Annotated in this window: 37 protein-coding genes and 1 tRNA gene; 21 read left to right on the forward strand and 17 right to left on the reverse strand. The window is 66.0% G+C overall.

The window, feature by feature from the left end; translation table 11 throughout:
- The 6 genes from APM_RS16660 to ssb all read left to right on the forward strand — a co-directional run.
- Window positions 1-994: LysR family transcriptional regulator (locus APM_RS16660; RefSeq protein WP_241763192.1), on the forward strand; the 994-nt coding region annotated here is incomplete at its 5' end.
- Window positions 995-1,033: 39 nt separating this feature from the next.
- A complete protein-coding gene (locus APM_RS16665; RefSeq protein WP_007424564.1) occupies window positions 1,034-1,945 on the forward strand; it encodes a bestrophin family protein in 912 nt (303 codons plus the stop codon).
- Between the two features lie 66 nt (window positions 1,946-2,011).
- Complete coding sequence (locus APM_RS16670) at window positions 2,012-2,653, forward strand: GbsR/MarR family transcriptional regulator (protein WP_012039769.1); 642 nt, start codon at window positions 2,012-2,014, stop codon at window positions 2,651-2,653.
- The gene (locus APM_RS16675) at window positions 2,650-4,068 is read left to right on the forward strand and encodes a cytochrome ubiquinol oxidase subunit I (protein WP_012039768.1); all 1,419 of its coding nucleotides are present in this window, start codon (window positions 2,650-2,652) and stop codon (window positions 4,066-4,068) included. Before APM_RS16670 ends, APM_RS16675 begins: the two co-directional genes overlap by 4 nt.
- A 5-nt stretch (window positions 4,069-4,073) precedes the next feature.
- Entirely contained in the window at window positions 4,074-5,099 is a 1,026-nt protein-coding gene (gene cydB, locus APM_RS16680; RefSeq protein ID WP_007424567.1) for a cytochrome d ubiquinol oxidase subunit II, read from the forward strand.
- Between the two features lie 125 nt (window positions 5,100-5,224).
- Complete coding sequence (ssb, locus tag APM_RS16685; protein ID WP_013640502.1) at window positions 5,225-5,713, forward strand: single-stranded DNA-binding protein; 489 nt, start codon at window positions 5,225-5,227, stop codon at window positions 5,711-5,713.
- Between the two features lie 438 nt (window positions 5,714-6,151).
- Here the strand turns inward: ssb and APM_RS16690 are convergent, their stop codons facing one another.
- The 6 genes from APM_RS16690 to dusB all read right to left on the reverse strand — a co-directional run bounded on the left by APM_RS16690 (window position 6,152) and on the right by dusB (window position 16,041).
- Window positions 6,152-8,563 (reverse strand): TonB-dependent receptor, encoded by a 2,412-nt coding sequence (locus APM_RS16690; protein WP_231844396.1) that lies wholly within the window; start codon window positions 8,561-8,563, stop codon window positions 6,152-6,154.
- Between the two features lie 191 nt (window positions 8,564-8,754).
- A complete protein-coding gene (locus APM_RS16695; protein WP_007424570.1) occupies window positions 8,755-10,152 on the reverse strand; it encodes a sigma-54 dependent transcriptional regulator in 1,398 nt (465 codons plus the stop codon).
- A gap of 7 nt (window positions 10,153-10,159) precedes the next feature.
- On the reverse strand, window positions 10,160-12,382 hold the full coding sequence (locus APM_RS16700) for a PAS domain-containing sensor histidine kinase (protein WP_007424571.1): 2,223 nt from the start codon (window positions 12,380-12,382) through the stop codon (window positions 10,160-10,162).
- A gap of 7 nt (window positions 12,383-12,389) precedes the next feature.
- The gene (gene ntrC / locus APM_RS16705) at window positions 12,390-13,853 is read right to left on the reverse strand and encodes a nitrogen regulation protein NR(I) (protein WP_007424572.1); all 1,464 of its coding nucleotides are present in this window, start codon (window positions 13,851-13,853) and stop codon (window positions 12,390-12,392) included.
- Window positions 13,850-14,995, reverse strand: a complete 1,146-nt coding sequence (locus APM_RS16710) for a nitrogen regulation protein NR(II) (protein ID WP_007424574.1) — start codon at window positions 14,993-14,995, stop codon at window positions 13,850-13,852. The genes ntrC and APM_RS16710 overlap by 4 nt, the downstream gene beginning before the upstream one ends.
- Window positions 14,992-16,041, reverse strand: coding sequence for a tRNA dihydrouridine synthase DusB (dusB, locus tag APM_RS16715; RefSeq protein ID WP_231295254.1), 1,050 nt, complete (start codon window positions 16,039-16,041; stop codon window positions 14,992-14,994). The genes APM_RS16710 and dusB overlap by 4 nt, the downstream gene beginning before the upstream one ends.
- Before the next feature lie 118 nt (window positions 16,042-16,159).
- Here dusB and ispF point away from each other — a divergent pair, with 118 nt between their 5' ends.
- The gene (gene ispF / locus APM_RS16720) at window positions 16,160-16,678 is read left to right on the forward strand and encodes a 2-C-methyl-D-erythritol 2,4-cyclodiphosphate synthase (RefSeq protein WP_007424575.1); all 519 of its coding nucleotides are present in this window, start codon (window positions 16,160-16,162) and stop codon (window positions 16,676-16,678) included.
- Between the two features lie 19 nt (window positions 16,679-16,697).
- Here ispF and APM_RS16725 read toward each other — a convergent pair whose 3' ends face one another.
- The gene (locus tag APM_RS16725; protein WP_241763193.1) at window positions 16,698-18,167 is read right to left on the reverse strand and encodes a DHA2 family efflux MFS transporter permease subunit; all 1,470 of its coding nucleotides are present in this window, start codon (window positions 18,165-18,167) and stop codon (window positions 16,698-16,700) included.
- A gap of 298 nt (window positions 18,168-18,465) precedes the next feature.
- Between APM_RS16725 and APM_RS16730 the strand changes: the two genes are divergently transcribed.
- Window positions 18,466-19,929: an NADP-dependent isocitrate dehydrogenase gene (locus tag APM_RS16730; protein WP_007424577.1), complete on the forward strand. Its 1,464-nt coding sequence runs from the start codon at window positions 18,466-18,468 to the stop codon at window positions 19,927-19,929.
- A gap of 6 nt (window positions 19,930-19,935) precedes the next feature.
- On the opposite strand, the gene APM_RS16735 is transcribed toward APM_RS16730, so the two are convergent.
- Complete coding sequence (locus APM_RS16735) at window positions 19,936-20,352, reverse strand: DUF2177 family protein (RefSeq protein ID WP_007424578.1); 417 nt, start codon at window positions 20,350-20,352, stop codon at window positions 19,936-19,938.
- Between the two features lie 189 nt (window positions 20,353-20,541).
- On the opposite strand from APM_RS16735, the gene APM_RS16740 reads away from it, so the two are divergent.
- Window positions 20,542-21,381, forward strand: a complete 840-nt coding sequence (locus tag APM_RS16740) for an N-acetylmuramoyl-L-alanine amidase (protein ID WP_007424579.1) — start codon at window positions 20,542-20,544, stop codon at window positions 21,379-21,381.
- 10 nt (window positions 21,382-21,391) lie between these two features.
- Here the strand turns inward: APM_RS16740 and APM_RS16745 are convergent, their stop codons facing one another.
- From APM_RS16745 to APM_RS16760, 4 genes are all read right to left on the reverse strand, one after another.
- A complete protein-coding gene (locus APM_RS16745; protein ID WP_007424580.1) occupies window positions 21,392-21,865 on the reverse strand; it encodes a hypothetical protein in 474 nt (157 codons plus the stop codon).
- Between the two features lie 108 nt (window positions 21,866-21,973).
- Complete coding sequence (gene gshB / locus APM_RS16750) at window positions 21,974-22,927, reverse strand: glutathione synthase (protein ID WP_039889081.1); 954 nt, start codon at window positions 22,925-22,927, stop codon at window positions 21,974-21,976.
- 71 nt (window positions 22,928-22,998) lie between these two features.
- Window positions 22,999-23,346: a hypothetical protein gene (locus APM_RS16755; RefSeq protein WP_007424582.1), complete on the reverse strand. Its 348-nt coding sequence runs from the start codon at window positions 23,344-23,346 to the stop codon at window positions 22,999-23,001.
- Window positions 23,347-23,384: 38 nt separating this feature from the next.
- On the reverse strand, window positions 23,385-23,855 hold the full coding sequence (locus tag APM_RS16760; protein WP_007424583.1) for a polymer-forming cytoskeletal protein: 471 nt from the start codon (window positions 23,853-23,855) through the stop codon (window positions 23,385-23,387).
- Window positions 23,856-24,259: 404 nt separating this feature from the next.
- On the opposite strand from APM_RS16760, the gene APM_RS16765 reads away from it, so the two are divergent.
- The 9 genes from APM_RS16765 (at window position 24,260) to hpf (ending at window position 33,371) form a co-directional block, all read left to right on the forward strand.
- Complete coding sequence (locus APM_RS16765) at window positions 24,260-25,252, forward strand: adenosine kinase (RefSeq protein ID WP_007424584.1); 993 nt, start codon at window positions 24,260-24,262, stop codon at window positions 25,250-25,252.
- 185 nt (window positions 25,253-25,437) lie between these two features.
- Window positions 25,438-25,638, forward strand: coding sequence for a Flp family type IVb pilin (locus APM_RS16770; protein WP_007424585.1), 201 nt, complete (start codon window positions 25,438-25,440; stop codon window positions 25,636-25,638).
- 164 nt (window positions 25,639-25,802) lie between these two features.
- Window positions 25,803-26,630, forward strand: coding sequence for a Flp pilus assembly protein CpaB (gene cpaB / locus APM_RS16775; protein ID WP_007424586.1), 828 nt, complete (start codon window positions 25,803-25,805; stop codon window positions 26,628-26,630).
- Complete coding sequence (locus APM_RS16780; protein WP_012039756.1) at window positions 26,627-27,829, forward strand: pilus biosynthesis protein CpaE; 1,203 nt, start codon at window positions 26,627-26,629, stop codon at window positions 27,827-27,829. Before cpaB ends, APM_RS16780 begins: the two co-directional genes overlap by 4 nt.
- Window positions 27,826-29,163, forward strand: a complete 1,338-nt coding sequence (locus APM_RS16785; RefSeq protein ID WP_007424588.1) for a CpaF family protein — start codon at window positions 27,826-27,828, stop codon at window positions 29,161-29,163. The genes APM_RS16780 and APM_RS16785 overlap by 4 nt, the downstream gene beginning before the upstream one ends.
- Window positions 29,160-30,119: a type II secretion system F family protein gene (locus APM_RS16790; RefSeq protein ID WP_007424589.1), complete on the forward strand. Its 960-nt coding sequence runs from the start codon at window positions 29,160-29,162 to the stop codon at window positions 30,117-30,119. Before APM_RS16785 ends, APM_RS16790 begins: the two co-directional genes overlap by 4 nt.
- A gap of 1 nt (window position 30,120) precedes the next feature.
- Complete coding sequence (locus APM_RS16795) at window positions 30,121-31,044, forward strand: type II secretion system F family protein (protein ID WP_007424590.1); 924 nt, start codon at window positions 30,121-30,123, stop codon at window positions 31,042-31,044.
- A gap of 123 nt (window positions 31,045-31,167) precedes the next feature.
- Window positions 31,168-32,640: an RNA polymerase factor sigma-54 gene (gene rpoN / locus APM_RS16800; protein WP_007424591.1), complete on the forward strand. Its 1,473-nt coding sequence runs from the start codon at window positions 31,168-31,170 to the stop codon at window positions 32,638-32,640.
- A gap of 131 nt (window positions 32,641-32,771) precedes the next feature.
- Window positions 32,772-33,371, forward strand: a complete 600-nt coding sequence (gene hpf / locus APM_RS16805) for a ribosome hibernation-promoting factor, HPF/YfiA family (RefSeq protein WP_007424592.1) — start codon at window positions 32,772-32,774, stop codon at window positions 33,369-33,371.
- Window positions 33,372-33,395: 24 nt separating this feature from the next.
- Here the strand turns inward: hpf and APM_RS16810 are convergent, their stop codons facing one another.
- Both APM_RS16810 and APM_RS16815 read right to left on the reverse strand, forming a co-directional pair.
- Entirely contained in the window at window positions 33,396-35,780 is a 2,385-nt protein-coding gene (locus APM_RS16810; RefSeq protein WP_007424593.1) for a 1-deoxy-D-xylulose-5-phosphate synthase N-terminal domain-containing protein, read from the reverse strand.
- A gap of 381 nt (window positions 35,781-36,161) precedes the next feature.
- Window positions 36,162-36,235 (reverse strand) — tRNA-Gln (locus APM_RS16815).
- Between the two features lie 144 nt (window positions 36,236-36,379).
- Here APM_RS16815 and APM_RS16820 point away from each other — a divergent pair.
- Both APM_RS16820 and APM_RS16825 read left to right on the forward strand, forming a co-directional pair.
- The gene (locus tag APM_RS16820) at window positions 36,380-37,474 is read left to right on the forward strand and encodes a Ppx/GppA phosphatase family protein (protein WP_007424594.1); all 1,095 of its coding nucleotides are present in this window, start codon (window positions 36,380-36,382) and stop codon (window positions 37,472-37,474) included.
- Window positions 37,471-38,148: an RlmE family RNA methyltransferase gene (locus tag APM_RS16825; protein ID WP_007424595.1), complete on the forward strand. Its 678-nt coding sequence runs from the start codon at window positions 37,471-37,473 to the stop codon at window positions 38,146-38,148. The genes APM_RS16820 and APM_RS16825 overlap by 4 nt, the downstream gene beginning before the upstream one ends.
- Here APM_RS16825 and APM_RS16830 read toward each other — a convergent pair.
- From APM_RS16830 to APM_RS16840, 3 genes are all read right to left on the reverse strand, one after another.
- Complete coding sequence (locus APM_RS16830) at window positions 38,127-39,296, reverse strand: CCA tRNA nucleotidyltransferase (protein ID WP_007424596.1); 1,170 nt, start codon at window positions 39,294-39,296, stop codon at window positions 38,127-38,129. The two genes, APM_RS16825 and APM_RS16830, sit on opposite strands and share 22 nt — an antisense overlap.
- A gap of 93 nt (window positions 39,297-39,389) precedes the next feature.
- Window positions 39,390-39,983, reverse strand: a complete 594-nt coding sequence (locus APM_RS16835) for a CoA pyrophosphatase (RefSeq protein WP_007424597.1) — start codon at window positions 39,981-39,983, stop codon at window positions 39,390-39,392.
- A 4-nt stretch (window positions 39,984-39,987) separates the two neighbouring features.
- The gene (locus APM_RS16840) at window positions 39,988-40,659 is read right to left on the reverse strand and encodes a DUF1285 domain-containing protein (RefSeq protein WP_013640488.1); all 672 of its coding nucleotides are present in this window, start codon (window positions 40,657-40,659) and stop codon (window positions 39,988-39,990) included.
- Between the two features lie 83 nt (window positions 40,660-40,742).
- Here APM_RS16840 and APM_RS16845 point away from each other — a divergent pair.
- Window positions 40,743-41,581 (forward strand): MoxR family ATPase (locus APM_RS16845; RefSeq protein WP_039889088.1); only part of this gene is annotated, 839 nt, incomplete at its 3' end.

A 41,581-nucleotide genomic window follows, 5' to 3' on the forward strand; every position in this document is an offset into this window, starting at 1 on the left:
TATGGCCGACATCAGGGCACCGGCGCCGCGTGCGGGCGCCGCCCCTGCCGGAGGTCGGAACGTGGATTACCTGGGAGCCCTGCGCCTGTTCGGCCGCGCGGTCGAGCTTGGCAGTTTCTCGAAGGCGGCCGAGGCGCAGGGGGCCAAGGTCTCGACCGTCTCGCGCGCCGTCGCCGCGCTCGAGGCGGATCTCGGCGTCGCCCTGTTCCACCGCTCGACCCGCCGCCTGCACCTCACCGAGCCGGGCGAGCAGTTCTATGCCCAGGTGCAGGCCATCCTCCGCAATCTCGACGAGGCGCGCGATTCGGTCGCGGCGATGCAGGCGCGGCCGCAGGGACTGCTGCGGCTCAACCTGCCCGGCGCCTTCGGCCGCCGCCATGTCGTGCCCTTCATTCCCGACTTCCTGAAGCTCTATCCCGGCCTCAGGCTCGAACTCTCCTTCACCGACGTGCGGATGGACCTGCTGGCCAGCGGCGCCGACCTCGCCATCCGCATCGGCCCGCTGATCGACTCGACGCTGATCGCCCGCAAGCTCGCCGGCCACCGCCGCGTCGTCTGCGCGAGCCCGTCCTATCTCGCCGGCGCCCCGCCGCTCGCCGCGCCGCGCGACCTGCTGCGGCACAACGCGCTGATCTACACGCTGCAGCCGACCGACCGCTGGTTCTTCCGCCGCGGCACCGAGGCGGGCGAGCCGGAGGAGGAGGTGCCGATCGCCGGCATCCTCCGCTCGGATGATTCCGAGGCGCTGCTCGACGCGGCACTCGCCGGCGTCGGCATCGCCCTGCTGCCGGTCTGGCTGGTCGGCGAGGATATCGCGCGCGGCCGGCTGGTCCGCCTGCTGCCCGACTGGTTCTCGATGATCTCGACCCGGCCCGGCGGGATCTATGGCATCTATCCGCCGCATGCGCGGATTTCCCCCAAGGTGCGCGCCTTTCTCGATTTCATCGAGACCAGGTTCGGCCGCCCGCCCTACTGGGATGCCGGCACCGGCTGAATGCCGCCCCCGTCAACCGCACAAAGGACAAAGCCCGCGATGATCGTCCGCGATCGTGCCGATACGCTGACCCTGCTGACCACCCTGCGCGGATCGATCCTGCTGCGCGTCGCGCCGCGGCTGCTGGCCGTCTTTGTCCTCGCGCTCGGCGTGACGCTTGCCCATGCCGCCTATCCGCTCCCGCGCTGGCCGTTGGCGACGCTGCCCTTCACCCTGCTCGGCCTCGCCCTTTCGATCTTTCTCGGCTTCCGCAACAGCGCCTGCTACGACCGGTGGTGGGAGGGGCGGCGGCAATGGGGCGCGCTGATCGCGGAATCGCGCGCCCTGATCAGGGAGGTCGGCGCGCTCCTGCCGGAGGACGCGGCGCTGGCGCATCGCCTCGGCGGCCGCATCGTCGCCTTCGCCCATCTGCTGCGCGACCATCTGCGCGGCGAGGCGGGGGCGGAGTGGGAAGACTGGATCGCGCCCGCCGAGCGGGACTGGCTGGCCGGCCGGCAGAACCGGCCCGATGCCGCGCTGCGCCGGCTTTCGGGCGAACTCGCCGCCCTGGTCGCGGCCGGAAGGCTGAGCGACATGCTCTACCGCATCCTCGCCGAGCGGATTGCCGCGATGACCGGCATCCAGGCCGCGTGCGAGCGGCTGCGGGCCACGCCGCCACCCTTCACCTATTCCCTGCTGCTGCACCGCACCGCATGGCTGTTCTGCATCTTCCTTCCCTTCGGCTTCGTGCAGACCCTTGGCCTTGCGACCCCCGTCGTCACCGTGATCCTGGCCTATGCGTTCTTCGGCCTCGATGCGCTTGGCGACGAGCTCGAGGAGCCTTTCGCGCTGTCGCAGAACGCGCTGCCGCTCAACGCCTTCGTGCGGACGATCGAGATCGGGGTGCTCGAGGCGCTCGGCGCGGCCGACCTGCCGCCGCCGCTCCTGCCGGTCGATCACGTCCTGACCTGACCGCCCGCCTTGACAGGGCTGGATCAATGTCTACTTGGATTTCAGAAATTTCTGAAAGTTCAGGCAATGCCGTTATCCCCCCTCACCGAGGCCTTCGTGCTGCATTTCGGCGAAATGGGCAGCCATTGGGGCATCAACCGCACGGTGGGGCAGATCTATGCGTTGCTTTATGTCTCCGACCGCCCGCTGCCGGCCGACGAGATCGCCGAAACCCTGGGCTTCTCGCGCTCGAACGTGTCGATGGGGTTGAAGGAGCTGCAATCCTGGCGCCTGGTGCGGCTGCAGCATCTGCCGGGTGACCGGCGGGAGCATTTCTCCACCCCCGACGATATCTGGCAGATCGTCCGCACCCTCGCCGAGGAGCGGCGCCGCCGCGAGATCGACCCCACCCTCACCGTGCTGCGCGACCTGCTGATGGAGGCCCCCCGCTCGGAGGCCGACCGCCGCGCCCAGCGCCGCCTCGCCGAGATGCACGACCTGATCGAGCTGCTGATGCGCTGGTCGGAAGACGTGCAGAAGCTCGACAACAAGGATCTGGTCCAGCTCCTCCGCCTCGGCGGCCGCGTGGTCGCGCTGCTGGAACTGAAGAACCGTCTGCCGCTGCTCGGGCGCGGCAAGGCTGGCCGCTCCCGGCCCGAGACCACCGAAGCCGACACCCTCGCCGGCGCCGACGACAACCACAACAACGACGATACGGACAGAGAATGACAAGCTTGCATGCCGGCGGACTGGCGCTCGTGCTCGCGCGCGCCCAGTTCGGGTTTACCATCGCCTTTCACATCATGTTCCCGGCCTTCTCGATCGGGCTCGCCGCCTATCTCGCGGTGCTCGAGCTGATGTGGCTGGTCACCAAGCGCCCGGTCTATCTCGACGCCTACCGCTACTGGCTGAAGATCTTCGCCGTGATCTTCGCGATCGGCGTCGTCTCCGGCCTGGTGATGGCCTACGAGGTCGGCGCCAACTGGGCGGGCTATTCGGCCAAGGTCGGGCCGATCCTCGGGCCGCTGCTCGCCTGGGAGACGATGTCGGCCTTCTTCCTCGAGGCCGGCTTCCTCGGCATCATGCTGTTCGGCATGTCGCGCGTCGGCCCGAAGCTGCATTTCGCGGCGACCGCGCTGGTCTCGATCGGCACGCTGATCTCGGCCTCGTGGATCCTCGCCGCGAATTCGTGGATGCAGACGCCGCGCGGCTACGCCCTTGCCCCGGATGGCGCCTTCATCCCGAAGAACTGGCTCGCCATCATCTTCAACCCGACCTTCCCCTATATGTGGCTGCACATGGTGCTCGCCGCCTTCATCGCGACGGCGCTCGCCGTCGGCGCGGTCGGCGCGTTCCACCTGCTGCGCAACCCGAAGAACCCGGTCAGCCGGCTGATGTTCTCGATGGCGATGTGGCTGCTGACCATCGCCGTGCCGGTGCAGGGCTTCGTCGGCGACGAATCCGGCCGCGCGACGATGACCGACCAGCCGCTGAAGCTCGCCGCGATGGAGGGCGACTTCCACACCCGCGCCGGCCAGGCGCTGCACCTGTTCGGCTGGCCCAGCCGCAGCCTCGGCCGCCTGCTCTATGACGTGAAGATCCCCGATCTCGGCTCGCTGATCATCACCCACAAGCTGCATGGCGTGGTGCAGGGGCTGGATGCCTTTCCGAAGTCCGACTGGCCGGTGCTGATCCCCACCTTCTGGGGCTTCCGCGTCATGGTCGGGCTGTGGTCGCTGATGCTGGTGCTCGCCCTCGGCGCGCTGGCCCTGCGCCGCGGCGGCCGGCTCTACGAGAACGCCTGGTTCAAGCGCTTCGCGGTGGCGATGGGCCCGGCCGGCTTCCTTACCATCATCGCCGGCTGGGTGGTCACCGAAACCGGCCGCCAGCCCTGGACGGTCTATGGCGTGCTGCGCACGGTGCAGAGCGCCTCGCCGCTCACCCTGGGCGAGATCGTCTGGTCGTTCGGTATCATCATCGTGCTCTACACGCTCGTCTTCGGCGTCGGCATCCGCTACGTGCTCGGCCTGATGGCGCATGAGCCGACGGTGGGCGAACCGCCGCTGCGCGACGACAAGCCGCTGCGCAGCCACGGCCCGCACCGCCTGCACGACCCCGCGCCGGCCCCGAGCCCGGCGGAGTGATGGCCATGCTCAACGCCCATACCCTGCCGATCATCTGGGGCTGCATCATGGCCTTCGTGATCTTCGCCTATGTCGTGCTCGACGGGTTCGATCTCGGCGTCGGTATCCTGTTCGCGGCCGAGCGCGGCCGCGCCGAGCGGGACATCATGGTCAATTCCATCGCCCCGGTCTGGGATGGCAACGAAACCTGGCTCGTGCTCGGCGGCTCCGGCCTCTACGGCGCCTTCCCCGAGGCCTACAGCGTGATCCTGCCGGCGGTCTATCCGCTGGTGATCACCATGCTGATCGGCCTCATCCTGCGCGGCGTCGCCTTCGAGTTCCGCTTCCGCGCCCATACCGAGCGGCACCGGCTCAACTGGGATTACGGGTTCTGGTTCGGCTCGGTCATCGCCGCGTTCTGCCAGGGGGCGATCCTCGGCGCCGTGCTGCACGGCACCAAGGTCGCCGGCGGCCAGTTCGCCGGCGGGCCCTTCGCCTGGTTCTCCGCCTTCTCGGTGTTCACCGGCCTTGCGGTGGTCTGCGGCTACGCGCTGCTCGGCGCCGCCTGGCTGGTCTGGCGCACCGAGGGCGGGCTGCAGCTGCGGATGCGCCGCGAAGCCGCCCGGCTCACCGTGAGGATGCTCGCGGGCATCCTCGCCGTCAGCGTCTGGACCCCGCTGCTCGACCACGCCTATGCCGTGCGCTGGTTCACCTGGCCGGGCCTCGCCGTCACCGGCCTCGCCCCGCTCGCGGTGGCGGCGCTGGCCTTCTTCCTGTTCCGCGCCCTGCGCCACGGCGGCGCGGTGCATGACAGCACCGCCTTCCTCTGCGCGCTCGGCCTGTTCCTCGCCAGCTTTCTCGGCCTCGGCTTCTCGCTGTTCCCGCACATCATCCCGCCCGGCGTGACGATCTGGCAGGCCGCATCCCCCGTCGGCTCGCAGGAATTCCTGCTTGTCGGCGCGGTCGTCCTCATTCCGGTCATCATCGCCTACAACGCCTTTGCCTACACCATCTTCCACGGCAAGGTTGATCACGCGGCGTTCGATCATTGAGCCCGCGCCCGCCGGTCCGCCACCGGACCGGCGGGATGGCTGGACAGCATGTCCAAGCCGTGTTGATACCATAGCCGCAGGCAGCCACTCGCTGCCGCGCGGTTCCGGATGCAAAGGGGAAGACGATGGCGGGTAGTGTGAACAAGGTGATCCTGGTTGGAAATCTCGGGCGGGATCCTGAAATGCGGACGACCCAGTCCGGCATGAAGATCGTCAATCTCGCGGTCGCGACCTCGGAAACCTGGAACGACAAGATGAGCGGCGAGCGGCAGGAGCGCACCGAGTGGCACCGCGTCGTCATCATGAACGACCGGCTGGCCGACGTGGCGGAGCGCTTCCTGAAGAAAGGCTCGAAGATCTATCTCGAGGGCAAGTTGCAGACCCGCAAATGGACCGACCAGTCGGGCCAGGAGAAATACACCACCGAAATCATGTTGGGCCGGATCGGCGCCGAGCTGGTGCTGCTTGACCGTGCTGGCGCCGGGGCGGGCGGTGACGACATGCCGCGCCCGGCATCGCGGCCCTCCGGTGGCGGTGGCGGTGCGCCGCGTGCCGGCGGATGGGATGCCGGGCGGGCCGGCGGCGGCGAACTCGACGACGAAATTCCGTTCTAGAGCACTTTCCGATCCTTTCGGATCGGATGTAGTGCTCTATCATATTGATAAACAGAGCATCTTTATCCGATCAGATGACTCCATCTGATCGGATGATGCTCTAGTGTCCTGCCCCTGAAATTCGTGGGTGAATTTCAGGGGCAAGCAGGCCACTAAACTATTGTTTTTCCCAGTGTCCACTTTGAATCTGAAATCCGATGGATTTCAGATTCGGGACACTAGAGCACTTTCCGATCCTGTCGGATCGGATGTCGGGCTCTATCATGTTGATCACCAGAGCATCCTGATCCGGTCAGATGGAGCCGTCTGACCGGATGATGTTCTGGTTCGAATAAACTTCCGTGGTCGAGCCCACCTCCGTGGTCCAGCCCAGGGGGTTCACTCCAGGTCCGCATCGGTCGCTGGGCCGCGCACTTTCGATATTCGACGGCCGGCGCATCAGAATTTGACACGGACACCGGCATACCCCCCGATTGGCGCCGCGACCGAATAGGCCCGGGGATTGTTATAGCCGGAACCGAGGGTCAGCGCCTCGCCGGCGGGGCTGGAGAATCCGCCGAACTCGTAATATTTGGCGTCAGTGAGGTTGTCGACCTCGCCAAACACGGTAACGCGAGGCGTCACCTTGTAGCTCGTGTTGAAATTCAGCGTCACAAAGCCAGGCAACGGCGGCTGTTGATTGGACTGGTCGCCGTGCAGATAGGTATAGGTCTGCGCGTTGCCAGCCAGTCCGACCGTCCATTGTGGCGTGATCTTGTAGTCGGCGCCGAACTTAAAGATGTTTTTCGGAATGGCGGGCAGGAAGTCGCCTGGCTGGACAGTGATGACGCCGCCGACCGCCGAGGGATTGTGCGAACTGACCAGAAAGCCGCTCTGGTAAGTGGCCTGAATGCGCGAGTAGGTGAAATACGCGTCCCAGCGCCGTTCGTTGAGCTTCAGCGCCAGATCGACGCCCTGTCGCAGAACGCTGCCGATATTGGCAAAATATCCCGTATATTGGCCGAGATAGGGCGACTGGAGAAACTCGATGTCGTTGTTTGCGACGGCATGATAGTAATCGACGTTATAGGTTAGCGTGCCATTGTCCGGCACCAGGAAGGCGCCGCGCAGACCGGCTTCGAACGTGTGGGCAACGACCTGTTTCAGGTTCGGATCCGTCGCGATGAAGTTCGCCAGCGTGCACGAAGCGGTGGGGGACGCACAGGACAGTTCCGCAGGTGTCGGCACCGCGTTCGCCTCCGAATAGCTGCCATAGAGCGTGGCGAGCGGCGTCAGCTTGTAGGCGAAGCCGATATCCGGATTGAAGTGCTTGTAATAGTGCCGCGCGTTGAGCCCCTGCCCGCCGACATATTGATCCGGCGGATTGTGATTGTGCAGGGCGATGTTCGCGATGTTGAACCGGCCGCCGAGCGTCAGGGTCAATCGTCTGGTGAGGTCCAGCGTGTCGAGCAGGTAGAGGCCGTAATACGCGTTGCGCACCACGATTCCGACGGGGACGGCTCCCGCCTCGTCCGATTTGTAGCCCGGATAGGCGATCCCCGGCGGCGGCGCATAGTTGCGCTCGGCATTGAGAATGCCGTCGTAACTTGCCGCCGTGTAGTTCGTGAAACCTCCGTCGAAGCTGACGCCGGCGACAATGTGGTTTCGCAGTCCGAACACGCGCTGCTTGCGGGTGAGCTGCAGCGAGGCGCCATAGCCGTTTGTGTTGGTGGTGTTGACGGCGAGCGATCCGTAACGGCCGGTCGGAGACGCATAATACGGGACATAGCCGCCACCCGCGAGCGTGGCGGGCGTGTTGGAACCGCCCTGACACATGTCGCCGCCATACGGGCCGGCGCCGCAGGGAAGATCGTTCGGCCCGTTGCCGTTGATCAGATGCTCCCAGAGATTGTCGTAGTACAGAACCGCCTGCAGCGATGTCCTGGCATTGATCCGGTCCGTCAGCGTGGCTGACAGCTTGGCGTATTTGTCCTCGATGGAATTAGGGCCGGTATATTCGGCATTCGGGTTGACGGCGAGGAGCTGAACGGGCGTCGCGGCCGGGCCGTTCAGGAACGAATGTCCCAGCGTGGCGTTGACGTGCAATTCCGCGCCTGGCCCGCGCCAGCCAAGATCGCCGTAGAAGCTTTCGAGCGCCGAGGATTGCGCATCGCGCCAGCCTGAACTCCGCGCTCCCTGGATCGCGGCGTAGGCGGCCACGTTGCCGTGCTGCACGCCGTATTGCGCGTTGCCGCGGAACGTGCCGAACGATCCGCCCGAGGCCTCGACCTCCGCGCCATGATAGGTGAAGCCGTTCTTCATCTGAACGTCGAGCGCGCCGCCAAGGGCGTTGAGGCCGAATAACGGGTTGGCGTCCTGCACGCTGATGGACCGGATGGCGACCTGGGGCAGCACGCTCCATAGCGCGAGGTCGCCGAACGGCACGTTGAACCTGGCGCCGTTCACGTAGACGCTGATGCCCTCCGGCGTTCCCTGGATCGGCGAGAGCGTGAACCCGTGATAAATGATGTCCGGCTGATACGGATTGGCCTGGCTGTTCTGCAGGTTCACGCCCGAGGCGGAGCGGTCCAGCGCCGAAACCACGCTCGGGTTGCCGTTCCGGTTGATCTGCCTGCTGCCGAACTGCTGGATCGCCGCCGGCCATTTTCCTGCATTGATCTCGGCGCCGCCAAGCGGCGCCACATTGACGCGGATCGTCCGGATCCCGATCGGGGATTTCGATGGTGCGGCCTTGGCCGGCGGCGTTTCGGCACCGGCTGCCGGCGCGACCACGATCGGGTTCTGGGCCGGCGGGACGACCTGCCCGTCGGCGATGCCGGCACTTGCCGCCAGACCGGCCGATACGGCCATGGCGCAAAATGAAAACGAGCGTATTCCGCCGCTCGGGAAATCCCGCTTTTCCATCCCTGTTTCCTCCGCGGCTGAGCCAGCTACAAATGCTTATCGTCGAATATTTATCTTAAACTGCAAGTGGTGTATCGGGAAAAAATCCCGAATCGACCGCGCGCCGGGGAATAAGATCGTGAGGCGAGCCCGCCCTCTCATCCGCCGCTGGAACGGTCTTCCGCACCGATGCCGAGCTGTTTCAGCTTGCGATGCAGCGCGCTGCGCTCCATGCCGACGAAATGGGCGGTCCGGCTGATATTGCCGCCGAACCTCAGCAATTGCGCCTGCAGATACTGGGTTTCGAAAACGTCCCGTGCCTCGCGCAGGGGCAGGGCCATGATGTCGGCAAGCGGATCGATCGCCAGCGCGCGGGGGGCGTGCGCGCCGATCTCCGCGGGCAGATGCTCTGCGCGGAACGGTTCGCCGGACTCGCCGGGATGCATGATCATCAGCCAGTCCATCACGTTGCGCAACTGGCGCACATTGCCTGGCCAGTCATGCACCTGCAACGCCGCCAGCGCTTCCGAGGACAGGGAGCGCAGCGGCAGGCCCGAGGTTTCGGCCGCGCGGTTGAGAAAATGCCGCGCGAGCGCGGGGATGTCCTCGCGTCGTTCCCGTAGCGACGGGACGCGCAGCGGAACCACCGCGAGCCGATAATAGAGATCCTGCCTGAACTTGCCGGCTCCGATCGCGGTTTGCAGGTCGCGCGCGGTACTCGCGATGATCCGCACGTCCACCTTCACCCGCGTCGAACCGCCGATGCGCTCGAAGCTCTGGTCTTGCAGCACGCGAACGATCTTGCCCTGCGTTTCCAGCGGCATGTCGGCGATTTCGTCAAGCAGGAGCGTGCCGCCATGCGCGCGTTCCAACACGCCCGCACGCCGCGGCGGCGCCTTGGGATCGGCGCTGGCCTCGGTGCCGAAAAGCTCCACCTCGAATCGCTCGGGGGCGAGGGTCGCGCAGTTCAGCACCACGAAAGGCTGGTCGGCGCGTTTCGAGCGCGCATGGATCATCCGCGCCACCACTTCCTTTCCCGATCCCGCCGCGCCCGAAAGCAGCACGCGCGAGCCGGTGGGCGCGACCTTCTCGATCGCATGGCGCAGGCCGGTGACCGCGGCGCTCTCGCCCGTCAGGTTCGTTTCCGTGCCGGCCCGCAAGCGGAGTTCGGCGTTTTCCGCGGCAAGGCGGGCGGCTTCCAGGGCCCGCTGGATCACCAGAAGCAGGCGGTCGGACTTGAAGGGCTTTTCGATGAAGTCGTAGGCACCGTGCTGGATCGCGTTCACCGCCATCTCGATCGTGCCATGGCCGGAGATGATGACCACGGGGACGTCTTCCGCCTCGGCCTTCATCACCTTCAGCAGGTCGATCCCGTCGAGCGGGGAATTCTGCAGCCACACATCCAGCACGACGAGCGACGGCCGGCGGTCCCGAAAGGCGGCGAGCGCCTCATCCGAATTGCCGGCATTGCGCGTCGTGTAGCCTTCATCCTGCAGGATGGCCTCGACCAGAAGCCGGATGTCGGGTTCGTCATCGATGATCAGAATCTCGGACATTTGTCTCCTAACCCGCCTTCAGCACCAGCGTTACGGTGGCGCCCGGCCCGTCCTCGCGGTCGGCAAGCTCGAGCCTGCCGTGGTGATCTTCCATGATCTTGCGCACGATGGCGAGGCCGAGGCCGGTGCCCTTCGGCTTCTGCGTTATATATGGTTCCGCAAGCCTTGTGCGATCCTGCACCGGCAACCCGATTCCGTCATCCGTCACCGCCAGGCGGAATTCATCGCCATGCGGGTCGATCCGCAGCCTCACATGGCCCCGGGCCGCTTCGCGCCCGGCATTGTCCGGGCGCATCGCGATGGCATCCGCGGCATTCTGCAACAGGTTCGTCAGTGCCTGGCCGATCAGCCGGGCGTCGCACGCGGCGCGCGGCGCGGGATCGGGGCATTCGACCGACCACTCGATTCCAGGATGTGCCGCGCGTTGCAGGATCACGGCCTCGCGCGCGATCCGGCCGAGGTCTTCGGGCTTGATGATCGGCTGCGGCATCCGCGCGAAGGCGGAGAACTCGTCCACCATTCGGCCGATGTCGCCGACATGGCGCACGATCGTGTCGGCGCATTGGGTGAAACTGTCCTTGTCCGAGGTGATTTCCCGGGCGAAGCGCCGTTTCAGCCGCTCGGCGGAAAGCTGGATCGGGGTCAGGGGGTTCTTGATCTCATGGGCGATCCGCCGCGCCACGTCGGCCCAGGCGGCCTTGCGCTGGGCGGATTGCAGTTCGGTGATGTCATCGAAGGTGACGACAAAGCCGGTCGGCCGCTCGCCCTTCAGGTCAGCGCCGATCCGGACCAGGAACACGCGCCGCTCGGAACCCTTCGCATAGTCGACCTCCCCGGTCGCCGGCCGGCTCGGATTGTCCCGCGCCTGGTCGAGCAGCGGGGCGAAATCCGGCACGATTCCGGCCAGCTCTCCTCCGAGATGGTTCAGCAGGTCGATGCCGAGCAGTTCCGACGCCGCGCGATTCGGCAATTCGATCCGCCCTCGCGGGTCGAGGCCGATCACGCCGGCCGAAACGCCGGCCAGCACCGTTTCGGTGAAGCGGCGGCGTTCGTCGATCTGGCCGTAGGCGTTCATCAGTTCGGCGCGTTGCTCGGCGATCTGCCCGGTCATGCGGTTGAAGGCCCGGGACAGCCCGGCAACGTCGTCTCCCGTGTCGCCTTCCGGCACGCGGACATGATAGTCGCCGCCGCGAACCCGCTCGGCCGCCTCGATCAGGTAGGAGATCGGCCGGGCGATCTGGTTGGCGAACAGCAGCCCGATCAGCGAGGCGCCGGAGAGCACCAGCAGGGCGACGGTCGCGAAGATCAGCGCGAAGAACAGCTCGAACTGGGCGCGATGGTGTTCGAGCCGGTTGTATTCGGCAACGGCCTGGCGGGTGCGGTCGACATGGGCGAGGATGGACGGGTCGATCGGCCGCTCGACCATCAGCATGAGCGTCGGCGTCGCCTCCAGTTCGACGACGGCGCGCTCGAGCATGGAGTTGGGCGTGCTCCATACCGCGACCTGGTGCTTCTCCGCTTCGGCGATGATGCGGTCGGGGGGCAGCGTCACGCCTTCCGAGGAGAACAGCCCGGCCGAGGCGACCACCTTGTTGGTCAGGGGCTCGAATATCGCCGACTGGGTCAGGCCGTGCAGGGCGGTCTGCGCGACCAGCACGTTCAGGAAGCCCTGATCGAAGAAGTTCTGCGGATTGCCGAAGAAGATCGGCCCGTTCTGGTTGAGCTGGTTGGCGATGGCCAGGGCATCGAGCCGGATGCTGTTCTTCTTGGCGTCGAGATATCCCTCGGCCACCTGCTGGCTTTCGGCCAGCGCCGTGCGCACCCGCTGGTTGAACCAGGCCTGGATGCCGAGATTGAAGAACACGGCGGCGAAGATCGCGACCAGGATGGCCGGCACCGCGGCCACGCCGCCGAACAGCAGCACGAGCCGCACATGCAGCCGCGCGCCCGCCGCGCCGCGGCGGCTTTCCATCAGCACCCGCGTGACGCTCGCCACCAGCACGGTGATCAGCAGCAGGAGGATCGCGATGTCGCCGATCGCGAGGCCGACGGCCGCACCCGAATGCAATTCGAGCTTGATGCCGCCGGCGAGATAGGCGAACGAACCGATCCCGAGCAGCAGGGCGAGGGTCGCCAGGATCAGGGTCGAGACCCGGCCAAGCAGGAAATCCAGCGGTCCGCTCCGGCGCGGCCTCGCCGGCAGTTTCAGAAGTTCGGCCTGCGGTTCCACGTTGCCCTCAGCCCACCCGGCGCGTGACGCCGATTTCGTGCTCTCGGATCTTCTTGCGCAGCGTGTTGCGGTTGAGGCCGAGCAGGGCCGCGGCGCGAATCTGGTTGCCGCGCGTCTCCCCGAGCACGAGGCGGATCAGCGGCGCCTCGAAGGCGGCGAGCACGCGGTCGTAGAGCACGCCGTCCTCGCCCGCTTCGCGCGCCTCGGTCATCAGCCGGGCGACATGCCGCTCGATGACGCGCTCAAGCGCCTGCGGCGTATCCGGCGGCGGCTCGGCCCCGGCAGGGGGTGGGGCATCCTCGATCGCGCGATCGGAAAGTTCGGCCTCGATGATCTCCTCGCTGATCGTCGACTGCGGCACCAGCGCGGACAGGCGGCGCATCAGGTTTTCCAGTTCGCGCACATTGCCCGGCCAGCGATACTGCGACAGCCGGACCATGGCCTCGGGGGCAAGGGTCTTGGATGGCAACCCTTCGGCTTGCGCGCGGTTCAGGAAATGCTGCGCGAGCAGCGGAATGTCGCCCGGCCGTTCGCGCAGGGATGGCAGGCGGATCGGCACGACATTGAGGCGGTAGAACAGGTCTTCGCGGAACTGGCCCGAGCGGATCAGCACCCGCAGGTCGCGATGGGTCGCGGCGACGATGCGGGCATTCGCGCGGATCGGCTGGCGGCCGCCGACCGTCGTGAACTCGCCTTCCTGCAAGACACGCAGCAGGCGGGTCTGCGCCTCCGGCGGCATGTCGCCGATCTCGTCGAGGAACAGCGTCCCGCCGGCGGCCTGCTCGAAGCGGCCGACATGCCGGTTGGCGGCGCCGGTGAAGGCGCCGCGCTCGTGGCCGAACAGCTCGCTTTCGATCAGTTCGCGCGGGATGGCGGCCATGTTGATCGCAACGAACGGCCCCTGCCGCCGGCGTCCGTAATCGTGCAGGGCGCGGGCGACGAGCTCCTTGCCCGAGCCCGATTCGCCGGTGATCATCACGGTGAGGTCGGTCGTCGTCAGCCGGGCGATGACGCGGTAGATCTCCTGCATGGCGGCCGAACGGCCGATCAGCGGGAGATTGTCCTCCGGCGCGCCGGAAGGTTCGGCCGGCGCCTGCATCGCCGGCTGCTTCAGGGCGCGATCGACGATTGCGAGCAGTTCGCCGAGATCGAACGGCTTCGGGAGATATTCGAAGGCGCCCCGCTGGGTGGACTGCACGGCCGTCAGGATGGTCGACTGCGCGCTCATCACCAGCACCGGCATTTCCGGCCGGATGCGCTTGATCCGGGGAACGAGGTCGAGCCCGTTTTCGTCGGGCATCACCACATCGGTGATGACGAGGTCGCCCTCGCCATCCTCGACCCAGCGCCAGAGCGTTGCGGCGGAGGAGGTGGTGCGGACCTGGTATCCCGAACGTCCGAGCGCCTGGGTCAGCACCGTGCGGATCGAGCGGTCGTCATCGGCGATCAGGATGGTCGGCAGGGTGGTCATGGCGGGCCCTCGGCGCGATCTTCGAACTGCGGCAGATGGATACGGAATTCGGTGCGGCCGGGCCGGCTGTCGACATTGATGAGCCCGCCGTGATCGGCCACGATCTTGGCGACCAGCGCGAGGCCGAGGCCGGAGCCGGCCGCCTTGGTGCTGACGAAGGGCTCGAAGAGGTGGCGGCGGATATCCTCCGGGATTCCCGCGCCGTTGTCGCGCACGGAAATGAAGATCGGCAGGTTGCGCTGGCCGCGGGCAGGGGAGGCTGCGAGCCGCACGCCATGCTGGAAGCCGGTGGCCAGCGTGATCTCGCCATCCGGCCGTTCCGTCTCGCTGATCGCCTCGGCCGCGTTCTTCATGAGGTTCAGCAGAACCTGGACGAGCTGGTCGCGATTGCCGAGCACCGGCGGCAGTGACGGATCATAGGCCTCGACGAAGCGGATCCGCGCGCCGAAGCCGGACTGGGCCAGGCGCCTGACATGCTCGAGCACCCGGTGAATGTTTACGGCCGTCACATCGATCGGCTTGTCGCTGAACACCTCGATGCGTTCGACGAGTTCGCGGATGCGGTCGACCTCGTCGCGGATCAGCACGGCGAGTTCGCGGTCCTCGGGCGCCGCGTTGGCCTCGAGCAGCTGCGCGGCGCCGCGGATGCCCGACAAGGGATTCTTCACCTCGTGCGCGAGAACGGCGGCCATGCCGGTGATGCTGCGGGCCGCGTTGCGGGCCGAAAGCTGCTGGTCGAGCGCCCGGGCGGCCGAACTGTCCTGCATCGTGACCGCGAGATGGCCCGGCGCATCCACGATCGCGGCAACCTGCATCGACACGCCGCGCCGGGCGAAGCGCGGGCCTTCGAGCACGAGGTCGTGTTCGGCGATCGGCGCTTCGTCGCGTCGGGCGCGGTCGAGCAGGATGAAGATGGGATGGTCGGCCGGGATGAATTCGTGCAGCGGCTTGCCGGCAAGGAAGGCCTGCGACGAGCCGAACATTTCCTCCGCCGCGTAATTCGCGAAGAGGAACCGGTCGTCCGCGTCGAGTTCGATGACGGCGAGAGGCAGCGCCGCCAGCAACTGGCGGGAATCGATCGGCGGTTCCGGCTGCCTCGTCACCGCCCCCCGGCGCCGGAATGCGCCGCGCAGGCCGCTCATGCGGCCGCCTGCACCGGTGCGTCCGTCTCGCCCATCGCCCGCGCGTAGATGTCGTGGATCATCGCCTCGACGGCGGCGGAATCGTCTTGCCGGTTGACGGCCGCACGGAATTCGGCGGCGCCCGGCAGGCCGCGCACATACCACCCGATATGCTTGCGCGCCACACGCAGCCCGGGCTGTTCGCCGTAATGCGCCCGCATCGCGCGGTAATGGCCGATGAGCACATCGCGCCGCATTTCCAGGTCCGGCGCCGGCAGCTTCTGGCCGGTGGCGAGATACCGCGCCACCTGGGCGAGAAACCAGGGGCGTCCGTAGGCGCCGCGGCCGATCATCACGCCGTCGGCCTGCGAGCGGCGCAGCGCTTCCTCGGCCTCGTCCTCGGTCGTGATGTCGCCGTTGGCGATCACGGGGATGGCGACGGCCGCCTTCACCGAGGCGATGAAATCCCAGTCCGCCGTGCCTTCGTAGAATTGCTGGCGGGTGCGGCCATGCACCGTGACCATGGCGATGCCGCTTTCCTGGGCGATCCGCGCGAGGGTGGGGGCGTTCAGGCTCTGCCGGTCCCAGCCCATGCGCATCTTCAGCGTCACCGGCACGTCGACCGCCTTCGCCGTGGCTTCGAGGATGCGGCCGGCCTGCACCTCGTCGCGCATCAGCGCCGAGCCTGCCATCTGTCCCACCGCCACCTTCTTCACCGGGCAGCCGAAATTGATGTCGACCAGATCGGCGCCGCCGGCGACGGCGATGCGCGCGGCTTCCGCCATCGCAGCCGGGTCGCAGCCGGCGAGCTGAACCGAGTTCGGCCCCGTGCCCTCGTCGACCGAGGCCATGCGAAGTGTCGCCGCGTTCTCGCGGATCATCGCCCAGGAGGCGATCATCTCCGACACCACGAGCCCGGCACCCATCGACTTGACCAGCCGCCGGAACGGCAGGTCGGTGACGCCGGACATCGGCGCCAGGATCACCGGCGTCTCGATCGTCACGTCGCGCGCGGCGCCGCCCGGCGCCTTGAGCCGGATCGGGTGCAATTTCGGGAAGCTTCTCATCTCGTTGCCCATGAATTAAGCACTACAGGCCCGGGCATTGACGCGCAATCGTCCAGTTGCCAAAGCCGCGCTGTTCCCGCGCACATTGTGCCCGCAAGCCAACTGGAGATCCCGGCCCATGGATATCAAGACCCTTCTCGCCAGCGGCGCGCTGCCCCGCGTGGGCACCGGCTACGACGTGCATGTGCTGGCCGAGGGGCGGAAACTGATGCTGTGCGGCATCGAGGTGCCGCACGAAAAGGGGCTCGCCGGGCATTCCGACGCCGATGTGGCACTGCATGCGCTCTGCGATGCGATCTACGGCGCGATGGCCGAGGGCGATATCGGCCGGCATTTCCCGCCCTCCGAAGCGACGTGGAAGGATGCCGATTCGGCGCGCTTCCTGCGGCATGCCGCGGGCCTCGTCGCGGAAAAGGGCGGGGCGATCGCGAATATCGACATCACCATCATCTGCGAGCGCCCCAAAATCACCCCGCATGCGCTGGCGATGCGCACCCGCGTGGCCGGGCTTGCCGGCGTGCCGCTCGATCGTGTGTCCGTGAAGGCGACGACCTCGGAACGCCTCGGCTTCACCGGTCGGGGCGAGGGGATCGCCGCCCAGGCCGCGGTGCTGCTGCTGATGCCGTTCGCCGCGTGAGCGGGAACGGCCTGCGGGGCTAGCCGCCCTGCGGGCGAGGCTTCTTGAGCACGACAAGCGAGACCGCCGCGGCCCCGAGGCAGATCCAGGCGGAGAGACGGAGCGCGTCGTCGAGGCTCCAGGTGCTCGCATCGAGTTGCAACCGGCCGGCGATCATCGCCATGGTCTGCGCGTGGGACATGCCGTCCTGCCGCGCGTGGGCGAGCGCCTGGCGAACCAGCGACTCGCTCATGGCGCTGCGGGTCAGCGCCGCGACGGATTCGGTGTGCCGCTGCCATAGCGTCTGCAACATGGTGACCCCGACGATGTCGCTGGCAAGGCGGATGAAATTGCTCGTCGTCGAGGCCGCGGCCAGATCATCCGCCGGGATCTCCGACAGGATGATCATCGTGAGCGGGACGAACAGCATGCCCACGGCAATGCCTTGCAGCAATTCGCTCGGCACCGTCGCCGCGAGGCCGATCTCGGGATTGTAGACCGCCATCGCGAAGGCGATCGCGAAAAGCAGGAAACACAGTGCCGCGAGCATGCGCAGGCTGACATGCCGGGCGATGCGCCCCATGGCGGAGGCCACCGGGATCGCGGTCAGCGCCAGCGGGATCAGCAACACGCCGCCCCACCAGCCATTGTAGCCGAGATCGACCTCGGTCCAGAGCGGGAGGATCGAACTCCAGCCGACGAAGATCGACCAGCCGAGGCACAGCAGCAGCAGGCCGAACCCGAAATTCCGGTTGGTCACGAAGCGCAGTTCGAGCAGCGGCGCCTCGCTCGTCAGTTCCCAGATGATGAAGCAGCCGAGCAACAGGATCGCGGCGATCGTGTAGCGCTGGATGAAGGGCGAGCCGAACCAGCCGAACTGCTCGCCCTGGTTCAGCACGATCTGCAGCGCGATCAGCCCGAGCCAGAGCAGGGCGAGGCCGACAAGATCGAAGGGCGGCGGCGGCGCCGTCGGGCGGTCTTCCGGCAGGGAGACGCGGATCAGCACGAAGGCGAGCAGGGCGAAGGGGATGACCAGCCAGAACAGGTCGATCCAGTCGTAATTCACCGCCAGCCAGCCGCCGAAGGCCGGGCCGAAGAAGAACGGCACCAGCATCGAATTGCTCCAGAGCGCCGTCGCCAGCGTGTGATGGCGCTTCGGGAAATGGCGCAGCAGCAGCGTCTGCACCAGCGGCACCAGCAGGCCGGACGAAATGCCCTGCACGCCGCGCGCGACCAGCATCGTCATCAGCGAATGGGACAGGATTCCCATCCCCGCGCCGATCGCCAGCATGACCATGCTGGCGAGGAACAGTCGCTTGAAGCCGAGCTTGCGGGCGAACCAGGGCATCAGCGCGATGCCGAGGGCCCAGTGAATGAGGAAGTAGGTGAGCGTCCACAGCGCGTGATCGCTGCTGGTCGCCAGCCGGCCGGCGACATAGGGGTAGATGCTCTGCAGCGAGCCGCCGCAGAATGAGCCCGCGGCAAGGCCGAGGCAGGCGCCGATCGTCATCGGCACCAGGGCGACCTCGTTCTTCCGGCCCGCGCGCGAGCGGGCATCAAGTTCGCGTGTGGATGATGAGACAGACATACTGCCCGAAAATAGAAAAGCCGCCGTCCATGTCCAGATGGCGCGGCGGGGTTCAGCCCTGCGAAAACGGGAACATGCGCCAGCCTGGCGCAGATTTCGTTAACCGTTTCGTGCAAGGATCCCGGCATTCCGTCGGGGCTGCCATTTGTTGCGCTGCGGTAGCATCGGCGGACCGGCAGGCGTATACGCGCAACCACAACCAGACCATGGGGGATCAACGATGATCGCAACCTCGCCCGCCCTCGCCAAGACCCTTGTCACCGCCCTGCCGGGCGATGGGATCGGCCCCGAAGTCTTCGAGGCGACGCGCCGCATCTTCGAGGCCGCCGAAGCACCGGTCGAGTGGGAGGTTGCCGAAGCCGGCGCCGCCGTGTTCAGGAAGGGCATCGCCTCCGGCGCGCCGCGCGAAACCCTCGATTCCATCGCGCGCAACCGCATCGCCCTCAAGGGGCCGCTGGAAACGCCGGTCGGCTACGGCAACAAGTCGGCCAACGTCACCCTGCGCAAGCATTTCGAGCTCTATGCCAATATCCGCCCGGTCCGCGAGCTGCCCGGGGTGAAGACGCCGTTCACCGGGCGCGGGATCGACATGGTCATCGTCCGCGAGAACGTGGAGGACGTCTATGCCGGCATCGAGCACATGCAGACTCCGGATGTCGCCCAGTGCCTCAAGCTGATGACGCGGCCGGGCTGCGAGCGCATCATCCGCGCCGCCTTCGGCCTTGCCCAGGCGGAGGACCGCCGGAAGCTGACCTGTGCCACCAAGGCGAACATCATGAAGCTCACCGAGGGCATGATGAAGCGCGTCTTCGAGGAAGTCGGTCCCGATTATCCGGATATCGCGCAGGATCACATCATCATCGACAACTGCGCCCACCAGCTCGTCATCGCCCCCGAGCAGTTCGACGTGATCGTGACCTCGAACATGAATGGCGATATCATTTCCGACCTCGCCGCCGGGCTGGTCGGTGGCCTCGGCATCGCGCCATCCTCCAATCTCGGCGATCACGCGGCGATTTTCGAGGCGGTGCACGGCTCGGCGCCGGCCATCGCCGGCAAGGGGCTCGCCAACCCGACCGCGCTGCTGTCCGCCGCGATCATGATGCTCCGCCATATCGGCGCCTTCGAGACGGCCGAGACGATCGAGCAGGCGCTGTTCATCACCCTCGCCGAGGGGGAGAACCTGACCGGCGACCTCTCGCCGCGCGGCCATGGCGTCGGCACCGACAAGTTCGTCGGCCAGGTCATCGAGAATCTCGGCCGCACGAGCAATCTCCCGTCGCGCGCCTACCGGCCGCTCGAGCTCAAGGCGTGGCCCGACCGCACCGCCCATACGGAGCCCGCAAGCCGCGAACTGATTGGCGTCGACATCTTTCTGGAAAGCAGCCTTTCCGCGGCCGAGCTGGGCGCCTCCCTCACCGCCATTGCAGAGGGCAGTGCGCTCCGCCTCGACTCGATCTCGAATCGCGGCGTCCAGGTCTGGCCGGCGACCGGCGGCAGGACCTTCCTCGTCGACCATTTCGATTGCCGCTTCATGCTCAATGAACCCGCGGCCGGAAACGGGCCGCAGGGCATTTCCGACCTCGTGAAGGCGATCGGACAGAAGCATTCCTGGATGCATGTCGAGAAGCTGCAACGGTTCGATGGCAAGGACGCCTTCGAACGGCCCCAGGGCGAAAGCTGATCGGCGCTATTTGAAGATGCGCTGGCGGACGAAGCGTCGTGCCGCCAGCCAGCCGCACAGCGAGGCGAGACCGGAAACCACACCACCCCAGACAATGTCGGTCAGGCTCAGCCCGAGAGTCCAGTATTTCAAGGTGGCGAGATTGGTAAGGTCGTAGAGGCCGTAGGTGAACACGCCGAAGCAGAACCCGTATCCAAAGGCTGCGGCCCGGCCGGCCGCGACGGCGTGCGGCCGCACGAACATCGTGAGCCCGAGCACTTGCAGCAGATAGACGGCAAGGGCTGGCGCAGGCCTGAACCCCGGGATCATGATGCCCCCGAGCGAGGCGCGATAGATGGCGTTCGCGGTCAGGCCCAGCCAGACCGCATCGAGAAGCAGATACGCCAGCAGGCAGGCCGTATAGAACACGATGATTGCGCGCATGGGGATCTCCGGACCGTTCTGGCGGATATGCTCGGTTTGCGATCATTCACAAGCCGCATTGCGATAGGGTGGGTTCCGCCGCTCGATCAACCTTCTGTCAATCTCAATGATTTAACGTGCATTCCTGATACTATGGTGGCACTTCATGCCGGAAGCCAGTCTTAAAGGTTGACAGAAAGGAGGCTTGCGATGCGTCTCTCCCGTCGCTTCCTGCTCGATTCGGGGGTCAAGGCCACGATCACCCTGCCGCTCTGGATGCAGTCGGCGCTGGCGCGTGCTGTTCCCGGCCCTGCGCCCCGCCTGAGCCGGGCCGCCTGGCGCGAGGCCACCGGCAGGCGTCTCGTGGTCATCGATCCCGGTCATGGCGGCCACGATCCGGGCTGCATCGGTCAAGGCGACATTTACGAAAAGACGGTCGTGCTCTCCACGGCATACGACCTTCGGCACGCGCTCGAGCGTGCCGGCTATGACGTGGTGATGACGCGTTCGCGCGATATCTTCATCCCGTTGCAGACGAGGGTGGATATTGCCGAGCGGCATAAGGCGGCGCTCTTCCTCTCGATCCACGCGAACTCGGTGGCGCACGATCCCGCGGTGCGGGGCGCCAGCGTCTATACGTTCTCGAACCATGCCTCCGATGCGCTCGCCGCCAAAATCGCGCGTTCGGAGAACAGCGTCGAGCGGATATCGAACCCCAATTTCCGCGGCGTTTCGCCCCAGGTGGCAAAAATCCTGTTCGCGCTGATGGCGCACAGCACCAAGATCGAGTCGCATCTTCTGCAGCAGAAAATGGTCGGCGCGCTTGGCCAGCATGTGCCGTTGCTGCCGAATCCGGCCCGCCACGCAACCTTCGCGGTGCTCCAGTCCTCGGCAATTCCGAGTGTCCTCGTCGAGACGGCTTTCCTGTCGAATCCGCAGGACGAGGCGGAACTGCGCACGCCAGTCTTCCGTCGCCGCGTTGCGCAGTCGATGAAGTCGGCGGTCGATGCCTGGTTCCTCGCCCGGCAGCACGCCGTCGCAAACTTGTAGGAGTATATCCCTACGGCGGCGATGATGTCCGCATCCGGAAATAGGGCGGACTCTCGACCGGCTTGCCGCCTCGAAAGGTGAGGATCGCCGCGGCGCGGACGATTGTTGGATCGACGAGGGGCGCACCCGGCGCGTAGTAGGGCCCGGCAAGGCGAACCTCGCCATGCCCGATCGCGACATCCAGCGCGCACGGGTTCCGGACCGTGACGAGTTCGCCGCGTGAACCGACGAGCCCAACGGTTCCCTCGCCGCAATCCGCGCCGGTGTTGTGCTCGGCAACAATCGCGAAGCGCCGTCCGCCAAGCACGGCGATGCCGGCCAGATGCGCGCTCTGCTGCGGAAACCAGCGCGGCGCGCCCGCCGGCCGGACAAGGCGCGGGATCAGCTGTGCGGGGTCACCGGGGCTTGAAAAGATGACCCTTCCGTTGTTCCGGACGGAGAGAAAATACTGGAAATTTCCCGGCCCGCGGGGAGAGCGGCGCAATGTTGCCGAGAGCGGTCCGGATGCGGCGTGCCCGACGGGTTCCGATCCTTGCCCCGTCGAACAGGCAACCAGCAAGACTGCGAGCGCGGGAAGCGCTGCCCGCACCGGTCAGTGGCCAGAAGCTCGGCGAGCCTCGATCCGATCCCAGATCGTTGCTTCCAGATGCAGGCCGTTGAAGCGCGCGACCTGTTGCAGCCCGGTCGGGGAGGTGACGTTGATCTCGGTGAGGTAGTCGCCGATCACGTCGATCCCGGCAAAAAGCAGTCCGCGCTCCTTGAGCGTCGGTCCGATCCGCGCGCAGATCTCACGGTCGCGCGCCGTCATTTCGGTGGGTGCGGCGATGCCGCCCGCGTGCATGTTGGATCGGGCGTCTCCCTCCGCCGGCACACGGTTGATCGCGCCCAGCGGCTCGCCATCGATCAGGATGATCCGCTTGTCGCCGGCCCGCACGGCCGGCTCGTAGCGCTGCACCATCAGCGGTTCGCGCGAACCGGCGAAATGCGTGTCGAGCAGGGCGCCGAGATTCTCGTCATCCGGCTTGATGCGGAAGATGCCCATGCCGCCATTGCCGTAGAGCGGCTTGACGATGATGTCCTTGTGACGGGCGCGGAATTCGCGGATGGCGGTGCGGTCCCAGGCAATCAGCGTGGGCGGCATCAGGTCCGGAAAGTCCGTCACCAGCAGCTTTTCCGGTGCGTTGCGCACCGCGGCGGGATCGTTGACGACGAGCGTCCGCGGATGGATGTGCTCGAGCAGGTGCGTCGCCGTGATGTAGCCCATGTCGAACGGTGGATCCTGGCGCATCAGCACCACGTCCATCGCCGCGAGATCCATCGTTTCCGCGGGGCCGAACGCGAAGTGGTTGCCGGCTTCGCGCCGCACCGTCACCGGCCGGAGCCGCGCGTTGAGCGCGCCGTTCTCGAGCCACATGTCGCGCACCGTATAGTGCCAGAGCGCATGGCCCCGGCGTTGTGCCTCGAGCATCAGAACAAAGGTCGAATCACCGTCGATATCGACGCTTTCCATCGGATCCATCTGGACCGCGACCCGCAAACCGCTCATGCGCCCTCCCGTGATCTTCGGCCGCCGGTTCGCGCCACGTGAACCGCTCCGCCTTGTCGGCTTGCTGGATATCAGGAGGCGCGCTGCTGTTCCAGACTGGCAACGCAGGTCGCATCCGCGACGCCGCGAGGGGCCGCCCGCGCAAGGCGCACGACGGGCGCGCCTTTTGCGCCGCGGTACAGAATCACGTCGAGCCTGCAGATCGGCGAATGATAGAGCCAGACCTCGGCAGGTCCGTCGACGCGGAGAAGGGATGGTTCGCCAAGATCAGCCTTCAATGTTTCCGGCGTTGCCCCGATCAGCCTGGCCGAGGCGGGCTTGGGCCCGGTATCGGCCAGACCGGTCTTCGGGTTGTGCGGTGCGGCACAACCCGCCAGCGCGCCGGAGGCGAGCAAGATCAGAACGCGGCTGCGTTTCATTCGGAGGCGGTGTCTCCCGTCGCAGGACGGTCAGCAACTCAGTCGGTGGAGGAAGCGCCCGCGTTGCCTTCGGTGATCATTTCGATCCGGCCGGTGATCTGTCCGCCATCCTCGACTTGCAGCCGCCGGCAGCGCGCGGTGCCGAGAACCCGCCCCGTCGCGCGCACGATGAGCGAATGGCGGGCTGTCAGCGTGCCATCGATCACGCCGGCGACTTCCGCCTCCTCGACCTCGACCTCGCCCTTGAACACGCCGCCCTGGCTGATCGACAACTCGGTTGCCTTGATCATCGTGGCCTCGACGGTGCCTTCGACGACGAGACGCTCGGCATCCTGCACCACCCCCTGCAGGCTGATCCCGCGCCCCACCACCAGCGTGCGGCGCTCGGCGGCCTCCGGGTTGCGCATGGTCGGCCGGAAGCTGGCGCCAGAGGCCGGTGCGACGGCCGGCGCGCCGCCGGTTGACGGAGCGGCCGAGGGCTGGTTGGGCGAGAAGGGGGTTCGGGCCATAGGTATCTCCTTAGCCGTTGCGTCTCCCGCCTGGTGCGGGGCAGATTCGGAGGAAGCGGGGCGGAAGGGCGGCATGCTCAGACCGTCATCGGTGGCGCCGTCCTGTCGTGCAGGGGTCAGTCGCGATTTGGTCTCCGCCGCCTGCTCGTCGCGTTTTCTGAAGCTGATCACGAAACCTCCACACCATTCACGTCATGTCCGCTAGCACGCTGCGTGGCCTGCGGACAATCGGCTGGCTGACAAAAATCGCGCATTTTCCCCAAGGTTCCGCAATGCCATCATCTCTCCGCGAGGTAATCCGGCGTTCATGCTCAAGGCGGCATTTGGCACCGGCCCGTGCTGATGATACGCGGGCGCGTGAATACCACGAATGGCTAACAGGACGGGACTGGCAGGAGAGACGCATGAACTCAACCCGGTACGACATCATCGGCATCGGCAATGCGATCGTCGATGTAATCGCCCGCACCGACGACATGTTCCTTGACCGGCATGACATGCGCAAGGGGGCGATGCGTCTGATCGATGCCGAGGCGGCCGAACGGATCCTTACGGCGATGCCGCCTGGCCAGATCGCTTCTGGCGGATCGGTCGCGAACAGTTGTGCCGTCGCCGCGGGACTCGGCGCCCGCACCGCCTTTCTCGGCAAGGTGGCGCGGGACGAGCTTGGCGTGGCCTTCGCCGCCGACCTCCGGGCGATTGGGGTCGACTTTCCGCATGCGCCGCTTCCCGAAGGTGCGCCCACCGCGCGTTGTCTCATCCTTGTGACGCCTGATGGCCAGCGCACCATGAACACCTATCTCGGGGCCTGCATCGATTTCGATCACACCGATCTCGACGTGGAGGCGATCCGCGACTCGTCGATCCTCTACCTTGAGGGCTATCTCTTCGATCCGCCGCGCGCCCAGCACGCGTTCCGCGAAGCGGCGCGAATTGCCCGCGCCGCGGGCCGTCGGGTCGCGCTGTCCCTTTCGGATGCGTTCTGCGTCGATCGCCATCGCTCCGGCTTCCTCGACCTGATTGCGTCCGGCAATGTCGATATCCTGTTTGCGAACGAAGCCGAAATCTGCTCGCTTTTCGAGCAGAACACCTTCGAGAGCGCGGCAGCGGAGGCGGCTCATGTCGTTCCGCTTGCCGTGCTCACGCGCAGCGAGGCGGGCAGCGTGATCGTCTCGGGGGCCGAGCGGCATGTCGCCGCCGCGCTGCCGGTCGATGTCGTTGATACGACCGGTGCGGGCGATGCCTATGCCGCGGGCTTCATGGTCGGCTTCTCGCGCAATGCGCCGCTCGCCGAATGTGCCGCCCTTGGCAGCCGCGTCGCCGCCGCCGTCATCGGGCGGATCGGCGCGCGCCCCGATTTGGCGACGCTGGCTGCCCTCGCGCCCGCTGTTGCCTGACCCGCCGGGCGAAGAATCGGTAGATCCTGATATATTAACGTTTTGGAAAGCTTGTTTTGGTTTGATGGCGCCGTGAATTTCCGGCCCGTGCGCTGACGCCGCGGGCCGTCTGCCAGCAAAATTCTGGCGCCGTCATCATCATCGCCGCGCAGGCAGTTGCCATGCGGCGGACAGGAGACCTGACAATGCTTGACTATGCAAAGACCTGGCTCGCGCTGCGCGGCCTGACATTCGCGAAGGACAATCGCGGCGTGACCGCGCTGGAATATGGCCTGATTGCCGCGCTGATGGCGGTTGTCATCATTGCGGCGTTTACCACTCTCTCCGGTGGTTTGAGCAATGCCATTAACGGAATAGCTAACACCTTGAACCACCCCCCGACTTAATTAAACAGTTTGGTTTCACTTATTTTCTGACCCTGACGCCAAAAGATAGTTGGCGTCGGGGGCCCTGTTCAGTGTGACGCCGTCATGCGTGCGTGTCGTGATCTTCTCCCGCCACCAGCCGGCGCGGCCTATGCGTGCAGGCGCTTCTTCCGAGATGTGTCGTAATGCTGCTGCGTATTGCCCTGTTCATTCTCCTCGCGTTGGGACTTGCCGGGTTCGGAACCGTCGCGTGGCTCGACATGCATCCGTCGCATCCTCATGCAAAGGCGCCGAAAATGGTGGCGTTGCTCGCGACCGGGCGGCCGCTGGCGCCGGGCACGTTGCTGCAGCCCGCGGATTTCGTCGCTGAAAACCGTCCGCCGTCGAAAGTGCCGGCGGACGCCGTGCCCGACACGCCGGCGAACCGGGCGGCCTACACGGGAGCCATGGTCCGTCACCGGCTCAGCGCGGGAGACTTGCTGGCAACCGACATTGTCATCCGGCCCGGTGATCACGGCTTTCTCGCGGCGGTGCTGCAACCCGGCATGCGCGCCGTATCTGTCGGTGTCGATGCGATCACGGGGGCGGCCGGTCTGATCTGGCCGGGCGATCATGTCGACCTGCTTCTGACCCAGCACCTGACCGGCGCCAATCTCCTGCCCACCCAGCGCGTTGCGGCGGAGACCGTGTTGTCCGATGTCCGCGTGATCGCGATTGATCAGCGATTGGTGCAGGGGGCGAGCGGTACCCATCCGGCCGCCAAGAACACTGCCCGGACCGTAACCCTTGAAGTGACGCCCGAACAGGCCGAGCGGGTCGAGGTCGCGGCACATCTCGGGCCTCTTTCGCTGATTGTCCGCCCGAGCGAGGCCGCGCGCGGTCCAACTCCGAAGCCGCCGCCCGTGTTCAGCGGTCAGGTTTCCCCTGCTCTTGCCGCCCTGAATGTGCCCGGCCAGATGGGAATCACCGTGTTTCAGGGTGACAAAGGCACGACAGAGTATCATCCTCAATGAACGAACTGGCGCTTCCTGGCCCGGCAGAGCCCACCTCGCGGCACCATAGCGAACGGGGCGGCGGACGACCGGCCTTCATGGGCTTCGTGCGGGACGATGCCAGCCTGCAGGTCATCCGCTCGGCACTGGCTTCGGCTTTTCCGACCGGCGTGCCGTTGCAGCGCGTATCCTTCGCCGAGACGCTGGACTATCTCGCCCGCGTCGACACCCCACGAACGGTTCTGATCGACATTTCCGGTGAAGAGCAGCCGATGAGCGCCGTGCATCGGCTCGAGCCGGTGATCGATCCGGGAACCAGGGTGCTGATCATCGGCGAGGAACGGAGTATCGGCTTCTACCGCAGCCTTACGCGCACGCTCGGGGTCAGCGAATATCTCTCCAAGCCGCTCGACGCGGCGCTGGTCAGCCGGGAATTGGCGCCCTGGGCGGTTGGCGAGGTTCCCGCCTTCGAGACGTCCCGCGGCGGATCGATGGTGGCGGTATGCGGTGCTGCGGGCGGGGTTGGCGCCACCACCATCGCAACCGGCCTCGCTTGGCTCATCGGCGGCGAAATCCGGCGTCACACAATCCTGCTCGATGCGGATTTGCAGCGCGGCAGTGCGGCGCTTGCATCCAATGCCCCACCCAGCACGGGCCTGCGCAACGCACTGGACACTCCTGACCGCATTGACCCATTGCTGATCGAGCGCGCGGCGCAGCCCTCGATCGGCCGGCTTCATGTCCTGGGCGCGGAGGAACCGCTCACCGAACCCTGGGAATATCATCCCGGTGGCGGGCGCGCGCTGCTCAATGCCCTGCGCCAGCGCTACAATCTCGTGGTTGCCGACATACCGGCCCGCCCGACGGGCTTTGCTGCCGAACTGCTCGCCCTTGCGCATATGCGGGTGATCGTGACGACCGGGGCCCCCCGAAGTCTCGGCAACGCCGCCCGGTGGCTGGCTCTTCCCCCGGGCCAGATGCAGACGTCAGCGCCGATCGTGGTTCTCAATCGCTACCAGCGCAAGCGCTGCCCCCCGATCAGCACAATCGCTTCGACCCTCGGCACCGAAATCGCCGTCGTTGTGCCAGAACTTCGGACCATCGTTGCGAAGGGCAGCGACTTGGGCGAACCTCCCGTCGCGCGCAAGGGGCCATTTCGAAAGGTGCTCCTCGATCTTGCCGGCCGGCTCGGCGTCGGCACCGCGGCGCTGGCAACATGATGGACGCCCTGCCCGTGTTCGGCCGACGTGCCGTCGAACCTTCCGCCCCGGTCCAGCAGACGATCCGGTTACGGCTGGAAGACGTCGAGATGATCCGCGCGCTCTGCCTGTCGAATATCGACGCTTCGTCGATCGCCGGGTTGACCCATGCGCGGCTGTTGCAGCGCGTCGAGGGCATGGTCGCTGAACTCGCCACCGAGCACAGGATCCAGCTGAACCGGAACGAGCAGAACCAGATTGCCGCCGAGCTTGTGGACGACATGCTTGGCCTGGGACCGCTCGAGCCGCTGCTGGAGGACGAAACGATCACCGACATCATGGTGAACGGTCCGGAACGGGTTTTCGTGGAGCGGCGCGGCCGGCTTGAGCAGCTTGCGGTGCGCTTCCGTGACTCCGCCCATCTCGCGAACATCTGCCAGCGGATCGCCGCCTCTGTCGGCCGGCGCGTCGACGAATCGAGCCCGATGGTCGATGCCCGGCTCAAGGACGGCTCGCGCGTGAATATCGTGCTGCCTCCGCTTTCGATCGACGGCCCCTGCCTGTCGATCCGCAAATTCGCCAAAAAGCCGATCAATTTCGGCAAGCTGATCGAGTATGGCTCGCTCACGCCGCCCGTTGCCCGGCTGCTGGAAATTGCATCCCGTTGCCGGCTCAACGTCATCATTTCCGGGGGCACCGGCTCGGGCAAGACCACGATGATGAACGCGATGAGCAGCTTCATCGATCCGACCGAGCGGGTTGTCACCGTCGAGGATGCCGCGGAACTGCAACTCCAGCAGCCGCACGTGGTCCGGCTTGAGACCCGCCCGATGAATCTCGAGGGCAAGGGAGAGATTACCCAGCGCGATCTCGTTCGCAACGCGCTGCGCATGCGGCCCGACCGGATCATCATCGGGGAGGTGCGTGGCCCCGAGGCATTCGACATGCTGCAGGCGATGAACACCGGCCATGACGGATCGATGTCGACGATCCACGCCAACAACACGCGGGATGCGCTGGCCCGCATCGAAAACATGGTGCAGATGGCCAGCATGGGTCTTTCGCCGCGTGCGATCCGGATGCAGGTCGTCTCGGCCGTCAACCTGATCGTCCAGGTCGAGCGCCAGCGCGACGGCGGCCGGCGCCTCGTGCAACTCACCGAGATCGCCGGAATCGAAGGGGAAACGCCTCTTCTCAACGACATCTTCAAGTTCGAAGTGCTGGGCGAAGATGCGACGGGCCGGATCATCGGTCGCTATGCGATTTCCCATACGCGGGCGAGCTTCCACGAACGACTCAATTATTTCGGCCTGCTTCGTGCCTGGAAGGCCGCACTGGAAGAGGCAGCGGCATGACCGGCCTCCTCTCGCTCATCCTGCCGCTTTCCGCAGTCATGGCGAGCGCACTCGTGCTGCTCGGATTGAATTTCGTGCGGGCCGACCGGATGCAAAAGGCGCTCGACGCGAGGCTGGCGCGGGTTTCCGGACGACGGCTGGTCGTCAGTTCCCAGGATGCGGCTGCTGCGAGCGATCCCCTGGCGCGATTTCGCCGGCCGCTCAATTCCGCCCTGTTGCTTCTGGGGGTCGATCTGGTGCGGGCTCCGGACTACCCGATGCCCTGGTGGGCGATTGTCATTGCCGCTGCGGTGATATCCCGCGGCATTGCCTATCTCGTCGGTGCCCTCATCCCCGGGCTCGGCTGGATCGTCTGGCCGCCGCTGTTTCTTCTTGCTTCACGTCTCGCCTTTGGCGCCGTTCATGCGCGGCGGGCGACTGCGTTGCTGAACCAGTTCCCCGATGCGCTGGCGACGATCGTGCGCTGTGTTCGCGTTGGCATTCCGGTGCAGGAGGCCCTGCGCGTGGTCTCGCAAGACATGCCAGCGCCGACCAGCAGGGAATTCGGCCGGATTGCGGACCAGGTGGCGATCGGCACGCCGCTCGAACTGGCGCTTCGTCAGATGGCGGACCGGGCGCATCTTGCGGAATATGGCTTTTTTGCCACGGCAATCAGCCTGCAGGCCCGGTATGGCGGTGGCCTCGCGCAGACGCTGGAGGGCCTGGCCGAAGTCATCCGCAAGCGGGTGGCGATGAAGGCACGCGGCTATGCCCTGGCGTCGGAAGCGCGGACCAGCGCTCTCATCCTCGGCATCATTCCGCTCGTTGCCGCCCTCGCCATCGAGGTTATCCAGCCGGCTTATCTCCGCGTCCTGTTCGTGACCCATGGCGGCAATATCGTGCTGGCGGCCGCGGTGGGGCTCCTCGCTGGCGGAGCGCTGGTCATGCGTGAAATCATCCGTCGCAGTCTGAACTGACATGAGAGCCGCCATCCTCTGGGTTCCCGCCCTGTTCCTGCTGGTATCCGTCACGGCGGTGCTGATGCTTCGGCTCGTTATCGTCGAGGAGAAGCTCCAGCGGCGGATCGATCGTGCGGCAGGCACGGCGTCCGGGGCGGCGGAAAAGGGGGGTGAACCTGCTCAGCCCATCCATGTGCGGATCGTCATGGGTCTCGGTCTCGCGGTGGCGCGCAGCGGCCTGCTCAGTCCCCGCACCCTCGAGGAATTGCGGCATACACTGCGCATGGCCGGTATTCGCGACAAGGGAGCGCTTGCCCTGTTCGTCGGCACCAAGCTTCTTTCATTGACCGGCTTGTCTGTCCTGTCCCTGCTCATGTCCCGGTTCTTGCACATGACCGCGGGCCATGCCGTGATAGCTGCCGTGGTGGGAGCCATCGGGGGGCTGCTGTTGCCCGACATTATCATCCAGCAGCGGCGCAAGCGCTTCATCCAGAAGGTCGAGGGGGGGCTCGCCGATGCGCTCGACCTGATGGTGATCTGCGCCGATGCTGGCTTGAGTCTCGAATCGGCGCTGGTTCGCGTTGCCGGTGAATTGCAGTTGACCCATCCGGCTGTGGCGCAGGAGTTCACTCTGACGGCCCAGGAAATGCGGATCGGCGGCAATATTCGTGATTCGCTGAACGCCCTGGGTGTTCGGACGGGTCTCGACAGTCTGAAACGTCTGGCGTCGACTCTGATCCAGACCCTGCAATACGGCACGCCACTGACTCAGGCCCTGCGCACCCTGTCATCGGAATTGCGGCAGGAACAGCTGACCCGGTTCGAGGAGCGCGCGGCACGCCTGCCCGTACTGCTGACGCTGCCGATGATCATCTTCATCCTGCCCTGCGTGTTCCTGGTGGTGGGCGGACCCGCGGTGCTCAAATTGCTGGCGTCTTTCTGATCCAAAAAGGCCTGTCGCGTTTTTGTTGCGCGCCGCTACAGTGGCAACAATTCTTGATGCAAAAAGCGCACCATGCGCGTTCTGCCCGTTCCGCATTGCTGATTGCTTTGGTATGATCCATGCATGGCAATAGGACCTCGTCTCGATCTGCGACATACTCAGTCGCTGGTGATGACGCCTCAGCTGCGGCAGGCGATCCAGTTGCTGCAGTTCACGAATGCCGAGGTCAGCCAGTTCATCGAGGATGAACTTCTCAAGAACCCGCTGCTCGAACGGGTGGAGCCCGAAGCCGACGCGGCGCTGCCCGTGCCGAGGAACGACGCTGCTTCCACCGAGAAGCCGACGGGCGATATTGGCGCGGAACATGTGGTCGATCCGGATCCCTCCGGCGCGAGCACGCCGCTCGATGTCGATTTTTCGAATGTCTATGACGCTGGCGGCGTGGGTGATGGAACCGGTTCCGGCCTTTCGCCGGAGCGGGATGACTGGATCGGCCAGATTGCCGACCGGCCGCCGGGGTTGCGGGAAAGCCTCGATCAGCAGGCGAGGCTCGCCTTTGCCGACCCGGTGCGCCGCAGGATTGCGTTCGCACTCATCATGGCGCTCGACCCTGCCGGACGCCTGGCCGACCCGCCCGAGCAGATCGCCGAACGTCTTGCAGTCGCCCCCGACATGCTGGAGGCGGTGCGTCAGACAATGATGCGTTTCGACCCGACCGGCATGTTTGCCCGCGATCTGGCCGAATGTCTCGCGGTTCAGCTCGACGAGCGCAATCGGCTGGACCCTGCCATGCGCGCGCTGCTTGCCAATCTCGAACTTCTTGCCAGACGCGATCTTCGGTCACTGATGGAGATCTGCGGCGTCGATGCCGAAGATCTGCGCGACATGATTGCCGAAATCCGCCGCCTCAACCCCAAGCCGGGGGCGACCTTCGATGTCACCCCCATGACGCCGTTGATCCCTGATGTCCTGATGCGCCCGGGGCCGGATGGCGACTATTTTCTCGAACTGAACCCCGAAACCATGCCCCGCGTGCTCATCCGCCGAGGGTTCCACGCCCAAATCGTCGCTCGTGCGTCCCGCGAGACGCGGCAATTTCTTTCCGAACGCGTGCAAAGCGCGAACTGGCTGGTACGTGCCCTCGAGTCCCGCGCGGAGACGATCCTGCGCGTCGCCGGCGAGATTGTGCGACACCAGGACGCCTTCTTTCGCCATGGGATCGGGTTTCTCCGGCCATTGACCCTGCGCGAAATTGCCGCCGCTCTCGAGATACATGAAAGTACGGTTAGCCGTGTCACGTCGAACAAGGTGATCGCCACACCGCGCGGCATTTTCGAGATGAAATTTTTCTTCACGACCGCGCTTGCGGGCGCGAATGGCGAAAGCCACAGCGCCGAGGCGGTGCGCCATCGCATCTCGACGCTGATCGAGGGTGAGGCGGCGAACCGAATCCTCTCCGACGATGCGCTTGCCAGATTGTTACAAAAGGAAGGCATAGACATAGCCCGCCGAACTGTGGCCAAATACAGGGAAGCGTTGCGCATTCCCGGCTCGGCGCAACGCAAGCGCGAAAAAGGGCTTCTGGCAGGAGGCTGAAGCGCGTCGCGCGAGGGCCGGCGTCATAAAGACTTGTCGATTATTGAGACGTATCCGTGCCGACGTAAACGCCCGCTTCACCTGGCGGCCCTACAATGCTCGGGTAAGGCTCTAACAAAAAGGATCTCGCTATGCAGATCACGGTCTCCGGCAAACAGGTTGACCTCTCAGACGCGCTGCGCGTCCATGTTGCGAACCAGCTCGACACCATCACCAACAAGTATTTCGATCACGCGCTCGAAGCGAATGTCACCTTCAGTCGTGCCAGAAGCTTCTTCACGTGTGACATCAACGTCCATGCCGGGCGAGGCCTGACCCTGCGCGGGGAAGGCGAGGCGGCCGATGCTCATGCTGCGTTCGACGATGCCGCCGAGCACATTGCCAAGCGGCTCCGGCGCTATCGGCGCCGGGTGAACGACCATGCCCGCGAGAGCGCCACACGTGATCGCCCGGAAACCGCGCGCCAATACGTCCTCCAAGAGGTTTCCGAACAAGCCGAGGTTCCGAAAGGCAACGGGTCGGGTGAGCCGGATGCCGGGCCTTACGCGGCGGTCGTCGCGGAAACGCCGGCTGAAATCGCTTTTCTTTCGGTCAGCGAGGCGGTGATGCGGATGGACCTCGCGGACCAGCCGGTGCTGATGTTCCGCAACTCCGCCAATCGGGCGTTGAACGTTGTCTACCGTCGCAGTGACGGCAATATCGGCTGGATCGACAGTTCCGCGGCGAGTTGAACCTGATTTGCGTGCCTGCGCGGATCAGCCCAACAGGGCCGCCGCGCAGGCATTGAGGATCGAGTCCGCGTCGATGCCATAAATCCTGTAAAGGTCAGGGATGTCGCCCGATTGGCCGAACCGGTCGACCCCCAGTGTCTGCACCCGCTGGCCGCGCACGCCGCCGATCCAGGCGTGCGTTCCAGGGTGTCCGTCCAGCACCGTCACGAGAGAGGCATCCGCCGCAAGCGGGGCGAGCAAGCGTTCGATATGCGAGGTGGCGTCGGCCCTGCCGCTTTGCCGGGCCTGCTGCGCCACCCGCCAGTCGGCGAACAGGCGGTCCGGGCTGGTCAGGGCGAGAAGACCGGCACCGGGCACATCCTCCAGCAGCGCGGCATGGGCGGCCTCCGCCTCCGGCGCCACCGCTCCCTGGTAGACAATCGCGATCCGCGTCCCCGGTTCGGGTGGACAGACCCAGTGGCCGCCGGCGATTACGTCCGCTGGCTCGATCCGCCGGTCCGGCTGGCAGATCGCACGGGTCGAAAGGCGGAACCAGATCGACGACCCCTCCGGCCGCTGCATCCAGTCGAAGCCGTAGCGCATCAGGAGAAGAAGCTCGTCGCAATAGGCCGGTTCGAATGCAGCGATGCCGTCCTGCACCATGCCGAGCAACGGCGTGTTGTTCGACTGGTGCTGCCCGCCCTCCGGGGCGATGCTGATGCCTGACGGGGTTGCAACCAGCATGAACCGCGCATCCTGATAGCAACCATAAACCAGGGCATCATGACCGCGATTGACAAAGGGGTCGTACACGGTGCCGACCGGCAGAATGCGCGCGCCATAAAGTGGCGCCGCAAGCCCGGCCGCGGCCAGTAATAGGAATAAATTCTGCTCAGCGATGCCGAGCTCGATATGCTGACCTTCGGGGCTCATGCCCCAGCGCTGCGCCGAGGCGAGTTTCGAGTCGCGGAAGACATCGTTGCGGGTGTGCCGATCAAAGATGCCCCGACGATTGACCCATGGGCCGAGGCTGGTGGTAACGGTCACATCCGGGCTCATGGTGACGACGTGCCGTGCCAGTTCGGCCGCCTCACCGGCGCCACGGCCGATTTCGGACAGGATTTCACCGAAGCCGCCCTGCGTCGATAGCCGCCGTCCGGCGAAGGGCGTGTGCGGCAGGGTGGCCGGCACATGTATTCGCGGCGCCTCAAGCATGCGCCCTGCCGGTGTCAATGGCGTCGCGTAGGGTACGCCGGCGATGAACCGGGCCACTCCGTCAGGATCGTCGAGCCCCTCGAAAGGGTCCCATTCATGACCTTCGCGGATCCGCATCTGGCGGCGGAATGCCTCCATCTGCTCCGCGTTCATCAGTCCCGAATGATTGTCCTTGTGCCCCGCGAAAGGCAGGTTGGCCCCCTTGGTCGTATAGGTCAGAAAACAGGTGGGCTGGTCCGACTGAGCCGCTTTCCCGAACACCTCGACAAGTGTGGGCAGGTCGTGACCGGCAAGATTGGTCATCAGCGACGCCAGGGCCTGGTCGCTCATCGGGTCGATGATCGCGCGAACCCCCCGCGAGCGCCCGAGGTCCGTGACCAGCGCCTGCCGCCATGCCGCTCCTCCCTGGAAGGTGAGGGCGGAGTAGAGGCTGTTAGGGCAATCGTCGATCCACGCACGCAGCGCCGCCCCGCCCGGCTGGCGAAAGGCGGCCTCGAGGGCCTTGCCATATTTCAGGCTGACGACGTTCCAGCCCATATCGCGGAACAGGCCTTCGAAGCGGCCGAACAGCCGGTCGGGCATCACCGAGTCGAGGCTCTGGCGATTATAATCCACCACCCACCAGACATCGCGGATATCGTGTTTCCAGCCCTCGAGCAGCGCCTCGTAGATGTTGCCTTCGTCCAGCTCGGCGTCGCCCGCGACCGCAATGTGGCGTGACGCAATCCGGTTCTGTCCGACCATGCCATGCGCCCGCAGGTAATCCTGAACCAGGGCCGCAAATGACGTGATGGCGACGCCAAGTCCGACCGAACCAGTCGAAAAGTCGATTTCGGACCCGTCCTTGCTGCGTGACGGATAGGCCTGGGCCCCGCCGAGGCTGCGCAGCCTGGCCATCTTCTCGACCGTCTGCCGACCGAACATGTAGTTGATCGCGTGCAAAACCGGCCCTGCATGTGGCTTTACCGCGACACGGTCCTGCGGCCGCAGCACATGGAAATAGAGCGCGGTCATGATGGTGACGGCGGACGCGCAGGAAGCCTGATGACCGCCGACTTTCAGTCCGTCGCGATTGGGCCGGATATTGTTTGCATGGTGGATCATCCAGGCTGAAAGCCAGAGCAGCTTGCGTTCAATCTGACGCAGGGCCGCATAGTCGGCGATGCCCGCAATGTTGCTGCCCGACCGTTCGCCGGGAGCGAGCAACTCATTCATGCCTGAATCCCGTCCTGTCCGTTTCCTTGATCCGTATAACCAAAAATCAGGCGCGCTTCATGCGCTTCATGCGCTTTGTGGCCGGCGTGACCTCAATCACGTTTCGTTTTCGTGTAAATCGGCTAACAGAAAACCACACAAGGTGGTATTCACGACAAAAGCAGACTCGAAGAGGTTCCCGCCTCCCTGATTTGATCGACCCATAATCGGCAAGGCGTGCCGACAGAACAAAGCGCCGCGCTTTCCACGCATCCGCGGATCGCCGGAATTACCCGGCGCCCATGTCCGCGGATGCGATCAACTTCGAAATCCAGAAAGGTGAATGGAAAATAATTTTATGACCAAACGCCACCGGTCGCAACCGTGATCTGCCTGATTGTGTGGCTGGGGGACCTGGATTCGAACCAAGGCTGCCCGGGTCAGAGCCGGGAGTTCTACCGCTAAACTATCCCCCATGCAGATCGTCAGCGATGTCTGATCGGGCCTTTAGCACCCTCGGCGATATGAGGCAATCACCGACTGGCCGCGTTGTCGGTCCCCGAGGTGCGTGCAAATCTGTCTTGCTCTCAGCCCATGGGTCTGCCCATTATATCAATGTCATGGCAACCAACGTCGCCGTTCCGCGCTTGTCCGACTCAACGCCCGCCGGTCCAGAACGGCGCGGTGAAGGGCGTGGCGCGCCCGATCGCCGGGCGCGGCCGCCGGCTTTCGCGGCGATTGATCTCGGCACCAATAACTGCCGGATGCTCATCGGCGTGCCGAGCGGCGGCGGTTTCCACGTTCTGGACAGTTTCAGCCGGGTCGTTCGTCTGGGCGAGGGCTTGTATCGCACCGGCATGCTCTCGGATGCGGCGATGGACCGCGCTATCGAGGCCCTCTCCATCTGTGCGGACCGGCAGCGCCGCTGGCAGGTGAGCGCCACCAGGGCGATCGCCACCGAGGCGTGTCGTCAGGCCGAGAATGGCCATGCCTTCATCGCCCGGGCGCGTACCGAAACCGGCCTGCCGATCGAGACGATCTCTCCGCGTGAAGAAATCTGCCTTGCCATGGAGAGCTGCGCCTCGCTCATCACCCAGGCGGAACGGAGGGCTCTCCTGTTCGATATCGGCGGCGGATCCACCGAGATCGCATGGGTCCGCGTGCCCGCCGCGCATGGTGGGTCCGACCGCGTAACGCCTCAATTGATCGGGTACCACACAATTCCCGTCGGAGTCGTCACGCTCTCGGAGCGCTGCGCTGGCTGGTGCGAGACGGAAGCCGGATTCGCCGGCGTGGTGGACGAAGTCAAGGCGCTGCTCCGCCCGTTCGAGGAAACCCACCGCATCAGCCAGGAAATCCGCATGGGCGGTGTCCGTCTGGTCGGCACCAGCGGCACCGTGACCACTATCGCGGGAATTGCCCTCAATCTCGACCGATATCGCCGTGGCGCGATCGACGGCACGGTGCTGCCGCACGATGTCGTCGCCGCCGGTCTCGAGTCGATCCGCGCAATGGGCCGGGCCCGCCTGACCGAGCATCCCTGCATCGGCGCCGACCGGGTGGATTTCGTCCTTCCCGGTTGCGCGATCTTCGCGGCGATCGAGGAGATGTGGCCGGCCGCCGATCTCGCTGTGGCCGACCGCGGCCTGCGCGAGGGGATGCTGATGCGCCTCATCCGCAACGCGCGTTCACGTCCGCGCCGCTGCCAGGCATGACCGAGGAAACCATCGGCTCGCGCCGCCGCGCCGCCGTGCGGCTCAAGGCCGCGCGCAAGCACAAGCCCTCGTCGCAGAAATGGCTGCTCCGCCAGTTGAACGACCCTTATGTCGCCGCGGCGAAGGAGCGGGGGTTCCGTTCCCGAGCGGCGTTCAAGCTCATCGAGCTCGACGAGAAATTCGGACTGATCGGCAAGGGGGCGCGGGTGGTGGATCTCGGTGCCGCTCCCGGCGGCTGGACGCAGGTCGCACTTGAGCGCGGCGCGTCACGCGTCGTCGGCATCGACCTGCTGGACATCGACCCGATCGCGGGGGCAACCCTGATCAAGGGTGATTTCCAGGACGAATCGATGGAGACGGCGCTTGCCGAGATACTGGGCGGACCTGCCGATGTCGTGATGTCCGACATGGCGCCCAACACCACCGGCCATACCGCGACCGACCATCTCAGGATCATGGGCCTCGCCGAACTCGCGCTCGATTTCGCCTTCAAGCATCTCGCGCCTGGCGGTGCCTTCGTGACCAAGCTGTTTCAGGGTGGGGCGCAGGGCGACATGCTGAACCTGCTCAAGCGCCGCTTCGCCCAGGTGCGCCATGCGAAGCCCGAGGCGAGCCGCAAGGATAGCCGCGAGCTTTACCTCGTCGCCACCGGTTACCGCCCCGACGCATCCTGAGACGCGAGATGCCGCCGCAGTTCCGCGCGGCACGCATCCCCGTCCGGCAGACAATCGTGCGCCATCCACCATCTGCGCACCGCGGCGAGCGCGGCGCCGATCGCGGGCCCTGGGGCAACACCGATGGCTACCGCATCCCGTCCCTTGAGCGGAAAGACCGGACGCTCCATCGTCGCAAGGCGTGCCCGCAGCGCCGAGCGATCGGCATCGTCCGCCGCCAGCCAGCTTCGATCGATCAGCGTTTCCGCCGGCCAGTCGGCCAACGCGTGGCGTAGCACGGCCTCGCCCGCATCAGCGGCGAGGTCCGGTGCCGTGGCAATCGCCTCCAGCCGCGCGCGTTCGGCTTCGGCGAGCCTGAGGCGGCGGGCCAACGGCCGCACCGCCCCACCGATCAGCGCCGCGACCCTGAGCAACGGATCGGCCGGTGCGCCGCGTGTCTGGAGCCGTTGGAGCGCCATGATCCCGGCCGCTTCCGGCAGAACGACTTGCAGCACGCCTGTCTCCGCCATCAGGTTGAGCGCCGCCAGCGGGTCGGGCGCTGCGAGGATGCGCTTGATTTCCTGCCACACCCGTTCCGCCGAGAGCCGGGCAAGTCCGCCCTTCAACGCCCGGATCGCCGCGACCGCCGCCTGGTCCGGAGGACCCGCCTCGTATCTCGCGTGGAAGCGGAAGAACCGCAAGATTCTGAGAAAATCTTCCTGTATCCGTGTCGTTGGGTCGCCCACGAAGCGAACGATGCCGGCGGCGAGATCGTCCCGCCCGCCGAAATAGTCGTGGATCGTGCCGTCCCGCGCCATCGACATGGCGTTGATGGTGAAATCGCGCCGTGCCGCATCCTCCCGCCAGTCATCGGTGAAGGCGACGACGGCGTGGCGGCCGTCCGTCTCGAGATCCCGCCGCAGGGTGGTGATCTCGAAATGCCGTCCGTCGAGAACCGCGGTGATTGTGCCGTGATCGAGACCGGTGGGCACCGCGCGGATACCGGCTTTCGCAAGCCGCGTCGCGACCGCCTCCGGTGGTAGCGGGCTCGCGAGATCGATGTCGCTGATCGGCCGTCCGGCGAGCCGGTCGCGCACCGCGCCGCCAACCACCCGCGCCTCGGGCAAGACGGTCCACAGCCGTTCGAGCTGCGGATCGTCGGCGATCATGGGATTCGGTTCCTGCTCCACGCGCTCTGTCCGCTTGACCATGCGCGCATCTCTACTCGATCGGATGGCGCGTTTGCAGGGCGAGTCGTCCGCTCAGGCGCTGGCCGCTTCGGCGGCGGCGGCGCTGACACCTTCGCGCAGTGTGAGGGCGAGCTGATAGAGAATCCACGCTGTCGCGCCCCAGATCACATGGTCCGGGTGCGGCCAGACGGGGAACTCCCGCGTGCCGCCGTGCCAGGTGCCCTTGCGCCACTCCGGCAGGGCCGGATCGAGGAGATGTTCAAGACGGAGCGGGAACACCGCCACCACCTCGTCCGGCGCCATGCGAAACTCCGGTGTGCCGTGGATCAGCGCGGTGACCGGGGTAATGTGAAATCCGGTGCCGGTTCCGAAATCGTCGAGTCGGCCCAGTAGCTCGACGGCGCCGGGATCGAGGCCGATCTCCTCCTCGGCTTCGCGCAGCGCCGCCGCTTCCGGCGATGCGTCGGACGGATCGACAGTGCCGCCCGGCAGTGCCACCTGTCCCGCATGATGGACGAGATGCGCGGAGCGCCGGGTCAGCCAGACGCCGCGCGCCGGCTCGATTCCGACCAGCACCGCAGCGGCGCGTGCCGTTCCCGGCCCCGCGCTCCGCCGCGCCTTGCGCTCGCGCAGCAGGCGGCGCAGCGTGGTCTCGTCGATCGTCACCGGATCACTCGACCGGATGGGCGATCTCGCCCAGCGAGAAGAACGCACTCTGGCTCCAGACCCCCAGCACCCGCTTGCCGAACTGCACCCCCGGCTCCGCCAGCGCGACGAGTTCGTAGTAGACCGAGCGGCTGACCCGCGCCTCGATCGGGAAGGGACCCTGGCCGGCACGCACGACCACATACGGTGTTGGCTCGCAGGTCAGCAGGTCGTGCGCCACGCGCAGCGGATGGTCCGGTCCGATCGCGATCGTCTCGTCGACATTGGTCCGAAGATAGAGAACCTGGTCGCGCCCCTGGCCATGCCAGTCGAGCTCGACAGCGACGAACGGCGCATCCTCCACCTCGATCCGGCCGCGCTCCACCGGTGTTTCGAGAAGGAAGGCGCCTGTCGGGTCCCGCTTCAGCACGCTGGCGAACAGGCAGACCATGGATTTGCGCCCGATCGGGCTACCGCGATAGAGCCAGGTTCCGTCACGCCTGATCAGGAACGGCAGATCGCCGCAATCCACCGGCGTGCGGGTTCTGGCCGGAGCCGTGACCCCGTCGCATCCGGGCGGACGCAAGGGCACGATGCCGCCGCCGGTTATCGCATTCACGTCGCTGGCAGGACTTCGCAGGGCCGCGGAGGCCGCTTTCGAAGATATTCCCGCCACGTGTCGAGGATCGTCCACCACTAGCCCCTATCCAACATCCTCATATGCAATACATTGGATATAGGCAGCGCGCCGTTCCGGGAAAACCACGCAGGCGATCACAAATGACGGGAATGTTGCAGAACGATGGGCGGGTTGTAAGTTCGACACACCCGGGTGACATCCTTGCCGCTTTCGCCGCCGCCGCGGCGCGGCTCGGTGATGCGCGGGAGCAGGTGCGCCGCGTCATCATCGGGCAGGACGTCGTGATCGACCAGTGTCTCGCCGCCATTCTCGCCGGCGGCCATGCGCTCATCGTCGGTGTGCCGGGGCTTGGCAAGACCCGTCTTGTCGAAGCGCTTGCCGCCGCTCTCGGCCTGTCCACGCGGCGGATCCAGTGCACGCCGGATCTGATGCCAGGCGATATCCTGGGCAGCGAAGTGCTCGAAACGGGTGCTGACGGCGCCCGTGCCTTCCGCTTCATCGAAGGGCCGGTGTTTACCGAGCTGCTGATGGCGGATGAAATCAACCGCGCCAGCCCGCGCACCCAGTCGGCCCTGCTACAGGCGATGGCGGAGCGCCGGGTCGCAGTGGCCGGGCTCAACCGCCAGCTGCCCGATCCGTTTCACGTGCTCGCCACCCAGAACCCGCTGGAACAGGAAGGCACCTACCCGCTGCCCGAGGCCCAGCTCGACCGGTTTCTGTTCGAGATCCGCATTGAATATCCCTCGGTGGCGGATGAGCGGCGCATGCTGCTGGCGACGACCGGGCTCGATCAGACGGAGGTTGAACCGGTGCTCGACCCTGAAGGACTGCGCGCGGCCCAGCATGTGGTCCGCGCCATGCCGGTGGGGGCGAAGGTGGTTGATGCCATCCTGGCGCTGGTGCGGGGCGCGCGCCCGGAAACGGCGGGTGATCCGAAGATCGCCGCTGCGCTTGCCTGGGGGGCCGGCCCTCGCGCGGC

Source organism: Acidiphilium sp. PM, assembly GCF_000219295.1.
Classification (GTDB): domain Bacteria; phylum Pseudomonadota; class Alphaproteobacteria; order Acetobacterales; family Acetobacteraceae; genus Acidiphilium; species Acidiphilium multivorum.

Bases quoted from the DNA above. Each gene is read 5' to 3' on its own strand.
- rpoN (WP_007424591.1), top strand. From the start codon at position 31,168: ATGGCAATAGGACCTCGTCTCGATCTGCGACATACTCAGTCGCTGGTG.
- APM_RS16770 (WP_007424585.1), top strand. From the start codon at position 25,438: ATGCTTGACTATGCAAAGACCTGGCTCGCGCTGCGCGGCCTGACATTC.
- cpaB (WP_007424586.1), top strand. From the start codon at position 25,803: ATGCTGCTGCGTATTGCCCTGTTCATTCTCCTCGCGTTGGGACTTGCC.
- APM_RS16675 (WP_012039768.1), top strand. From the start codon at position 2,650: ATGACAAGCTTGCATGCCGGCGGACTGGCGCTCGTGCTCGCGCGCGCC.
- cydB (WP_007424567.1), top strand. From the start codon at position 4,074: ATGCTCAACGCCCATACCCTGCCGATCATCTGGGGCTGCATCATGGCC.
- ispF (WP_007424575.1), top strand. From the start codon at position 16,160: ATGGATATCAAGACCCTTCTCGCCAGCGGCGCGCTGCCCCGCGTGGGC.
- APM_RS16810 (WP_007424593.1), bottom strand. From the start codon at position 35,780: ATGAATGAGTTGCTCGCTCCCGGCGAACGGTCGGGCAGCAACATTGCG.
- APM_RS16695 (WP_007424570.1), bottom strand. From the start codon at position 10,152: ATGTCCGAGATTCTGATCATCGATGACGAACCCGACATCCGGCTTCTG.
- ntrC (WP_007424572.1), bottom strand. From the start codon at position 13,853: ATGACCACCCTGCCGACCATCCTGATCGCCGATGACGACCGCTCGATC.
- APM_RS16795 (WP_007424590.1), top strand. From the start codon at position 30,121: ATGAGAGCCGCCATCCTCTGGGTTCCCGCCCTGTTCCTGCTGGTATCC.
- APM_RS16825 (WP_007424595.1), top strand. From the start codon at position 37,471: ATGACCGAGGAAACCATCGGCTCGCGCCGCCGCGCCGCCGTGCGGCTC.
- APM_RS16765 (WP_007424584.1), top strand. From the start codon at position 24,260: ATGAACTCAACCCGGTACGACATCATCGGCATCGGCAATGCGATCGTC.
- APM_RS16690 (WP_231844396.1), bottom strand. From the start codon at position 8,563: ATGGCCGTATCGGCCGGTCTGGCGGCAAGTGCCGGCATCGCCGACGGG.
- APM_RS16670 (WP_012039769.1), top strand. From the start codon at position 2,012: ATGCCGTTATCCCCCCTCACCGAGGCCTTCGTGCTGCATTTCGGCGAA.
- APM_RS16785 (WP_007424588.1), top strand. From the start codon at position 27,826: ATGATGGACGCCCTGCCCGTGTTCGGCCGACGTGCCGTCGAACCTTCC.
- APM_RS16725 (WP_241763193.1), bottom strand. From the start codon at position 18,167: ATGACGATCGGCGCCTGCCTCGGCCTTGCCGCGGGCTCATTCTGCGGC.
- APM_RS16740 (WP_007424579.1), top strand. From the start codon at position 20,542: ATGCGTCTCTCCCGTCGCTTCCTGCTCGATTCGGGGGTCAAGGCCACG.
- APM_RS16710 (WP_007424574.1), bottom strand. From the start codon at position 14,995: ATGAGCGGCCTGCGCGGCGCATTCCGGCGCCGGGGGGCGGTGACGAGG.
- hpf (WP_007424592.1), top strand. From the start codon at position 32,772: ATGCAGATCACGGTCTCCGGCAAACAGGTTGACCTCTCAGACGCGCTG.
- ssb (WP_013640502.1), top strand. From the start codon at position 5,225: ATGGCGGGTAGTGTGAACAAGGTGATCCTGGTTGGAAATCTCGGGCGG.
- APM_RS16665 (WP_007424564.1), top strand. From the start codon at position 1,034: ATGATCGTCCGCGATCGTGCCGATACGCTGACCCTGCTGACCACCCTG.
- APM_RS16780 (WP_012039756.1), top strand. From the start codon at position 26,627: ATGAACGAACTGGCGCTTCCTGGCCCGGCAGAGCCCACCTCGCGGCAC.
- APM_RS16760 (WP_007424583.1), bottom strand. From the start codon at position 23,855: ATGGCCCGAACCCCCTTCTCGCCCAACCAGCCCTCGGCCGCTCCGTCA.
- APM_RS16735 (WP_007424578.1), bottom strand. From the start codon at position 20,352: ATGCGCGCAATCATCGTGTTCTATACGGCCTGCCTGCTGGCGTATCTG.
- APM_RS16830 (WP_007424596.1), bottom strand. From the start codon at position 39,296: ATGATCGCCGACGATCCGCAGCTCGAACGGCTGTGGACCGTCTTGCCC.
- APM_RS16755 (WP_007424582.1), bottom strand. From the start codon at position 23,346: ATGAAACGCAGCCGCGTTCTGATCTTGCTCGCCTCCGGCGCGCTGGCG.
- APM_RS16790 (WP_007424589.1), top strand. From the start codon at position 29,160: ATGACCGGCCTCCTCTCGCTCATCCTGCCGCTTTCCGCAGTCATGGCG.
- dusB (WP_231295254.1), bottom strand. From the start codon at position 16,041: ATGAGAAGCTTCCCGAAATTGCACCCGATCCGGCTCAAGGCGCCGGGC.
- APM_RS16730 (WP_007424577.1), top strand. From the start codon at position 18,466: ATGATCGCAACCTCGCCCGCCCTCGCCAAGACCCTTGTCACCGCCCTG.
- APM_RS16820 (WP_007424594.1), top strand. From the start codon at position 36,380: ATGGCAACCAACGTCGCCGTTCCGCGCTTGTCCGACTCAACGCCCGCC.
- gshB (WP_039889081.1), bottom strand. From the start codon at position 22,927: ATGAGCGGTTTGCGGGTCGCGGTCCAGATGGATCCGATGGAAAGCGTC.